Consider the following 57,671-nt stretch of genomic DNA (forward strand, 5'->3'; position numbering starts at 1 on the left):
TAATACTCTCTCTCTTTTTATTTTTTTGTTTTTTGTTCTATGAGGAGTGATATCTTTTTTTTACCCCTTTTGTCAAGTACCTCATCAACCATTTTTATTATACAGCCTAAAAACTAAATTTTATAAACCATGAAAAATTTTTCATATTTTAATTATTCTGGTAATATTTGCTTTTAATTGGTCTTAATCGTTTATAATTCCTTCAGATAAGCTGTAATCGAACTTGATAAAAATCAGATTTTGTGGAATACTATTAATGCGATGATTTGCTTCAAACTTGCAAACAAGAGGCTTTTATTTTCAAATTAAAATTTATTACTTGTGTATTAAGATGAAATGTGATAAAATATAAAAGGAAATTGTTTGGGAAAGTATTGTTAGTGTGTACAAATTCTAATAAATTTGCAAAGGAGGTAGAGGTATGAAAAAAGTTTTTATTGTTCTTATGGTTACTTTGATGGGTGTTTTTGCTTTTTCACAGGTTAAAAACCCTGATATGATCTTCGATGCAACACTAAGTGAGCCAGATACTTTAGACCCTCACCATGCTTATGACACTTCTAGTGGTGAAGTTATTTTCAACGTATATGACAACTTGGTAGCATACGATGGTGAAAGTTTGTCCAAGTTTGTTCCTATGCTTTCAACCGTTGTCCCTACAGTTGAAAATGGTTATTTGAGAGATGGTGGAACAACATATGTCTTCCCAATAAGAGAAGGTGTTAAATTTCAAAACGGTAACGATTTAACCCCTGAAGATGTCGAATACACCTTGGAAAGAGCGCTGTTATACAACCCTGCTGGAGGACCAGTATGGATGTACTTAGACCCTATGTTTGGTGTATTCAGCATTAGAACACTAGTAGAAGACTATGTAGGTGCTTCATGGGATACCATATTTGATGATGATATGAATCCAACAACTCCAGAATACGAAGAAGCTTTAGTTAATTTCTATTATGATGTAATCGATCCTTCAGTAGAAGTTCAAGGTAACGAAGTTCATGTTCATTTGGCAAGACCTTTTGCCCCATTTTTGAATGTACTCGCTTCAGGAAGTGGTTGGGGTGCGATATTAGACAAAGAGTACTCTATAGAAATAGGTGCATGGGATGGAAATGCAGAAGGTTGGTGGAAGTATCACGGATGGACGAAAGAACAGTCTCCTTATTTTGATCATGCTATGGGAACTGGTCCGTATAAATTAGTAGAATGGGATCACGCTCAACAAAGGATAACGCTCGAAAGATTCGACGATTACTGGAGAGGTCCCGCACCAATAAGAAGAGTAATTATTCAAGGTATAGATGAATGGTCAACAAGAAGAGCTATGCTTGAAACAGGCGATGCAGACATAGCCTATGTTCCTGCTCAGTATTTAGATGTGGTTCTTTCTATGGATGGTCTGACCGTTATTCCTGGCACACCTGAAGTTTCAATTACTTCTTTAGGATTCAATTGGCAAGTTGATCCTGAGTCCCCATACATTGGCTCTGGTCAATTGGATGGAAACGGTATTCCACCAGATTTCTTTGAAGATCATAATGTTAGATTAGGTTTCGCGTATGCCTTTGATTATGATGGTATGATAAATGAAGTCTTGAACGGTTTAGGCGAAAAAGTTCCTACCGCTTTGCCAACTGGATTCTTAGGGTATAGTGAAGATCTCCCGACATACGAATTGGATCTGCAAAAGGCTGAAAATTACTTTAAACGTGCTTACAAAGGTAGATTATGGCAAACAGGTTTCAAAATGACTATTCTTTACAATACAGGGAACGATTCAAGGAGAGTATCTGCTGAAATATTGAGAGATAATTTAGCACAAATAAATCCTAGATTCCAAGTTGAAGTTAGAGGAGTTCAATGGCCAACTTACTTAGATGAAAGAGAAAACATGATGCTTCCTGTTTACATCATTGGTTGGGTTGCTGATTTTCCTGATCCACATAACTTTATTTTCACTTATTACCACAGTGAAGGTGATTACGGAGGGTACTACGGCGATAACTTTGCGGAATTTGCAAGCTTGCCAAGACCAGAATTTGGTGGAAAATCATTGAACAAAATGATAGAAGACGCAGCCCTTGAATCTGATCCTGCTGTAAGAGAGCAAATGTATATAGATATTCAAGAATTTGTCTTTGATTATGCTCTTGTTTTGCCTCTTTATCAGCCACAAGGGTTGAGAGTCCATCGTTCTTGGCTAAAAGGATGGATAGATAATCCAATTTGGCCTGGTGATTATTACTATAACTACACTAAAGTAGAGTAATAATTCTGCTAAGATAATGTAAAAAGAAGTTTTTTTGTAGTAAAATTTGAAGAGAGGGGTTTTCCCCTCTCTTTTTAAGTGATTACTTATTAAGTATAATTCACAGAGCGGAGGTGTTTACTTTTGACAACATACATCATCAGAAGGTTGTTATTACTACCTTTGATTATGTTAGGTGTTACTTTGATAGTTTTTTCTATGCAACAATTACTAGGACCTTTGAAACTTTTATCTACCTATGTTGATCCAAATACTTATGCAAAATTATCCGATCAGGATAAAATCGTTTTAATGGAGCAGTACGGTTTAACAGATCCTTGGCCAGTTAGATATGGAAAATGGATTGGGAATTTGTTCAAAGGTGATCTTGGATGGTCTGTAGTGGGCAAAGAACCTGTTTTAGATGCTTTATTACACAGGTTCCCCTATACGGTAGAATTAGCACTATATGCTATTTTTCCTATAATAGGGATTGGTATATGGTTGGGGGTTACCGCTGCAGTTCATCATAACTCATTTATAGATCAGGCTATTAGAATTTTCGCTTTAATAGGTTGGTCTTTGCCAGATTTTGTTTGGGCAATATTGGTTTTATTGATATTTTATATTGGTTTAGGTTGGTTTCCGCCAGGTAATCTAAGCTTATGGGCAGACGAAGTTGTAAAAAGTGCCTCCTTTAATAATTATACTAATCTTTTGACTATAGATGCATTACTCAACGGAAGAATTGATATATTTTGGGATGCTTTAAGGCATATTTTAGGACCCATAATTGCCATTTCTTGGTTATGGTGGGCTAATCTATTGAGAATTACCCGATCTTCAATGTTGGAAGTTCTTAGAAGAGATTATATAAGAACTGCAAGATCAAAAGGTTTACCAGAAAGAGTAGTCATAAACAAACATGCCCGAAGAAATGCTCTAATTCCAGTTGTAACAACCGCAGGTCAAATGGTTATTGGTTTATTGGCAGGCGTTGTTATAGTAGAGATGGTTTTTGTTAGAACAGGTTTGGGATCATTTGCGGCAACAGCGGCTCAGACTCTAGATTATGCTTCTATAATGGGTGTTTTATTATTTACTTCTTTCATACTTATTGTTGGAAATCTTATAATCGATATATCGTATGCATTTATTGATCCAAGAATCAGGTTAGGGTGAGGTGAAAATTGTGAATGAAGAAACAAAAAGGGCTTTAAAGCGTTTTTTTACTAATCCTTCCGCCATTATTGGCTTTTCTATATTAGTTTTTTTCATAATTGTAGCAATATTTGCACCAGTGATTGCACCTCCTCAATTACCAAATGAAAGAAACTTGGAAAGGGCCCTTGAATTAGTAAATGAAGATCCAACAGGGAATAAAGATTCTATTATTCAAGAGTTTCAAAACTATTGGGAAGATACATATTTTTTCGCTGAAATGGATTATCAAGATATATCAAGATTGATGGAAAGTGTTGAAAAGTTTGAAGATGGAGAGATTGAAAAAGAAATATTAAAATCTCAAATTGAAGAATTAGTTGATATGTACGTTCTAAATAGGTCCTACTATGAAGATTTTGATGAAGATACCAATGGAGTAATTAGAAGGTTGAGAAATGAATATGAAAGTGTTGTAGAAAGATATGAAAGGTCTTTACAACTTTCTGAAATGATCAGTGATCTCCAGTCACTCGAAGGGCAAGATTTCAAAAATGAAGCTTTAAACGTTTATGAAACCTTAAACAAAGATTTTTTGAACTCAATTGATTTTGATCCCTACATGATCCCCAATGCAGTTTCAACATTAGAACCTATACCACCATCTCCTGAACATCCCTTTGGGATAGTAAATCAAAAGGATATTTTTTATGGTGTTGTATGGGGAAGTAGAACCGCTTTTCAGATAGGGCTGGTAGTAGTTTTAATTTCAACCGCTGTTGGGCTTTTTATAGGTTCAGTAGCTGCCTATTTTGGTGGTTGGCTTGAAGAAGTTTTGATGAGAATTACAGATATTTTTATGTCCATACCTTTTATGCTTGCAGCTATGGTTTTAACAACTATTTTAGGTCTTGGAGTTAGAAATATGATGATTGCTTTGATAATTTTTGGGTGGATGGTTACGGCAAGATTGATCAGAGGGAACATACTTCAAGCCAAAAACGAGCAATACGTAATGGCTGCAAAAGCTCTTGGGGTAAGAGACGCGGCAATTATAGTTAAACATATCTTACCTAATACGATATTTCCAGTTTTGATAAACGCTACCATGAGGATTGGATCGATGGTTATCACTGCCGCAGCTTTGAGTTTCTTGGGTTTAGGTGCTCCACAAGGATACGCGGATTGGGGATCTATATTATCGTATTCAAGAGACTGGATCATTGGAGGTACAAGTCCGGGTCAATACTGGTTCACGATCTTGTATCCTGGTGTAGCTATGATTCTTTTTGTCATGGGTTGGAATTTACTGGGAGATGCCCTAAGAGATGTCTTTGATCCAAGAATGAGACGATAAAGTGAGAGGAGGAAGTTTTTTGAAAGATAATAATAGCGAACCTATACTTCGTGTTAATAATTTGCATGTTCATTTTAAGACAGAGGACGGTATAATAAAGGCCGTCAATGGTGCAAGTTTTGAGCTTTATCCAGGTGAGACTTTGGCAATAGTGGGAGAGTCTGGTTCAGGCAAAACAGTTACTGCGTTAAGCACTATAAGGCTACTAGACGAAAACGGATGGATCGCTGAAGGAGAAATAAAGTACAAAGATACTGATGTTTTGTCTTTATCGGACAACCATATCAGAAGGATACGCGGTAAAGAGATTTCCATGATCTTCCAAGAACCTATGACTGCACTTAACCCAGTTTACACTGTTGGGGAGCAGATCATGGAATCTCTTGAACTACATCTTAATATGAACGAAAAAGAAGGTAAAAAAAGAGCGATTGATTTATTAAGAAAGGTCGGCATTCCCGAACCAGAAAGGCGAATAGATCAATATCCTCACGAATTGTCTGGTGGAATGAGACAGAGAGCTATGATCGCTATGGCGTTAGCTTGCAACCCATCCATTCTTATAGCAGATGAACCAACTACCGCATTGGATGTTACCATTCAGGCACAGATACTGGAACTTATGAAGGATTTACAAAATGAATTTAAAATGTCCATAATTTTTATCACACATGATCTGGGAGTAATTGCTGAAATGGCTGACAGGGCATTAGTTATGTATGGTGGTGAAGTGGTTGAAAGTGGTGAAATCAAAACTATTTTTAAAAGGCCACGTCATCCCTATACATGGGGCTTGATGAATTCAATTCCCAGAATAGACAAGGAAGAGGAGAGGTTGCTTTCTATTCCTGGAGTAGTCCCAAACCCCCTGAACTTTCCAAAGGGTTGCAAATTTTCAAATAGGTGTTTTTTTGCTGATCAAAAATGTGTAGATGAAGATCCTAACTTGGAAGAAGTAGAACCTCGCCATTTTTCCCGTTGTTGGCACATAGACAAATTATTGGACGAAATGAACAAAGTCAAAGAAGGTGAAGTATAGTGCCAAATAGTGACAAAGTGATCTTAAAAGTTGAAAATTTGAAAAAATATTTTCCTGTTAGAGCCGGGGTCTTCAAAAGAACAGTCGCCCAAGTGCTAGCTGTAGACGATATTAGTTTTGAAATAAAAGAAGGCGAAACTCTGGGGCTTGTTGGTGAGTCTGGTTGTGGTAAAAGTACAACAGGCATGACAATCCTGAGATTATACGAACCAACAGATGGACGAATTATAATGGAGGAACAAGACACTACACCATGGTTCATGAAAGGTACCACCGTTAATAAGTATGTTAAGAAGATTTATGCAGACAGATTTGAAAAAATGAAAAAAGAATTAGGTTCAGAAGAAGAAGTAATTAAGAAATTAGATAATCAAATAGACAAAAAATACGCACAGTTATATTTTCAAAACGGAGTAAGTGAAATAAGAAAAGATTTGTTGAATAATTTGGCTGAAAAAAGACGATCCTTTAGAAAAAATGCCCAAGTCATCTTTCAAGACCCTTATTCTTCCTTAAATCCAAGAATGAGAGTTCTGGATATCATAGGAGAAGGTATGAAAGTTAATAAAATGGGTACAGCTTCTGAAATAAGAGATAGAGTAGCTAACTTAATGGAAACAGTAGGATTATCAAAAGATTATGTTTATAGGTATCCCCACCAATTTTCTGGTGGACAAAGACAAAGAGTAGGGATAGCGCGTGCTTTGGCATTGGACCCAAAATTAATCATTTCTGATGAAGCAGTTTCCGCTTTAGATGTTTCCATTCAATCTCAGATAATAAATTTAATGGTTGACTTGAAAAATGATTACGGTTTAACCTATGTTTTTATAGCTCATGATTTGGCCGTTGTGAAACACATAAGCGACAGAATAGCGGTTATGTATCTAGGAAAGATAGCTGAATTAACAACGAAAAAAGAGCTCTTTGATGAGCCATTACACCCTTATACGGTTTCTTTGATGTCGGCAATTCCTATACCAGATCCGGAAGTGAAAAAGAAAAGAGTGGTTTTACAAGGTGATGTACCAAGCCCTCTAAATCCACCCTCGGGTTGTAGATTTCATCCTCGTTGTCCAATTGCTAAAGATATTTGTAGCAAAGAAGAACCACCACTTAAAGAAGTTAAGCCAGGACATTTTGTATCATGTCATTTTCCTGGTGAGTTTAAAATTTAAAAGCTTGGGTTTTACCCAAGCTTTTTAAAACCTTAAATTTCCTCTTTGTTGTTCAATTGTAGATCTAATTTTTGTTCCAACTGTTGTAATATGACGGGGAGATATCTGTCTTTTAATTTTATTCTGTCATACTGATGAATTAAAAAATAAGTAATTCCTAATCCTAAAATGCCAGCCAAGAAAGAGAAGATATCTGAAAAGCCCAAAGTATAGAGAATGGAAACTATAGACAAGAAAACTATTAAAGGAATCCCATAAGCTAAAAAAGAAAGTTTCACTACTGGAACTTCAGGTAATTCTACAACTACTTTATCTCCCTTTTTCACATCGACTTTTTCGGTGTTTTTAGCTTTTAAATTTAGTTCGTTTGCCCCACCTAATAGGGTACAGCCACCTTTCATTGCACAGCTCTCACATTCTTGCGTTCGTGTGGTTCTCAAATACACGTAACTTTCGTCTTTATCGATAACATCCATTACTTCCCTCATCGTTTATTACCTCCAATCCATTATGACATACGTCCAAAACCGTTACTTTATAACCTTGATCAAAGTGAGAAAGAAAACTAACCATCTCATCTTCTATATTTTTATAATCTCCATCTAAAATTCCCATGATTGTTGGCCCAGAACCACTCAAAAAATACCCCTTTGTACCTATTTTCATCAATTTAGATGTTATTTCTTCCCAGTAGGGGATAAAATCTTTACGATATGGCTGATGGATTTTATCTTTCGTGGCTTCTGACAAATTTTCAAAATGGGAGGTTACAAGAGATGCAACAAGGAGGCCAACTCTGCTTATATTAAACACCGCATCTTCAATGGGCACATTTTTTGGTAAAAGTGAACGAGCTTTTTTGGTAGAAAAATGAAAATCGGGGATAATTGCCAATAATTTTAACTGAGTTGGTAAATCCATTTTTACATACTTAACTTCTTTTTCCAACAAACTTCCTACTGTCAATCCTCCAACCAATGCAGGTAGAATATTATCCGTATGTCCATCCATTGTAGCTGCTAAATATATTATCTCTTCTTTCTTCAAAGGATTATTAAGTAGTTCATTGGCAACTACTAAGCCTCCGACTATACAAGCTGCGCTACTTCCCAAACCTCTTGCTATGGGTATATTATTTATAAGATTTATACGAAGACCTTGGGGGTGAATATTTACTGCGTCAAACAATCGTTTCATAGCCTGATAAACTAAATTATGCTCATTAGTTTCTATATATGCTTGATCTTCAACCGGAATATTAATTTCTAGGCCAAAGTTTATTTCTTCCACTTCTATGATATTGTACAATTGTAAGGCTATCCCTAAACTATCAAATCCTGGTCCTATGTTGGCAGTTGTGGCTGGAACTTTGACTCTGATCATTTCTTCAGCCCTTTCATAAGGATTTATTCTAGTTTTAGTTTATTTTTAACATTGTTGATAACAGAGTTTTCGCAGGAAAAATATGTTTTTATAATGCCCCTATATATATCGATCATTTTCTTGCAATTTTCGTTCAACTCATCTTCCTTGATTTTTCCCTCAAAAAATTCATCGAACAATTCTTCTTCTTTTTCGTTCATACGAAGTTAGCCTCCTCTATCAATTGTCTCAATTTTTCCCTCGCGTAGTGCAACCTACTTTTCACCGTCCCAAGAGGGATTTCCATTATCTCAGCAATTTCATTGTAACTCAGCCCATCGATATCTCTTAACTTAATCAGTAGTCTTTCTTCCTCGTCTAATTTTTCCATTATATTTAAAATCAATTGGTAATCGAGTTCTTCTAATACTTCATTTTTAACATTGGTATTGGAAATTGCTTGGATATTATGATTTTGATCCGTTTCATCTTCAAAATCCACAGAAGTTTCTTTGCTTCTTTGATATTTGCGTGAATAATTTTTACCAACGTTGACAGCGATTCTATAAATCCAAGTAGATAACTTGGAAAGGCCTTTAAATCCATTTATCCCTTTGATAATTCTTATAAACACTTCTTGAAGGGCATCTTCTATTTCATCGTGGTTAACGTAATTTCTTAAAACCCCATAAATTTTTGGCGCATACTCTTCATATAATCTTTTAAAAGCATCAGGATCATTTTTTTTAAGATCTTCAATGAATTTTTCCTCTGTCAATTTGACTCTCTCCCATAATAAATTGTTCATTTTATTATATCATAAATTGTTGAAGAGATTCTATGAAAAAATTTTCTTTGAAATTTTTTTCATAGTTGACAAAAACCTTGATATTCGGGCATAAATTACTATAATTGCTTCTAATCGCCTAAGAATAGATTTCTTTGGATTTGAAACTTTGAGAAAAAAGGGATAAAATATTTATGTACAATAATAATGAAGTTCTATAGTAGTTTATAGAAAGAGAGAAACAATTAGAAAAAGGAGGATTCTAAAGATGGAAGAAACAAAGAAAGTAAGCTTATTTGATAACGCAGTTAAGCAATTCGACAGAGCCGCTAGAATCATGGAATTAGATAGAAATTTAAGAGAAGTATTAATCAAACCTAAGAGAGAACTTACCGTTAATTTTCCAGTGCGTATGGATGATGGATCAATCAAAGTTTTTACAGGTTACAGAGTACAACACAATGTTTCTAGAGGTCCAGCAAAAGGTGGAATTAGATACCATCCAGATGTCACATTAGACGAAGTTAAAGCTTTGGCTTTTTGGATGACTTGGAAGTCTGCTGTAGTGGACATCCCCTATGGTGGAGCTAAAGGCGGCGTTACAGTGGATCCCTTTAAACTTTCGGATTCTGAATTGGAAAGATTGTCGCGAAGGTTCTTCTCTGAAATTCAAATCATAATAGGTGAAGAAAAAGATATCCCCGCCCCAGATGTAAACACTAATGGTCAAATAATGTCTTGGTTTATGGATACATATTCTATGAATATAGGACATACAACTTTAGGCATAGTTACAGGGAAGCCTTTAGAGATTGGAGGTTCTGAAGGAAGAACAGAAGCTACTGGAAGAGGAGTAAATATATGTATCGAGGAAGCTGTAAAATATTTGAGAGACAGGGGAAGACTAAATAAAAAAGATGAAGCGATAACCGTCGCCATTCAAGGTTTTGGTAATGTCGGTTCTTACTTAGCTTTGACTCTAACAGAAGAAAGTAGATATAGGTTGGTTGCAATATCTGATTATAGTGGTGGTTTTTATAAAGAATCCGGTTTCACCGCAGAAGAGATTCGTTATCTGATGGATAAAACTAGAGATAGAAAAGCCTTGTTATTGGATGTTAACGAAGAAGGTTATAAAGAGATAACCAACGAAGAGTTATTGAAGTTAGATGTAGATGTTTTTGCACCTTGCGCAATGGAAAATGCAATTAACGAAGATAATGCGGATGATATAAGGGCAAAACTCATCGTTGAAGGAGCTAACGGTCCACTAACTCCAGAAGCTGACGATATCTTGTTGTCCAAAAATGTCTTCATAGTACCAGATTTCTTGGCAAATGCTGGTGGCGTGACGGTTTCGTACTTCGAGTGGGTACAAGGACTTCAATGGAATTTTTGGGAACTTGAGGACATTAGAAAAGCTCTACAAAAAAAGATGAAGAACGCATTTTGTGACGTTGCTCAAACAATGGATAAGTATGAGGTCGACATGAGAACAGCTGCATATGTGAGAGCCATAGAACGTGTGGCAAACGCTACAAAGTTAAGAGGCATTTATCCGTGATGATAAAATAACAAAAATTACCCCTTTCTTAACTATTTAGAAAGGGGTAATTTTTTGGTTACTTAGGTTAAGTAAAATAGAATAGGTTTATTAAATAAAGGGGTGGAAAAATGGCTTTTACTTTAATTTCAACATTCATAAACGCCACAATTGGGTTTTTTCTAGTTGATATGCTGTTTTGGATTTTGTCACTAGTAATCTTAGGTATTGTACTGTACATTTCCTGGAAAAAAAGTATATACAGCAAATTGGGTAACTTTATTTTGATAGTAGGTATTTTATTTTCTTTTTTTGGGTATTTAAATAATTTTAATCCGTCTTATTTTTATTTGTTGATTAACCTGTCTGCCTTTTTCGCTGTTCTTTATACAGCGTTTAACAAAAAATTGTTAATTATTCTATCTTGGATGTTAAATGGTTTTTCCCTGGGGTACATTATAGCATCATTGAGGGACTTAAATTTAGGCATCGTGTTTGGGATAATTATTTTCCTTATAGGATTAAGAGATGCATTTTTGCCTAAAAAGTTTGACGAACATTTAAACGACTAATTCTTGTATTGTAGAAGCTAACCTTTTTATCCCCTCTTCAATACTTTCTTCATTTGAACAGGAATAATTTAATCTCAAGGTATTTACATTTTTCTTGTCAATGTAAAAAGGGTCTCCGGGGACGAAGGCAACCTTTTTTTCTATAGCTTTGTCAAACAACTCAAGAGCAGAAATATTGTTAGGCAAAGTTACCCAAAGAAACATTCCTCCCTGTGGATTCGTATATTCTACATCTTTGGGGAAATATTTTTTAATACTTTCTATCATCGCATTTTTTTGAGCACCATATCTCATTTTTATGTTCATTATATGTTTGTCTAGGTCGTTCTCTTTCAAGAACTGGTATAGTATTCTTTGCCCTACATAATTAGAATGTAGATCAGCCCCTTGCTTAGCAGTCACAAGATTTTCCAGTACATCTTTGGGAGCAACTACCCAACCCAGCCTAAATCCTGGGGCAACAATTTTTGAGAAAGATCCTAAAAGTATCGTTTGTTCAGGAATCAATTTTTTGAATGAAACACTATCTTCCCCTTCAAATCTTAACTCTCCATATGGGTCATCCTCTATTAGGTAAATATTGTGCTTTTTCAACAAGTCAGCTATCTTTTCTCTGTTTTTATTTGTATATGTAATTCCCGAAGGATTTTGAAAATTTGGGACGGTGTAAAGTAATTTTGGTGAAAATTCTTCTAAAACATCTTCTAATTCTTCTAAATCAAGACCCTCTTGGGATAGTTTTACGGTTTTAAAGTTTTTTGTGTATACTGCTAATGCTTGTATGGCTCCCAAGTATCCAGGTTCTTCAATTGCAATGAAATCATCTTCATTTAAAAAAAGTTTTCCGAGTAAGTCGAGGGCTTGTTGAGAACCATGAGTTATTAAAACATCATCTTTTGTTATGTTTAAACCTTTTTTTTCGTTGTACCTATTGGCGATGAATTCTCTTAAAGGTGGATATCCTTCTGTGGAACTGTATTGAAGTATCTCTTTACCGTGATTATCAAACTGAGAAACAGCGGCATTTTTTATCTCGTTTACTGGAAACAAATCAGGATTTGGTAAACCGCCTGCAAATGAAATTATTTCGGGGTCATCAACTACTTTAAGTATCTCTCTTATAAAAGAACGTGGAACGTTTTTCATACGATTAGCGTAAATATTTTCCATTTTTTTCTCTCCTCTGAGTAGTTTTTGTAGTCTAAAAGTTTTGTTAGTTTTCTTTTACGGGGAACAGATTATCCACAAACAATCCGTATTCCACGCTGTCTAACAATGCTTTCCAGCTGGCTTGAATTATGTTAGTTGAAACACCCACAGTAGTCCAAGTTTTATCTGTGTCTGAAGTTTCTATTAAGACTCGTACCTTAGCAGCGGTTCCAGAAGCACTGTCAAGCACCCTTACTTTGTAGTCTATCAATTTCATGCTTTTCAGGGATGGGAAAAAGTCTTCTAGAGCCTTTCGCAACGCCATATCTAAAGCATTCACAGGGCCATCACCTTCAGCAACGGCATGGACGGTTTCATCGTTTATTTTTAATTTGACAATAGCTTCGGTTCCCGTACCTTCGCCAAAATTGTAATGAAGAATGTTGAAATTTTCCACTTGAAAATTCGGTGTGTAATCAAAAAATTCTCTTAATACTAGGAGTTTCAAAGAAGCATCTGCACCTTCAAATTGATATCCATCATGCTCATATTCCTTGATCTTCAATGTTAACTTTTTGAACTGTTCTTCAGAAAATTGTGTAATATCAAAGCCCAATTCTTCCAACTTTGATTTCAAATTGCTTTTTCCTGATAACTCAGAAACTAATATTCTTCTAGTGTTCCCAACCCATTCCGGAGATATGTGTTCATAAGTGAGTGGATTTTTAAGAATGGCGCTAACATGGACACCACCTTTATGTGTGAAGGCACTTCTTCCCACGTAAGGGATCCTGTTGTCAGGAGTTAAGTTAGCAACTTCAAATACGTAATTATAAAGTGAAGTCGTTTTTTCTACATTTATTTTCGGTAATCTAAATCCGTATTTAAACTTCAAGTTAGGTATTATAATACAGAGGTCTGCATTACCACATCTTTCCCCTAAGCCTCCAACCGTTCCTTGTATTTGTTCAACTCCTTCTTGTAAGGCTGTAAGAGAATTCGCCACAGCTAGGCCAGAATCGTTGTGAGCATGAATGCCCAAAGGTATTTTTATTCTCGCTTTTACCTCTTCTATTGCCTCTTTGATCTTTGAAGGGGTTTGTCCTCCGTTTGTGTCACATAAAACAGCGATCGAAGCGCCAGAGTTTTGTGCAACTTCTAATGTTTTAATGGCATATTGTTGATTATGGTAAAAACCATCAAAAAAGTGTTCGGCATCAAAAAATACTTCTATACCTTTTCTTTTTAAGAAGGTTATCGTATCTTCTATAAGTTTCAGGTTGTCATCAAGAGAAATGCCCAAGGCTTGAGATACATGGAAGTCCCAACTTTTTGCAAATATAGTAACGATTTTTGCCCCAGAAGAAACCAATTTTAAAATATTCGGATCATCTTCTGCCTTTATTCCGTATCTTTTTGTAGAGCTAAATGCAACTATCTCACTGTTTTTGAATGACATACTTTGAACCTTTTTAAAAAACTCTTCATCTTTAGGATTGGATCCTGGCCAACCACCTTCGATGTAGTCTATTCCGTACTCATCCAATTTTTTTGCTATCTTTAATTTATCTTCTACAGTTAGAGAAACATTCTCTCCTTGGGTTCCATCTCTTAAAGTGGTATCAAACAATTTAGGTTCTTTCAATTTGGTTCACCCTCTTTTTAAAATTTTGACAATTTCGTCTCCTACTTCACTGGTGCTTAAATTTCCCCCCATGTCTTGAGAAAGTAAGTTTTCATCGATCGATGTTTTAATCGCACCTTCAACTTTTTCAGCTAAATCTTTTCTTCCAAAATATTCTAACATCATTGCTGCAGCTAAAATAGCAGCTATAGGATTGGCAATACCTTTACCAGCAATATCGGGAGCTGAACCATGAACGGGTTCAAACATGGAAACACTGTTGGGATTAATATTTCCTGAGGCAGCCAACCCCATCCCCCCCTGAAGTTCTGCACCCAAATCTGTGATGATGTCCCCAAACATGTTACAGGTTACTATCACATCAAATATTTCGGGATTTCGTACCATTTTCATCGTTATAGCATCTACGTAGTAATGATCAGTCTGAACGTCTGGGTATTCCTTCTTTAACTCTTCAAATACCCTCAACCATAAGCCGTGAGAATAAGTTAGTACGTTACTTTTATCACAGAGTGTTAGTTTCCCATTGAGATTTTTTGCATACTCAAAAGCGTACCGGATGATACGCTCTACACCTTTTCTAGTTGAAATCATCTCTTGTATTGCTACTTCGTCTTGAGTATCTTTTTTTAAAATTCCACCAACACCTGCATAGAGTCCTTCAGTATTTTCTCTTATTACTGTAAAATTGATCTCATTAACGCCTTTCTTTTTCAAAGGCGAAAACCTGTCGTTTAGTAGTTTTATTGGTCTTAAATTGACGTATTGATCAAAATGAAATCGTAATTTTAATAGTATCCCATGCTCTAAGACACCTGCTGGTACTCTTGGATCCCCTACTGCACCCAAATATATGGCATCGAAGGTTTCTAATCGTTTCAATAGAGAGTCTGGGATTAATTCTCCAGATTTTAGATACCGTTCGGCTCCAACCTCGAACTCTTCAAATTTGAGATTCAAATTATACTTTTCTCCCATAAAATTTAATATTTTAAGACCTTCGTTGATTACTTCCTTCCCAATTCCATCCCCTGGTAGAACAGCTATCGACGGCATCTATTGAGCGACCTCCTTTTTGATCTTCTCTATCAATCCCCCGGAAGATATTATTTCTTGAAGAAATTTAGGATATTTCTCTGAATAGTATTCTTTCTTGTTTTTTAGATCTTTGATGATTCCATTGTCTAAGTCTACCTCTATTTCCGAACCATCTTGGATATTATGAGAAGCCTCTTTAGAAATAAGTATAGGTAATCCAATATTGATGGCGTTTCGATAAAAAATCCTTGCAAAACTTTCTGCTATGACACAAGAAACGCCTGCCGCCTTAATCGATAATGGAGCATGTTCACGAGAACTTCCAGAACCGAAATTCCTTCCGGCTACTATAATGTCTCCTTTTTGAACTTTTTTTACGAAATCTTTATCTATATCTTCCATACAATGTTGTGCCAATATCTCTGGTTCAGGGTTGTTTAGATATCTAGCTGGTATAATAACATCGGTATCAACGTTGTCACCGTATTTGAAAACTCTCCCTCTGAATTTCACCTTATAACCTCCTCAGGATGAGTGATGTATCCAGTAATAGCAGAAGCTGCCGCCACCGCAGGATTGGATAAATAAACTTCACTTTCTGGATGACCCATCCTTCCAACAAAATTCCTGTTAGTTGTAGATATCGCCTTCTCACCTTTTGCCAATACTCCCATGTGTCCACCTAGGCAAGGTCCACACGTTGGTGTACTCACAGCGGCTCCCGCTTCGATGAATATTTCAATTAAACCTTCTTTTAGTGCCTGCATGTATATATCTTGGGTGCCAGGAAAAATAATGCATCTTACATCAGAGTTAACTTTGTGTCCCTTAAGTACGTGAGCAGCGATTCTTAAGTCTTCTATTCTTCCATTGGTGCAAGAACCAATTACAGATTGATCAATTTTTATCCCCTTTGCTTCATTAACAGGTTTCGTGTTTTCTGGCAAATGTGGGAAAGCCACCTGTGGTTCAATATTTGAAACATCATATTCGATAACTTCTTCATAAGTGGCATCGGGATCGCTACTTACCGGTGCATAATCTCTTACCGCCCTTTCTTTTAAGTACTCTTTGGTTTTTTCATCGTATTCAAATAATCCACATTTCGCTCCTGCTTCTATCGCCATGTTTGCCATAGTCATTCTCGAATCCATAGAAAGATCTTCGATCGTTTCTCCAGTAAACTCAATAGATTTATATAAAGCTCCATCCACTCCTATATCTCCTATCGTGTAAAGTATCAAATCCTTTCCACTGACCCATGGGTTTAACTTTCCTTTGTATACGATTTTTATACTTTCTGGGACTCGGAACCATAAGTAACCGGTAGCCATCGCGGCAGCCATATCGGTGCTTCCAACACCTGTACCTAAACAGTTAAGAGCACCATAGGTACACGTATGGGAATCTGCTCCTACAACGATTTCACCTGGTAAGGCTAGTCCTTTTTCAGGTATTAGACAGTGTTCTATTCCCATTTTACCTATCTCAAAATAATTAAGAATATTCATCTCTTTTGCAAAATTTCTTATAAGTAGAGCATTTTGCGCGGATTTTATATCTTTGTTTGGGGTAAAGTGGTCTGGAACTATTGCAATTCTTTCATTATCAAATACTTTGGATAATCCTATTTTTCTAAATTCTTTGATGGCAACAGGAGTTGTTACATCGTTCCCAAGTACAAGATCCACTCTCGCATTAACAATCTCTCCGGGTTTAACTTCACTTTTATTTGAATGAGACGCAAGAATCTTCTCTACAATTGTCATTTCTTTATTTCCTCACTTTATCATTTTATTTTTTTGTAGTTTGGAGTTTCTTAGTCATATATTTATTCAAGGCATTTAGATAAGCCAAAGTACTCGCTTGGGTAATATCTGTTTCAACAGAATGCCCAACGTACACATCTTCTCCAATTTTGAGTTTAACGGTTGTTTCTCCTAAGGCATCGGTCCCCTCTGTAACCCCTTCAATCTTATACGAAATCAAAGTGATATTTTCTTCTTCAGCGATTTCGTTTATGGCTTTAAATATTGCATCTATTGGCCCGTCTCCACTGCAAGCTGCTTTTTCTATCAAATCTTCTCCTCTTGCTATCTTTATAGTCGCTGTCGGTAGTGTAGTGTTTCCAGTAGTAACGGATAAATATTTGAGTTTGAAATAATCCTCCGTTTTATATAGTTCGTCGTTTATCAATGCTTCAACATCAAGCGGATTTAAATTCTTTTTTTTACTGGCTAGATCTTTGAATTTTATGAATAACTTTTCAAAGGTTTCTTCATCCACAGTGTAACCAGATGATGTTAAGAACTCCTTTAAAGCATGTCTTCCCGAGTGTTTTCCTAAAATTAGTTTATTTGAATTTAATCCTATACTTTCAGCTTTCATTATTTCGTAAGTAGTTCTCTCTTTGATAACACCATCTTGATGAATACCAGATTCATGTGCAAAGGCATTTTTACCTACTATTGCTTTATTAGGTTGAACAACCATTCCAGTAAATTGTGAAACCATGTTGCTTAATTTTAAAATCTTAGTTGTATCCTGCGTTACGACTAAATCTTCAAAATAATCTTTTCTGGTAACTAACGCCATTAAAACTTCTTCTAAGGCAGCGTTGCCTGCCCTTTCTCCTATTCCATTGACTGCAACCTCTGCCTGATCGGCACCCTCTTTCAGAGCAACGAGTGTGTTAGCAGTTGCCATCCCTAAATCGTTATGGCAATGTACACTTAATTCAATCTTGTCTATGTTCCTTGTGTTTTCTTTTATCTTTTTAATAAATTCACCAAATTCTTGAGGAATTGCATATCCCACCGTATCAGGCACGTTAATTACCCATGCACCAGCTTCGATGACTTTTTCAAAGAGTTTGTACAAAAACTCTAACTCGCTTCTTGAAGCATCTTCTGCTGAAAATTCAACGTTATTAGTATACTTTGCTGCATACTTCACGGCCTCAACTGCTCTTTCCAAAACTTGATCTTCATTCATTTGCAGCTTATATTTCATGTGAATAGGAGAAGTGGCAATGAACACATGAATTCTTGGTTGTTCTGCTTCCTGAAGTGCTTCCCAAGCACAATCGATATCTTTGTAATTCGCCCTTGCTAAAGCGGCAATCTCAACATCTCTGATTTTTTGGGCGATGTTTTTCACACTTTCAAAATCACTACTTGAAGAAATAGGAAAACCAGCCTCTATTACATCAACTTTTAACAAGGAAAGCTGTTCGGCTATTGCCAACTTCTCCTCCATTGTCAAACTTACTCCTGGAGATTGTTCACCATCTCTCAACGTAGTATCAAAAATTTTTATTTTTCTCAAATTTGATCACACTCCTACTTCAGTAGATTTAGCTTTCTATCCAAGGCATCATCGCTCTCAACTTCTCTCCCACTTGTTCTAATAAAGAATTATTATCTTTTTCAGTTAATGCGTTGAATACAGGCCTGTTGGCTTTGTTTTCTAATATCCAGTCCTTTGCGAAATTCCCATTCTGTATGTTTGCAAGTACATCTTTCATGGTTTCTTTAACCCTATCATCGATAATTTTGGGACCGATGGTAATATCTCCGTATTGTGCAGTGTCACTTATGGAGTATCTCATCTTTTTTAATCCGCCTTCATACAAGAGATCTACGATTAATTTTAGTTCGTTCAAACATTCAAAATAGGCTATTTCTGGTTGATACCCCGCTTCAACGAGTGTTTCAAAACCTGCCTTGATAAGTGATGTAGTTCCACCACATAAGACCGCTTGTTCTCCAAATAGATCCGTTTCTGTTTCCTCTTTAAAAGTTGTTTTGATAACACCTGCTCGTGTACACCCTATTCCTTTGGCGTAAGATAAACCCAACTCTTTTGCTTTTTCGGAAAAATCTTGGTGAACAGCTAATAATCCTGGAACCCCTTTGCCTTCTAAATACATTCTTCTGACTAAATGACCAGGACTTTTAGGAGCAACCATGAATACATCTACGTTTTTTGGAGGCACAATTTGTCCAAAATGGATATTAAAACCATGAGAAAACCCAAGTGCATTACCCTCGTCTAAGTTGGGTTCTATGTCTTTTTTGTACACCTCACTTTGAACTTCATCAGGGATCAATACTTGAATAATATTTCCTTTTTTAACCGCTTCAGATGTTTCATAGACTTCAAAACCATCTCTTTGAGCAGTTTCTTTGCTTTTACTATCTTTCTTCAGACCTATAATTACTTTTAATCCGCTATCTTTAAGATTTTGTGCCTGAGCGTGACCTTGACTTCCGTAACCTAAAACCGCAATAGTTTTTTCCTTCAATAAACCTAAGTCGGCATCTTTTTCATAAAATGTTTCCACCATGAACTATCACTCCTTTATTTTTTGATTTTTATGAATTTGTCAAAGCGTTGTTGTTCATTTCTCTATCTATAGCTACGATCCCTGTTCTCACGACTTCTTTAATGCCAAAATCCTTCATTATTTCGATAAAGGCATTTATTTTATTTTCATCCCCCGTAATTTCAACTGTTATTGTGTCAAGGGAAAAATCGACAACCTTACCCCTAAAAACGTCGACCACCTGAATAACTTGGCTTCTTTGATTTTTTCCACAATTTACCTTAATTATCGCCATATCCCTCTCTATCATATTGCTTTGATTCAATTCAGTGATCTTTATAACATCTATAAGTTTGTAAAGCTGTTTTTTCACTTGTTCGAGTGTGTCTGTGTTTCCTTCGACAACTATGGTCATTCTTGAATACTCAGGTAATTCTGTTTCCCCTACATTTAAACTCAGTATGTTAAAATTTCTCCTACTGAATAGACCAGATATTCTTGCCAAAACTGAGGGTTGATTATTCACCGTTACTGATAAGATGTGTCTCATGCAACCTCCCCCTGTTTTTCCTTTTCTCTCTTTTTCTTTTTTAGTTCCAACATCTCATTGATCGATGCCCCTTCTGGAACCATTGGAAATACGTTCTCATCTTGAGGAATAATGACGTCAAGTAAAACTGGGCCATCGTAATTAAGAGCCTCTTTCAAAGCCATCTCTACATCGTTTGTTTGATCAATTCTTAACGATTTTATTCCATAAGCCTGAGCCAATTTAACAAAATCAGGATTTTCAAGTATAGTGGCAGAATATCTTTCATCAAAAAATAACTCTTGCCACTGTCTTACCATCCCTAACGTTCCATTGTTTAAAATAATTATTTTCACGGGGAGCCTGTTAGAACTTATTGTAGCCAACTCCTGGAGATTCATTTGAAAACTTCCGTCACCAGATATGTTGATAACCGTTTTATTGGGATTTCCTACCTGAACACCTACACTGGCGGGTAAACCGTATCCCATAGTTCCAAGACCTCCAGAGGTTATAAATGACCTAGGTTTCGAAAAACGAAAGTATTGGGCTGCCCACATTTGATTTTGGCCAACTTCTGTCACTATTACCGTATTTTCATCAGTTAACTCATCCAATTTTTCAATCAAGTATTGTGGTTTAATACTGTTACCATCGTATTCGTAGTTAAGTGGAAATCGTCTTTTCCATTCTTTTATTTGTTCAAGCCATTCTTTTCTTTCGATCGTCTTTATTAGTGGAATTAATTTATCTAAAACGTTTTTCGCATTACCAACAATCGGAATATCAACTTTGACATTTTTATTTATTTCTGCTGGATCGATATCTATATGGATGATCTTTGCATGTGGAGCAAATGTCTCTAACTTCCCCGTTACCCTGTCATCAAAACGTACTCCAACTCCTATTATCAAATCCGCTTCAGAAATAGCGTAGTTGGCATACATTGTACCGTGCATACCTAACATCTTTAAAGAAAGCTCATGATCTTCTGGAAAAACACCAAGCCCCATGAGAGACGTAACTACTGGTATTCTTCCCTTTATTGCCATATTTGTTAGTTCTTCTGAGGCATTAGAATTTATAACGCCTCCACCGGCAAAGATGACAGGCCTTTGCGAAGTGTTAATTGCCTCGGCTGCCAATTTTATTTGCATATAGTTTCCTTCGTATGTTGGTTGATATCCTGGGAGATGAACACTTTCAGGATACATGAAATCAGCATGAGATTTAAGAACATCCACCGGTAAATCAATTAAAACGGGACCTGGCCTGCCGGTTCTTGCTACGTAAAAAGCTTCTTTTATTGTCTTGGCTAAATCCTTCACATTTGTTACCATGTAATTGTGCTTAGTTACAGGCAAGGTTATTCCTCTTATATCTATTTCTTGGAATGAATCCGTACCTATGAGACTCGTCGGAGCTTGACCTGTAAAAGCAACAACTGGAACGGAATCCATGTATGCTGTTGCTAACCCTGTAACTAGGTTCGTAGCTCCAGGCCCAGAGGTAGCTATACATACCCCAACCTTTCCTGTACTCCTTGCATAACCGTCTGCAGCATGTGCTGCCCCTTGTTCATGACGAACTAATATATGTTTTATAGGTGCGTCGTACAGTTCATCATAAAGGGGAATAACCTTCCCTCCTGGATATCCAAATACAACTTCAACCTTTTCCCTCAAAAGTGATTCAACGAATATTCTTGCCCCGGAAAGAATCGGCATAAAATCACCTCTCTAATTTTTTTATTCTAAAAACGCCCCTTTATCCGCTGATTGTACAAACCTACTGTACCTGTCTAAATACCCACTAGTTTTTGGAAGTATCGGTTTAAAAGTATTTAATCTTGCTTGTAATTCTTCTTCTGATATTTTTAAATTTAGAGTCTTTTGTGGTATGTTTATCGATACTATATCCCCATCCCTTACAACCCCTATTGGACCTCCTGCCGCAGCTTCGGGAGACACATGCCCTATGGCAGAGCCGCGTGTTGCTCCTGAGAATCTACCATCGGTGATCAGCGCAACCTTCTTATCCAATCCCATACCAGCTAATGCAGAAGTAGGTGCTAACATCTCTCTCATACCTGGTCCTCCCTTTGGCCCTTCGTACAGGATAACTACTACATCTCCTTCTTTAATTTTTCCCCCATAAATAGCTTTGATGGCTTCTTCTTCCTTGTTGAAGACCTTTGCAGGTCCTTCATGTACCAACATCTCATCCGATACAGCTATCTGTTTAACGATTGCCCCGTTAGGAGCTATATTACCTTTTAACACCGCTAGTCCTCCATCTTTATGGTACGGATTATCTATAGGCCTTATCACTTCCTGGTTGACATAACCAACGGTTTTGAGATTCTCACCTAATGTTTCCCCAGTTACGGTCAAACAGTCTAGATGGAGCAAATTCTTCTTGGACAATTCTTTTAGTACAGCAGGAATACCACCGGCATAATGTAAATCTTCAATGTGATGAATCCCTGCAGGGGATAAACTACATAGGTGTGGGGTTTTTGAGCTAATTTTATTTATAATATCTATGTCAAAATCGATTCCAGCTTCGTGAACAATTGCCGGCAAATGTAAAGCCGTGTTGGTAGAACAACCTAAAGCCATATCTAAAGTAAAGGCATTTTCTACTGTTTTTTCGGTGAATATATCCAACGGTTTAATATCTTTAGCTACTAACTCCATTATCTTTTCTCCACTTTTTGTTGCCAAAGCCCTCCTACTAGAAAAAACTGCCGGAATCGTCCCATTTCCCGGCAGCGCAAGTCCTAAAACCTCTGTTAGGCAGTTCATTGAATTGGCAGTAAACATCCCAGCACAAGATCCATACCCAGGACAGGCGTTCATTTCCATTTCATTTAACTCTTCATCAGAAATCTTATTGGCAACTCTCGCACCAACCGCTTCAAACATATCGTGCAAATCAATTTTTCTCCCTTTGTAATTCCCTGCAAGCATTGGGCCTCCACTTACTACAATGGCAGGAATATTTAACCTCAAAGCAGCCATTAACATCCCTGGAACGATCTTATCGCAGTTGGGAATAAGAACCAATCCATCGAATTTGTAGGCTCTAGCTACAGCTTCAATAGAATCGGCAATTAATTCTCTACTCGGTAATGAATAGTTCATACCGCTGTGTCCCATAGTGATACCATCACAGATTCCTATCGTTGAAAAGGCTAAAGGTAAACCTCCAGCTGCATATACGCCATTTTTTACACTTTCACATATTTCATTCAAATGTTTATGTCCGGGTATTATATCGTTCGCAGAATTAGCTATCCCAATTATAGGTTTATCGATCTCTTCTTTTGTCAACCCTAAGGCATAAAGTAAAGAACGATGTGGAGCTTTTGATACTCCTTTTTTAATTTCGTCACTTCTTAGTTTATTATCTTCCATATAATCCTTCCTTTCCATAATGTTTAAAAATGTTGATAATATCCCCGGTAGAATTCATTCCCGTTCCTCCCATTTTGGATAACTTCCAAGAATTTTAAAGAAAGAACTCATTTTTTCTAATTTAACTAATGCTGTTTTTACATCTTTATCTTCTGTATAACCTTCAAAATCTATATAAAAAGAGTATTCACCTAATTGCTTTTTGGTTGGACGCGACTCTATCCTTGTTAGATTAATGTCCTTTTCTTTGAAAGCTTTTAACATGTTGTATAGAACACCAGGTTCATTGTGCATTGGAGAACATATTATCGAGGTTTTGGAATTTTTTGCTGTACCTTCAAACTTTGTAAACCTTTTGGAATTTGCAATTATGAAAAAACGAGTTGAGTTACTTTTTGAGTCTTGAATATCTCTAGCTAAAACCTTTAAATTATAGATATTGATAATATTTTCCGAACCTATAGCTGCACTCCCTGGTACATCTTTAATCATTTCGCAAGCATTTGCTGTACTCGCGGTGAATATAATATCTGGATTATTCAATCTATTTTTTATAAACTTACTGCATTGTCCAATAGCTTGTTGATGAGAGAAGAGCTTTTTAATTTCTGCCAGGTCTAAACTTTCGTAAGATACAAGAAAATGTTTAATTGGAACAACACACTCACCCATTACGTGAATATCAGATTTCTCGAATAAAAGATCCATCGTAATATTTACTGAACCTTCCACGGAATTTTCAATAGGAACAACTCCAAAATCTACTTCTTTACTTTGAACCATTTCAAAAACATCTGAAATAGATTGTAATGGCATCAAAAAAACATTTTCACCAAAATATTTCATAGCAGCGATTTCACTAAAAGTACCTTTTGGCCCTAAATAACCACATTTGAGAGTCTGATTTTTTTTCAAGACATCTAACTCCTTGAACTCAAAAATATTACGAAAATATTTTCAGTTTTGTCAACAAATGAAAAAAATTTCATTTTTCCTAATTATTGGTAACTATTTAAGATTAGAGTAAATTATTAGCGATTATACACTAAAATCTCCGTTTTTGCAAGATTTGAAAAAAATTTCATTAAAAGCCTTTCTAATTCCTTCTTTTATGGATTTTGAAAAATAAGATTAAAACTGTCGTGTTTAATTTTAATCTAAAATTTACCCAAGACAAATAAAAAATTTACTTTTTGTTTTCTAAAAAAATTGTACAATGTAATAAGGAGGGATATTATGGCTTTATTAGAAGTAAACTTTATGTCAAAATCTTTAATGAGAAAAGTGCCAATTATGGTCGTTTTACCGGTTGATAAATTAAATTTTTCAATTACCTCTGAAATCGTAGACAATGGCAATAATCCTTTCAAAACATTATATCTTCTTCATGGGGGGTTTGGTAATTATACTAGCTGGGTATCAGAAACAAGAATTCAAAGATTGGCTGAAGGAAAGAACCTTGCAGTTGTGATGCCTTCTGGTGATAATTCCTTTTATTTAGATCAACCGGAAACTGGTAATTTTTATGGAGAATTTATAGGAAAAGAACTTGTTGATATCACCAGAAAAATGTTTCCTTTGTCTAAGAGAAGAGAGGATACCTTCATTGCTGGACTTTCTATGGGAGGCTATGGTGCCATTAGAAATGGTCTAAAATACCATGAAACCTTTGGCTATGTTGCTGGACTTTCCAGTGCCTTGGATCTTGAACAATTGCAAACGCTTGGTGAATCTTATCCAGAAATTGCTTTTGTGAAGAACTGGTTCGGAGATTCTAAGGAGGCTCTTTTGTCAGATAAGAATCCAAAAGTACTTGTGAAGGATATCAAAGAACAGATGAAAAAAGATCCGTCAATACATTTTCCTAAAATGTATATGGCTTGTGGCACCGAAGATGATTTATTAAGGACTAACCGTGAATTCAAAGATTTTCTTGTGGAAAATAACGTTGATTTAACTTATGAAGAAGGGCCAGGGGCACATACTTGGAAATTTTGGGATACTTACATTGAAAAAGTGCTTAACTGGCTTCCAATGAAAAATTGATAATCATAAATAGAGTATTAGATCAAGTACCGAATGCGTTTTGTACGCTTCTGATGAAAAAAACTCATTTAAAACTTTGATTAAATTATAAAGAAGGTGCGCTTATGGAAGCTATTTACATCGAAAAACCTCATCAAATTGAAGTAATTAATAAAGAAGAACCGTCTGCAAAAGAAAATGAATCATTGATAAGGGTATTAGGTTGTGGTGTTTGTGGAACTGATTTAAAAATCTTTAAAGGAGAAACTTTGGCTACTTATCCTCTTATACCAGGGCATGAAATCGTTGGAGAAATAGTAAAATCTAAGACATTTGAGAAAGGAACCAAAGTAACCATTGATCCAAATAGACCTTGTGGTGTTTGCCAGTATTGTAGGGAAGGCAAAATTCATCTGTGTGAAAATCTTAGCGCAGTTGGTGTAAATAGAGATGGCGGTTTTGCCGAACTTGTTTCTGTCCCAAATGAACAGATCTTCGCATTATACGACAATATCCAAGTAAAAGATGCAATATTTGCAGAGCCTCTTTCTTGTATAATCCATGGAATAGATCTTTCTAATTTCTCTTACACTGATGATATAGCAATAATAGGTGGAGGAGCAATAGGTCTGATCTTCGCCATGCTATTAAACAGATTCTCAGTAGGGAAAACCGTTATATTTGAAGTTTCTCAAGAAAAAATGGAATTTATAAAAAACGAGTTTCGGTTGGAAATCGATCATCCTGACAATAATCCCAAATCCCGCAAATTTGATACAGTATTTGAATGTTCTGGAACTATTTCGGGATTTGAAACCGCTTATACCCTAGTAAAAAAAGGCGGAAAAATAATAGATTTCGGAGTCACTCCAAAGGGATCGAAATCAAAGGAAGTAGAGCCTTTTAAAATATACAGTGAGGAAATTTCAATCACCGGTTCTTATGTAAATCCATTCACCATGCAAAGGGCTGTGAAAATTCTTAATAGTAATGAATTCTTTTTTCAAAAATTATTAACCGATGTTGGTGATCTTTCAGAGATAACGAAGTATATATCTTCAGACAAAAAGCCTTTCTTAAAAGCATCATATATAAATCAATAGAATCAAAAAATCATAAACGATCCCATCTAAATTTTAGATGGGATTTTTATTTACATAAAATTTACAATAGATATTTCTTGTTTCTCTTCCAAAAAGTGTGTGTAGAAAAAATGAAATATGAATAAATGATTAAATAATCTGGTATCATTTATCAAAAGTAAAAGAACACAAAATGTATAAAAAGTGATACCGAATGAGAAAAGAGCTACCAAAATTCTTTGAATAGATACTGAATATAACAGAGCCATTGTACATAGAAAAGATAGAACAACAAGGAAATACAATCAACATATATATCTGGATTTCAAAAAAGGTGCAAAGTTCGAATACAACGGTAAATATTACAGTGCAGCGATACAGTTCAAAGAAGCCAGCAACATTTAAACCTATTCCAATATGAAACATACATAAATGCAAGGGTAGCTAGGATAAAAACAGATGATGGGACAAAGTATCCAGTTCCTAAAGTTTTGTCTAAATACGAAAAGAAACTAAAACATGCATATAAAAAGTTCTCAAGCAAAGAAAAAGGTTCTAAGAATTGGGGCAAAGCAAAATTAGAAGTTGCTAGAATACATGAGAAAATTAAGAATACACGAGAGGATTTTCTGCATAAACTAACGAAGTCTATCAGTATACATTGGGGGTAATCTCTAAGCCCTCAAAACCTTTTAAATATAAGAAAATAATTAAAAAAACACTTTTTGGGGATCGCCTAAAGGATGGTACAAATTCAAGACGGTCCTAATATACAAAGCAGAGAGGTTAAGTAAGAAAGTAATTGAGATAGGAATGTTCGAACCTTAGTCTAAAACTTGTAATATATGTGGGTATAAGAACGAAGCAAGATGTTGAAGCCCCTTAATGGGGCTTAATTTTTTTTGTTTGTTATAAAATCTTAAGAACCTTGATAATTATTGTAAAAAGGTATATCATAATAGTAAGAGAGAAATGATGTGACTGATTGTAGGGTAATGAGGCACTAAAGTAGGTTTTAGGGCTTCAAAAAAAGAAAAATTTTGGGCTTTAAGGGGAGAAAAGGTATGTATTACGTTGGGTTTGATATTGGTTCATCAAGCATTCATGTAGCGGTCATTGACGAAGAAGGAAAACTAAAATACGTTAAAGAAAGTATTCCACATTTTGGTGTGCCTTTAAAAAGGCTACCGGAGATTTGGGAATCGATAAAACCTGAACTGGATGGGGAAGTACTTTCTACGTCTTTCACGGGAATAGGTGCACAACTTTTCAACAAAGTTTTTTCGGAACTCTTGTTTGATTATGAAAGTGTTACCATACCCAAAGGTGCTTCTTTTCTCGAACCAAATGTTTCCTATGTATTCCACATTGGAGCAAAGGACTCATATTTTTTAAGACTTGGACATCTTAAAGAAAAGGTGAATCTTTTAGAGTTGTCAGCTAATAGCAAATGTGGCGGGGGTTCAGGAATCTTAGTTGAAAAACAGTTGAAAAGATTATACTTAAAAAACGATTCAGAGTTTTTTCAGATAGATGATTACTCACAAAAAATTGAACTAATGAGAAAATTGTATGCCCAAGCAGAAAACGAGGTGAAAGATTACAGCGATATTCAGGGCTTCAATGCTAGATGTGGTGTTGTAATTCAATCAGATTTGATACACGAACAAAATGAAGGTGCTCAAAGGCCCTTTTTAGTTGCAAAATTGTACTCTACAGTAGCTAGGAATTTTAAAAATGACGTGATTGGAGCGAGGGAACTTGATCCATCTCTCTCAGCCATAGCTACAGGAGGAGTCTTTTCAAGTGATTATATCCTCAAAAGTTTCAATATGTTAACTAATTTAAATGTAAAAAGGCCTAAGTACCATACCGCTGTTGCAGCTATTGGGATAGCTCTGGAAGCGTTAGAAAAGAAAAACAAATTTGTGATAGATTTTAACCGACTTTCTGAGATCTCTAATTTTACGAAGAGTAAACGTCCCTATGCTAAGCCTCTTTATGCCTTTCTTGATAAAGTCCACAGCTACGAAGGAAAAATTGAGAAAGTGCAACCTGATGTGGTTAGAGATGTAACCATAGGAGTAGATGGAGGCTCAACCACCACAAAAGCTGCGATTGTGGACGTTGAAACGGGTGCCCTTTTAGACAAAATTTACATCAGCACCCATGGTGATCCAGAAAGAGCTCTTAAAGAAGTGTTTAGACACTTAGCCAAAAAATCCAATAATTATAATGTTCTTGGTGTATGTACCACAGGATCAGCCAGAAAATTGTACGAGAGAATTTTAGTAAGTCAAAAGAAAAAAGAAACTTTAGAAGAAGAAGGATACGCAGTTTTAGATGGAGCCGTTGATGAAGTCACATGTCACGCTAAAGGAATTAAATTCCACGATGAAAAAATAGATACCATATTTGAAATCGGTGGACAAGATATGAAGTTCACTTCTTTCAAACTTAATGGAGAAGAAGCTACAGATCAGATAAAAGAGGCTAGGATGAATTACTCATGTCAAGCCGGAGCTGGTCAAACATTGGAGAACATGGCTCAACTGTTAGGCTTGGATGTCAAATCGACACTTCAAGAAGCAGCGTTGAAAGCAGAAAAAGTACCCATTATAGATTCTACCTGTGGCGTTTTCATGGAAATGGAAGAAAACCGTTTAATTTCCGAGGGTTTTTCACAAGAAGAGATAGCTGCAGCGATAGTCAGATCCACCGCAGCTAGCTATTTTAATAAATTTGTTGGAGGTCCACAACATATTCAAAACAAATGCTCTTGTCAAGGGGGACCAGCCTTGGGGAAAGCATTTTTGGCTGCAATGGCACAAGTTACAAACAAAGATATCTACGCTTATCCCCACAGAGAATTGTTTGGAGCATGGGGAGCGGGTCTTTTTCTAAGAGAAGAGATATTGAAGGTGAAAAAAGAAGGAAAAGAAGTGCGCTCAGCTTTCAGAGGCTTTGAAGTAGTAGATATGAAATTTGAAAAAGAAGAGGTAATGTGTTCAGATTACTTCGGCAAATTGTCCTGTAAGGTAAGAAATTGCAGATTAAAAATCTTTAGTATAGCAGGCGAAAAAGTTATAACAGGTGGTTTTTGTCCAAGAGGGAACAGTGAAGGGGCAGAGAAGGTAAAAGTAGATTATGTTGAAATTTTCCATAGATTGTTTGAAAAACATTTTGAAGGCATAAAATACGAAAAGTTGGACGAAATAAATGTCGATAATGAAAAAACGGTAGGTATTCACAGAGCAGGAGTAACTTTAGGAGAAATAGGGGTTTGGTCTGCGGCATTGTTGAATAAAGTTGGATTTTTACCAGTATTATCCCCAGTTTCAGATGAAGGAATCGCACAAAGAGGTATAAATATTGCTCCTACGGAATTTTGCATAGCGATGAAACTCGTCGTAGGCCATGGGGATCTGCTGGCAAAAGATAAAAGGATAAAACATCTGTTTAACCCCTCGGTTATTGAAGAAGTAAGAGATAAAAAACCTATGAGAAAATTTTGCATATATACTGAGGCTGAAGGTTACTTGTTGCAAGACATATTGGGATTAGACGAGGATAGAGAGATTCTGCCTGTTCTTTACTGGAAAGATAAAGAAAGGTCAGCTCAAGCGATATACGATGAATTAAAAAGAATTGGTTACAATATTTCCAAAGAAAAGATATTGGAAGCCATAGAATATGCAGATCAAAAATTAAAAGCATTCAAAAGCGATTTACACAAACAAGGGGAAAGATTCTTAAACAAATTAGAAAAAAGTGAAGAGATAGGGTATGTAGGATTGGGGAGAGATTATGTTGTACTAGACCCTCAAGCTTCCTCACAATCAGGTTCTATGTTCACCAAACAAAGAGGTATGAATTATATCCCTCAAACTTTCTTGGAAGAGTATTATATAGATATTCCTATAGATGACCTTTCTTTCAACGAATACTGGTATCAAAATTCTCATATCCTTCAAGCATCTATATTCGTGGCAAAACATCCTAAACTATTTCCAATAAGACAGATGAATTTCGCTTGTGGACCAGACTCGGTGAAGTTTTATCATGAAGATGAGATATTCAAAAGAGCAGACAAACCGTTTTTGCATTTAGTAACAGATGCACAAACCAACAACGCCCCCTTTGTTACAAGGGCTGAGGCCCACGATCGGGTTGTAAAAAAAAGCAAACCAAAAACAGACTTGGAATTCAAAGATTTTGTCTTATTCCCAGATGGTCATAAGGACAAATTAAAATTGGGGCAAAGACAGTGGCTCATTCCTTACATGGGTGAAGCAAGTAACCTGGGAAAAGCTGTGTTAAAACATTATGGAATAGAAGCCAAAGTTTTACCAACGGCTACAGTTCAAGCTAAAGAAGCGGCGGATAGGTTCATCACCACGGAAGTTTGTTTCCCGTTAAGAGGTGTCGTTGGTGATGCAATGGCAACCTTGGAAGAAATAGCCAAAGATAAAGGAAAGGATTGGATAAATAATAATATTGTTATTTTTTTACCAACCACTTCTGGCCCATGTCGTTTTGGTAAGTATGGAGAAGTTCTTAAGATTTTTTTGCACAAAGAAGGACTTGATAACATTCCTATAATCAGTCCTTCTGTTGATACTGGTTACTTACAGATAGAAGCACCAGAACAGTTTAAAACCATTTACCAAAAAGCTGATGCATTAATAAACGTATTTAGGGCAATAAAAATGGCGGATATGACAGACGATTTAATCAGAAGATTTAGGCCGTACGCGGATGATTTTACTGATTTCGATGAAACCACCCAAAAACTATGGAAAAATTTACAACAATTACTGATAGAAAAAGGCGGATCTATAAAATATCTAAAAAGATGGGTGAAAGAGGCTATAGATACTTTTACAAGATTATCCCCAAGTGCAAAAGAGCATTCACTGCCTTTAGTGTTATATATAGGAGAAATATATTCAAGGCAACATGATCCATACACAGATTATGTAATGCAAAGAATAGAAGAAGAAAGGTTAGAAATAATAAGAGGAACAATAGCTGAATGGTTAGAATATGTAATTTACATTAATGAAAGAAGAAATTCCAACTTGCTTTTCCGATTTGTGGATAATTATATGGGTTTCACCGATTGGCGTTTCAAGAAAATTTTCGGGAATTATTCTAAAGACCATGCCATTTTACCTAAACCTCAAAAAATCATCGATGACATGCAAAATAGTAGAAAGTATCACGGAGATATCGTTGGAGAATCACCTTTGGTAATTGGGATATTTCTAAAATTCTTGAATGGTGAATTAACAAACGGTAGACAAAAAGTTTCTGGGATATTCCATGTAGGACCTTTCACTTGTATGCAAGAAGGAGTGGCGATGGCAAAAATGGATGCCATCGCCAAAGAAGCATCAAAAAGAGATCCTTCGTTAGTTGTCCCGATGATTCATGCATTTTTCGGTGATTCTGCAAATACTAATCTAGAAGCTGAAATTGCAGCCTTTAGAGAACAATGCTATCTAAAGCAAAAATTAACAAAATAGAAAATCATTCTACTCTAGAAACATCTAAAGTTACTTCTTTTATACCGTTTGTGGTGTTTGTTTGAAATAATTCATTCAAGGCTGAAAGCAATTTGTTCTCAATTTCGGCAATTTTCTCATTATTTCTAAAATCTTCAGGTTTATAAGTTGAGAATATGAGTCTAAGTGTGTCGAACACCTGCGAAAAGGAATTTTCCACAGTTTCTTTCATTTCCGCGTTGGCAACTAAAAGGGAATATTCTGTAACAAAAACACGGTTGTTAAGGTTAATTCTAACTGGGTACTCGCCTTTTATAATTTCAACTTTCAAGTCTTGCTGACTTTGAATATATCTTATTTCAGGTTCTAGGGCACCATAGAATTTGATGTCTGTGTATCCGAGAAATTCAGGATTACGTGGATTATCTTTAATAGAGTATACACTAACTTGTCCATTTTCAAATCTAGCGTATAAATAGCCATTGGCGATTTTAATACCGTTAATACCTTCTAAATTCAAGTTTTCTAACAGTGTTGGAGAATTAGGATCGCTTATTTCTGCGATGCTTAATCCTTCAATATTTCTCAATATATAAAGATAATTATCGTGATTAATTACATCTGTAACGTTTCCAGGCGCGTCTATTGTAGCGATTTCTTGAGGATTACTTGGATCTGTAACTTCATATATCGTTACTCCCATTTCACCACTTGGAGAGTAAAGGTAGACTTTTTCCTCAGGTACTACTTCAGTAGAAAACCTTATTTGAGAAGTAGATTCTCCGCCTTTTTGATCCTTTGCAACAATTCTTAAGGTGTAATTTTTTCCCATTTCCAAGGAATTAAATTGATAAAAATATGTATCGATATTTTCTGCTATGAGTCGCTCCTGTTCAGAGTCAGCGGTTAAATATAAGTCAAAGACCAAAGAATCTCCTTCAGGGTCTTCCGCTTGCCATACGAAGTATACATATGGTTCGGTTAATAGTTGATTTGCAGATGGAGATAAGATTATAGGGCTAGTAGGAGGATTATTTCTTTGAAAAGTATAATTTTCAGAGAAATCATAAACCATGTTATTTTTAACAACAGCAAATTTTAGATCCAGTCCTTCAGAAGGCACTGAACTTAAAATAATAGTATTTTGGTTGGATGTCCTAAAAGGTTCATAAATTCCAGAACTATTTCTTCTATAAACTAAATATTGGTCATAGTCTTGTGGAAGGGTTATGTACAAATCGTTATTAACCCACCTATAATCTATTTGATATTTCAAAGATGATTTTTTTAGTTTTATTTCGTTTAGTGTTTTATCTTCATTCACAAATAATTCTGGGTTGTTATAATAGTAATATGCGACACCTGAATCATCGATTGCCATAATATTTAGTTGATAGGTTCCTTCTTCTATGGACGTTAATTCTATACTTTCTCCAACAGGAAAAGATGCTTCGTAAGTATTGGCTCCAATCAATTCAACTTTTATTTCGTTGTAAGGTTCTTGTAGACCTTCTGACGCAACTATTTCGTAGTTGATCGTTACATTATACTTTCCACCAAAAAACAACAGAGAAAATATAATCACAATACCCAAGACAACTATTGCAATAATAGTTGTAATAATAATTAATCTCTCTCTGTTTTGTGGTGGTTTCTTTTCTTCTTGGTTGATTAAACTTTCGTATTCTAATTTATTTTCATTCTTATTTTCTGAATTGTTCTCTTCAGCCATTTCTATCCCTCCAAAGATAAATTTACTATTGCCTTTAGAAACCTTTGTTAGCCCCCCTTCGCCCCAACAATTTTTTGTATAGTTGTATGTATGTTTCTATGGGAATATCTTCTGGTCGAGATGAGGGGTCAATTTGTACCTCAGTTAAATATTTTTCTGTATCAGGTATAATCTCTTTAAGATTATTTTTTATTGTTTTTCTTCTTTTAGAAAAACATATGTGAACAAATTTCATGAAATCTTTTGGATCTATTTCTTCTACATACTTGTACACAGGGTTGAATTTCAATATTACTGAATCTACTTTTGGAATTGGTATGAAATTGTTTTTAGATACATCCATGATTCTTTCAACAGTACAATAAGTCTGAACGAATATACTTAAAGGGCTGTAACTTTTTTTTGATTTTGCCATCAACCGTTGTCCAAACTCTTTTTGAAACATAAAAATTGCGTATTCAAATTTTGGTGATTCTTCAAATATCTTTTCTAATATTTTTGAAGAGATATAATATGGGATGTTTGCTATATATTTCAGTTTTGGAATATCTTTGAATTTAGAAAGGTCTGTGTTTAAGAAATCTTCAAAATGTATTTCTACATTTTTTGAACCTTCAAACCTTTCTTCTAATAGTGGTTTGAGCCTCTCATCAATTTCAAACGTTATTACTTTTTTTGCTTTCTTTGCTATCTCTTCTGTGAGAATTCCATTGCCGGTTCCAATTTCTATTATTACGTCATTTTCATCGATTTCACTTTTTTTTACTATTTCATGAGACACAGTCGAGTTAGACAAAAAATTTTGACCCAACCCTTTTTTTAATCTTATATCGTACTTCTTAAGCCATTCAGAGGTTTTCAAACAAATTTCACCTTTCTTATTTTATCAAAACAGACCAGATACATTAGCGTATGTGTCAAAGCCGGCGTTAATAAAACTCATGAATGTTTGTACCGTACTCATAACTTCTACGATGTTGGTGAGTGTGTTTTTTGGAATATAGATAATATCTTTTGGTTTTACTTCTGGGTTCATCCCGGTTTTTACAGGGGCTGCGTTTATTATTCCAGATAAGTCCAAAGTTACAGGTGGATTTTCCGGACCATCTTTGAATAAGTATACCGTTGTTAATTGAGCTGATTGAGAAGCGTTTCCTGCTTTGAGTATTGCGTCTAGCACTGTCATGCCTGCATTGTATGGGATAATACCGGGTTTTGTTACTTCTCCAAAGACGTAAACAACTTGCTCTTCTGCCGGTGGTACGTAGACTATGGATCCAGGGTTAACAAGTACATTTCTTAGTGATTCAACGTCTTTTATATCCACTTTTATTTCCTCGTTGTTTTTTGTATAGATGAAGATGCTCTCTTGGTTTTTCCAATCGATAGCGGAGTTAGAAAGTATCTCAACCAAGCTCATTGGAACATCTGTTCTTAGACTTTTTGGAGAGATATTTCCCAAAACAGCTATGTATGAACCACTCACTTCTGGTTGAACAACGACGTATGAACCTTTTGGAACTTCCATCATTAAATTGTTCAATAATTCTTCAGAATTTATTGTTTTTATCTTTTCATTGTTTTGGTAAATTGCTATTGTTCCAGTATCTACTGGGGAGAACCCATTTACAGACGAGAAGACATCTATTAACCTCACATTTTTTTGCTGAATAACTTGTGTTTCTCCTGCCTTGTAGACGATAATTTGGTCTGGAGCAATTCTTGAAATCTCTACAAAGGCCTTGCCTTCGAGTGGAATATTTTTTAAACTGTCAAATTCATTCGCTATTGAAGTTCCGGTTTTTTCACCGATTTGATATCTAACTTGGTAGGATTCATCTAAGTTTAATGGGAGCAGTAGTTCATACAAACTTTCTCCTTGATTGTAGGCCATAACATTAGAGAATTCTCCGAATATATAAGCCATTCTTAATTCTGTGTCGGCTATTATCGTTGAGCCAGAACTTACTAAGACATCTTTCAACATAGTTAAGTTATTCGGATCAACGGTTAAACTTTTTGTACTTCCAGAATTGTCCACGATAACCAAGTTTCCTGAAAAATTATTACTGAAACCACCTGCTAATCCAACTATCTTATCCATACTTATTTTTTCGTTTGGCAAAAATTCAACCTTTCCAGTTCTGTTGAATGCTCCACTTAGATAAACATAGTTTCTCTTAAGTGTAATTTGAACAAAATCACCTTTTTTTAGCTCAGTATTCGAATTTACGGGTTGGTTGTTTACTCGAACTTCTTCCACATTTTCTTCACTTATACCAACTTTAGTTAAGAGTGTTCTGATGTTCATTCTTTCTTGTTTTTCAAAGTCAACTCTTTGTGAATTTTCTTGTGAACTTAAGTATACATAATTTTCAAATCTGTTTATTATTACTGTATCGCCTGGTTGAAGCAAAAAATCTTCATTGTTGGTTGTTTTCTGTAAAGATAAAGTAGTAGTTTCTCCTTCTCTAACAACTGTTACAGAGTCTTCTACTTCGCTTAGACTAACGTTAAGTAACGTTATTACAGATTTTATTCCCATGCCTTCAAAATAATCTAAAGAAGCTGATCCAAAATCAGAAAAGACGAGAACATTATTCGTGTAGTTGTAAGGAATTATTACTGTGTCGCCTGGTTGTAAGGAATAATCTTCTTTTTTTACTATTTCATCAAATGGGACTTCTTGAATTTTTCCCTCTCGAACAATCATAAGTTCAGTAGGCATCTTGTTAGTAGGTATATTCATGGAAGAGATGACGGTTTTCAACGTCAAACCTTCATAGTAATCTAAAGATGACGTGCCGAAGTCTGAAAAAACAGTGACCTTATTGGTATAGTCGTATGGGAAGAGAACAAAGTAATTTTCATATATATAAGGATCTTCACCAGGTTCTCCACTTTTGATCCATTCGATATTAACTTTTTGTTCCTTTCCATCGGGAGATTTGATCAACGCATAAGAGGAGTTAGTGATATCTTTTATCCCACCAGCTAATCCAATTAGATCTGAAAGTTTAATCTTTTCGTTTTTTATGTTAATGACCCCGTTTATGTTGGTGTTTCCTAAAACCGTTACCGAAAAAGGGGCATACTGGGTGATTCCTACTGTAACTTTATTAGTTTTTATGTAACTTTCCATTTTAGTGGATATCTCGTTTTCAATTTCTTCTAAAGTTCTACCTTCTGCTTTTATTCTGCCAATAGGAGGTACCGTGACGTCTCCTTCTGGCCCCACAATTGCATCGGTTATTGAATATTCAGGATATCCTAAGACCCAAATTCCTAAGATGTCACCCATCCTTACGTTATATGAGAATGTAATAATTGGTAAAGCCAAAAGAATTAAAAGAATGATAATAAAGCTACCTTTTTTCATTTTTTATCCTCCCCACTAAAATTTTTTGTTATATCATTTTTTCTATTAGTTCCAATTCTTGAGAATTGTAACCCGAGATTTTTAAATGACTTACTATTTTTTTTGCAACTTCGTTGTTTCCACTTTTCAACGCGGCTTTTGATTTTATGATCAAAAAATTTATTTTGTTTTGGCCATCCTGAGGTTCTTTTAAATGTAATATGTCTTCATACTTTTCTATTTCGTATAATGAATGGGCAAGGTAAAGGTTTGTCTCGTCTAAGTCTATGCCTTTTTCTAAAGCAATCTCTAAAAATTTACTAGCTTTTTCGTAATCTTCACTTAGCATATAACAGACCCCAATGTTATGATAGAACATAGGATCTTCAGGAAGTAAAGATATCGCTTTTTTATAATATGAAGCAGCATTTAGATAATTCCCTTTTTCTAACATGGTGTTTGCTTTTTGGTTGTAATAATAAGCCATTTCTTTACTCATTTATATCCCCTTCAGTATAGTAAAAAAGAGTATCAACTAAAGTTTTATCTTCTAATAACAGAGAAACACTGGCTGGATTTATCCCACTGATTATTGGAGGAAATAAGTTGTATTCTATGTAATCAATAGGTTTGTATGAAACTTTCAAATAACTTTTCAGATATTCTTCTTGGCTTTGATCTATAATACCTCCTCCGCTCATGAAGGCAAGGTTTTCTAAGTTTGTGTTTACTTCTTTTCCATTAGTCAGGTGGAATAAAGAACTACTTGAAAGGATAAAAGGTATCGTCTTTTCAGGGGTTAGTTCTGTGTCGATCTCACCATGTGTTAATATCTTCGAATCGGTGTTAATTTGGGGTACATGAACTTGGAAGAGATCGTTAATTTCATATTCATAAGTATCTGATATTGAATAAGTACGATGGTAATTAAAAGGCACTCTACCTCCTGAATCCATTACGTATATATTTTTGGTCAAAAAATCCATTTTTTCGCCTGAGATATCGTTGACATTAATTTTTAGGGTCACTGTTCGATCGTTTTTACTATACTTCAACCCGTACAAATTCAAAATATACAGGTTACTTTCAGTATTTGAATCTATTCTTTCCAAGTAAACTTTGTTATCTTCTAAATCCGAAAGGATAAGCACACCATTTTCAATTTTGACTTTTCCCCTGAATTGACTAGTATTTTTACCGTTAAAACTATCATCGATTGGGTTGAGTTCTCCATCTTCTTCTAAAATTTCTATGCCATCTTCAACTGATGAAACTAAGATTTTATTCCAGGGAAGAACATCAAGAGAAATATAAGTTTTATTTGGTAGTTTTGTTGTGTTCACCACTTCATTTTTTAATATATCGAAATTAAAAACTGATGAACTTGCATAATCAATTAAGTATAAATTGTTGTGCCATAAGGCTCCATCGAGAAACGTTGTTGAATGGTCAAATTTCTTTTGTTGAAGTATCTCACCGTTGTAACCTATGATTTTTATTTCATTGTTGTATGGATCGTATCCGACTAATCTTCCAGCGTTATCGATGTCGTAAATCACAAATGGAAAACCTTCTGTCAAAACTTCTATTTGGTTTTCTATTTCGTTTGTTAATACCGTACTTTCCACCGTTGAATTGGTTTTAATTTCCTTTCTAATGATTGGAGAATAACTTTCAAAGTAATAAATCCCTTTATCCGAGCCTAGGTAAACTCTATTTAGATTTTCGTCAGCGTTTATAGAATAATAATTTTTGCCTTTGTCCAATCTTATCCAAGTTTCTTCGTAGTTATTTGTTTTAAATATCAAGTGATTTTGAGAATCTAAAACGTACAAATTTGAATTGATGATTTCGCAATCTACTGGATTATAAAATCTTTCAAAAGAATCTTTAACGCCTGCTGTTTGGCTAATTTCAAGAAATACAGGTGTGGCATAGTTGGAAAGTGAAAAATTTTTGATACTGTTTATAAAGTTCAACAATGTATTAGCTTCTTCATTTACTGTTGAGAATAACAAAGAATTTTCCAAGTCCTGAATGGCTTTGTCTATCATTCCTAACTGTAAATCCAATTTTGCTGCATAGTACCAAAGTTTGGGTATATCTGTTATATATATTTCTCCACTCATTGCTTGATTTAATTGAACACGTGCCTCGTATTTTTCCCCTTCAAATAACAACTGGAGACTATCTGAAAATAGTTCTCTAGAGTTTAATTCACTTTCTGATAATTCTTGAGAGAATATCCAAACGTTAGTCAGCAAAAGATAAATAAAAAGGGTGATAAGTGCTTTTTTCATTGAATCTTTTCTTCCTTTTTTAGGATTTTTATAATGTCTGCTTTATTTTCAGAATTCGATAGTAACCTTTTGATATTCGATCTATGTCTATACAAGCTCAGAAAAAATAAAAGTGTGTAGGTAATACCCAATTTTAAATTCCAAAAATAACTTAAAATAGCGGTTACAAGCAAACCTAAAAGGGACGATACAGAAACATATTTGGTCAATAATACGACAGATATCCAAACTAACAGAAATATTACACCTAACATCGGGCTCAAAGCAAAGTAACCACCTAATGTAGAAGCCACTCCTTTTCCACCTTCGAATTTTAAAAAAATTGGATAGTCGTGACCTAAGACAAGTACAATTAAAGATAAATAAGGAACCCACGAATCAACACCAAAAATAAGTCTTATTATTAAAATGGGAATGAATGCTTTCAAAAAATCAAGTGTTATTGAAAGGAGTCCCCATTTTGGCCCCAAAGCCCTTAAAACATTGGTTCCTCCAACGTTTCCGCTTCCAGTTTTTCTTATGTCTATCCCCTTACTCCATGGAATCAAGAAGCTGAAAGGAATAGATCCACATAGATAACTGATGATCAAAGCAGCAATGGACATATGTTTTCCTCCCTGAAATAGGATTTATAATTTAGTCAAAGTTTAACAACAAATTTTATAGTGTTTTTTGCTTGGTTTTTGAAGTTTCTTCATTTTTTCTTGCTTCGAATTTTAGAAATATAGGCGAACCAATGAAAGGATCAATGTAATTTCTTATCATGTTTCTCAAACCTTGTTGATAGTATTTTGGTATGTCGTATGGTAAATTTGAATAGAATACGAAAACAGGTGGTTTGGTCCCAACTTGTGTAGCATAGTAAAATTTGATTCTTTTTCCTTTTTTAATTGGTGGTGGAGTAACCAATGTGTATTTTTCTAAAGCTGCATTCAACGCACTTGTTGGGATTTTTTTGTTTCTTGATTTTTCGACTTCTTTTATAGCGGTTATTAATTCTTGAATCCCCCATCTTTTAGGTGCCGATGTGAAAACTAATGGACTATAATTTACAAAGTAGAGTTCTTTTTCAAAATAGTTAAAAAACTCTTCCTTTCTTTGATGGTTGTTACTAACTAAATCCCACTTGTTAAATGCTATAATCGTTCCCTTTCCTCTTTTTTCTGCAATACCTATGATGCTTTTGTCTTGGTGGGTTATTCCTTCTGTTGAATCAACTACTAAAATTACTACATCTGACTTTTCAATTGCGTTGATTGTTCTTGATATTGAAAACATTTCAATACTTGCATAATGAATGGTACTTTTTTTTCTCATTCCAGCAGTATCTATAAATCTGAAGGTGTTATCGCCCATTGTAACTAGATGATCAATGGCGTCTCGGGTTGTTCCAGGTATTTCTGAAACGATAGCCCTTTCTGAACCAATTATGCTATTAAAAAGAGAAGATTTCCCAACGTTAGGACGCCCGACGATAGATACTTTTATTTCTTCGCTATCCTTCTCGCTATCAACAGATTCCTCCGAATTTAAGCCAGAAGTTTTTAAAGTATTTGCGATAGTATCCATTAAAGTAAAAATATTTTTGTTATGCTCTGCAGAAACAGGGATTCCTTCACCAAAGCCAAGAGAGTAGATCTCTGGTTTCATCTCAAGCTCGTATTTTTCAAAATTCTCTGCCTTATTAATAACTAAGATAACTTTCGAATTGGTCTTTCTTAAGTAGTCAGCAATGTGATAGTCTTCTGAGGTAAGTCCAATCTTTCCATCGATTACAAATATTACCAAAGATACGTCTTTTAAACTTTCAAAAATTATTTTTTTCTGCCTTTCTTCTATGTTGTCTTCCGGTTGTTCGAATATTCCACAAGTATCTACCAATGTAAAAGATATATCGTCCCATTGGATTGTGGAGGAAACGTTATCCCGCGTTACACCAGGCATATCGTGAACTATTGATTTTCTTTCACCAATCATTCTGTTAAATAATGTTGATTTTCCCACATTGGGTTTTCCAATTATGAGAACCGTCGGTTTTTCCAAGTTATTCCACCTCTTGTTTTTTACTGAAGCATTTTACTCTTCATTCATTTCATTAATTACTTGTAGCGCCTCTTCTTTTTCTCTTTCTTCTTCTAGATGTGTTACACTTATAATCATGTTCCCCCTTTTAAATTCATTTTCAAGTCCAATCTCTAAAACTTTTGCTTCTATTTGATCACCGATACTATATGTTTCCTCGAGACTTTTTGAATTTGTGGAAGCCTTGCTTGCGGGTAGATAAGCCTCTACTTCGTAACCATCAATGAGGACTATTGCTCCTTTATCTAAAAAACGAATTATTTTTCCTTTAACAGTATCACCTGGTTTTATCTCTTTTGAAGCCTTTTTCCAAGGATTTTCTTTTGTTTCTCTAACTGATAGTCTCATCCTTTTGTTATCCTTGTCTATTTTTATTATTTTTACTTTAATCTTTTGTTTTTCATTAAGCACTGTTGAAATATCGTCGACAAAATCCCATGAAAGTTCTGAAACATGTAAAAATCCAGTGATTCCTTCATCTATTTTTATAATCGCCCCATTATCGAGAACCTTTTCGACGGTTCCTGTAACAATGTTTCCTTCATAGTATTTTTCTTCTATGTTTTCCCATGGATCTCCTGAAACTTGTTTGTAGCTTAGATTAATCTTTTTATTCTCTTTGTCTATATTCAATATTTTGACTTGAACATCGTCCCCAACATTTACTAAGTCACTTATCCTACCTTTCCTGCCCCAGAATATTTCTGTTTCATGGACCAAACCTTCTAAACCTTCGTCTATCTTGACAGTAAAACCAAAAGGTAATATCTTAGTTACAGTACCTTGAACAATACTTCCTATAGGATATTTTTCATCCACTGTTTTCCAGGGATTTTCTTTCAAGCGTTTAAGAGATAGTGAAATTCTTTTTTTCTCTCTGTCCAATTTTATTATCAGCGCTTTAACTTTTTGACCCACCTTTAGATAATCTTTTATAGAGATCTTTTCGTCCCAGCTAACCTCACTTGCTGGTATGAGACCATTCAAATGATCATTCAATCTTACAAAGGCACCAAAGTTTTTTATATCCTCTACCACACCGTCAATTACCATTCCTTCCTCGTATTCATTGAAAGTTTGACTAATTTTTTCTTCTGCGTAATCTTTTATCGATACGACTATGTTTTTTCCATTTTTAGAAATCACTTTAGCCATTTTTTCTCCTTGAGGTAAATCATCTTTAGGGCTTAATAAAGATAACGAACCAGGAAGAAAAGCACCGATAAGTCCTTCAATCAATACGCTGTAGCCTTTCTTGAGCCTGTTTTTAAAAATAATAGGATAATTTTCTCCTTCGTTTATTTTATTCATAGTTTCATTCCAAACGGCCCTTTTTTCGGAGGCAAAGTTTAAACCTTCTGCATCATTTGTTTTTGTTATTTCTACTAGTATCTTTTGATCTACTTGATATTCTTGGAGAGGTTTTATGAGTTCTACTTGACTTACAAACACATCTCCTGTGGCACCTTCTAAAGCAACCCATATACCATCGCTATTTATTTCAAATACCTTTCCTTCTATTATTTTTCCTTTTTTTACCTCGTTTATCTCTTGTTCGTTCAAAAGTTTTTCAAATGTTTTTTCCTCCATCATGAAAAATCCTCCTTCTCTTGGCTTAGATACTCCAACACTTTATTTAATTCTGATGTTGGTGTGGATGAACCAGTAACTATTCCTATTTTGTCTTGTGGAGAGATAGTTATTTCTTTAAGTTCTTCACCAGATTCAATATGGTATGTCCTTTTACAATATTTTTTTGAAATACGGTATAGTTTTTGAGTATTTGAACTGTTTTTTCCGCCTAGAACTAGCATCAATGTGCTTTTTTGAGAAAGTTCTAGTGTCTCTTTTTCCCTTAGGATAGTTTCAGAACATATAGTATCTCTTATCAACACCTCCGTAAAAGAATTAATAGTTAAAATACTGGTTATAAAATTTTTGTACTCTTCTTCGCCCATGGTTGTTTGAGATACTATCAATACTTTTTTTTGAGGTATTGTCACTGGAGAAAGTGTTATTAGCAATTTACTCTCATCTACATTCCCTTTTAGCCCAAGTATCTCAGGATGGTCAGGTTTTCCATACACGACTACAAAAAATCCTTCTTTTTGCTTGTTACCTACGTATTTTACTAAATTTGTAACTATTGGGCAAGTCATGTCTATAACTTTAGAGAATCGTTCTTCTAAAAGATCTTTCTCAGCCTTTGAAATACCATGGGCTCTGATGATTACCGTTTCGTTTATGGAATCCTCGGGTATCTCATCCAATCCTTTTATAGTTATTGCACCTGATTTGTTTAACTCTTCTATTACCTTTTTATTGTGTACTAACTCACCATAAATATAAATCTTATTTTTGTTAACTAAGGAATTTTTAACTTCATTGTACGCTTTTTGAACGCCTGAGCAAAAACCAGTTCTTTTTGCTACATTAATTTCCATAAATACCTCTCTCTTCGATAATTTTTAATATTTTTTGAAGGACTTCTTCTATGGACAGATTAGTAGTATCTATAATTATTGCATCTTGAGCTGGTTTTAATGGAGCTATAGAACGATTTGAATCGTTGTAATCCCTATTTTTTATTTCTTCCAATATTTCAGTAAAAGAAATATTGGGTTTTTTCCCCTTTTCTTCACTCCATCTTCTTTTAGCTCTTTCTTCTATAGAGGCGGTTAGATATATTTTAATATCACTATCGGGCAGAACTACGGTTCCTATATCTCTTCCATCAACCACTATACTGTCTTTTTCGGCAATCTTTTTAATTATCTCATTAACTTTTTCTCTAATAATATTATTACGAGAGTATAGAGAAGCTAAATCACCGATTTTTGAGTCTTTAATGGAGATAGTAACATCTTTTTCGTCTAAAAAATAACGGTTGTTTTTTATTTTAATGTTAAGTTTTTCTAAAATATTTTCTATATTTTTTGAATCTTGTGGGTCCACTTTTTGTTCGTTTAGGTAATAACCAATGATTCTGTACAAAGCCCCACTATTTAGATAATTTATTTTTAGTATTTCTGCTAGTTTTTGTGCAATTGTAGATTTGCCTGATCCTGCCGGCCCATCTATTGCAATCTTTATTTTTTTAGCTTTTTGAGTCATTTTTCATCTCACTCTCGTTTGATTTTTTCAAAGCGAGATGTAATTCTTCCAATTGTTTCTCACTAACTTCTGATGGAGCATTGGTCATAGGATCTGTTCCAGAAGCTGTTTTTGGGAATGCAATGACCTCTTTTATTGAATCTTCTCCTACCAGTATGCTTACCAATCTATCCATTCCGATTGCTATGCCTCCGTGAGGTGGAGCACCATATTTGAAAGCCTCTAATAAGAATCCAAATTTCTCTTGTGCCTCTTCTTTGCTCAAACCTAAAATATCGAATACCTTTTGTTGTATATCTTGTTTGTGTATCCTTATGCTGCCGCTTGCAATCTCATAACCGTTTATTACAAGATCGTAAGATTGAGATTTGATTTTTAAAGGGTCTCTATTATCATATTTAGCTAAATCATCTAAGTTGGGCATAGTAAAGGGGTGATGTTCGGCTACTATTCTCTGTTCTTCTTCATTCCAAGAAAACATTGGAAAATCAGTGACCCAAATTATGCTGAACCCGGATTCTTTTTCAAACTCTTCTTTGATCATTTTTATTCTCAATTGTCCTAAAATCTTATCTATTTTGTCTGCTTCTTCCAAAATAGCTAATAAAACGTCATCTTCTTTCATTATACCACGTTCTACTAAGATATTAATCTCTTTGGCTGCGGCTTTTTTTATATTTGATCTTATTTCTTTGTCATTAGCTATCCAAATTAAACCGGTACTGCCTTGTTCTTTAGCAAACTCTGTAAGATCATCGAATTTTTTTCTTGAAAAATTGTTAGACCTTTCAGGGACAATAAATCCTTTTAATATTAGGCCTTTATCTATCCCGTTTTTTATGAAGTTAGCCTCTGTATTTTGAAAATATGATGTTAGGTCTATAAATTCCATACCATACCGTAAATCAGGTTTGTCTGAACCGTATTTTTTTATTACTTCATCATAGGTATATTTTTGAAATGGGATCTCTAATCCATTGTAATTTAGAGACTTTTCGAATATTTCTTTGATTAATTTTTCTGTTAATGCAAATATATCTTCTTTTTCAACAAAGGACTGTTCTATGTCAATTTGTGTGAATTCGGGTTGCCTATCAGCCCTAAAATCCTCATCTCTGAAACAACGAGCTATTTGAAAATATTTATCAAAACCTGATACCATCAGCAGCTGTTTGAAAAGTTGAGGAGATTGAGGTAAGGCGTAAAAATTGCCAGGTTTTAATCTCGAAGGAACCAGAAAATCGCGTGCCCCTTCTGGTGTTGATTTTGTTAAGTAAGGGGTCTCAATTTCCAGGAAGCCTTCAGCGCTTAGGGTATCTCTAGTGATTTTCATAACCTTGTGTCTCAGGATTAGATTCCGTTGCATCCGTTCTTTTCTGAGGTCTAAGTATCTGTATTTTAACCTCAAATTTTCAGAAATATCCTCTTCTATGTTTACGTATATTGGTGGTGTGTCAGATTCAGAAAGAATTTCTAAATTTGTTGCAAGTACTTCAACGCTCCCGGTTAACATATTTGGATTTTTATCTTTTTCAGGACGTACTCTAACTTTTCCTTGGATAGAAACAACGTATTCATTTTTTAATTTCAAGGCTTTTTGATAAAGCGTATTGTTATCGCTTGAATCAAAAACCGCTTGAGTTTTACCGTATCTATCTCTTATCAAAACAAAGATAATTCCTCCTAAATCACGAATCCTATCTATCCAGCCATTTAAAATAACGATCTTATCTATATCGTTTTCGTTTAATTCTCCACAAGTGTGAGTTCTTTTTTGAAACAAAAATAACACCTCCAATGTTTTTTCATCTTATTTTACCATAAAAATTTTAAAAAGACTCGTGTTTTCAAACACGAGATTAATAAAGATATGATATCATTTGTTTGCAGTATTGTGCAAGCGAAGATCTTTTATAAGAAGAGATTTTTGTTTTCAGGGAGTTTGAGGGGGGTTACCCCCAATCACAGAATTGTGTGATTCAGAATTTTAAGATTTAGAGAAGTTTCTTGTTTGTTGGGGAGTTTGAGGGGGGTTACCCCCAATCACAGAATTGTGTGATTCAGAATTTTAAGATTTAGAGAAGTTTCTTGTTTGTTGGGGAGTTTGAGGGGGGTCACCCCCTCAAAGATTCGAATTATGATCTAACCAATCTTTTTCAAGGACATCTAATATAATCAAATGAGGAAATTAGATTAATTCGTTGTGTATGGTATAATTATATCATACACATTATACCCACTTCAGAAGTAGATAAAAGCGATGATTAATGAAAGGGGACACCCCGAAACGGGTTCAAGGAAAACAAGGCAAGAAGAAAAAGAAATAAAATATTAGATAATTATCCAAAATGCTCTTTGAAAATCGAGATAATTCTTAAAAAAATTGAAAAGTAATTATAATCGAGGCATTTTTTGGGAAAAATAGAGATGAAAGAAGTACAGTTAATGAATAACCGTTCATTTGGGAAGTATTGAAAAAGATTTAAACCTTCTTAAAGAAACAAGCTAAGAAGTTAAATCCACTAAGATCCAAATACTTAACAACCTTTTCCATAAGGACGAAAGAATAATTCTTGTTATTGACAGAAGCAGGTGAAACCATCGGTGTTTCGCAACGGTCGTTGAATTAGGAAGCTCTCCTCATTAGAGTTGAGTAGTTCACCATCTTTTGTGGTAAAATAAAATCGATATCAGCAAAAATACTTAAAATTCTTGTTTTCCACTTTAAAAATAAGTTTTTGATTTTACAAGGTTTACTTGGACACGGCTATCCTTCATCATAGATAGCTGCCGGAAGGACAAAGGCACTGTTGTAAAATAGAGCGATGTTTTTGTATTAACTGAAATTACCAAAATCAATTCTATGATGTAAATTAGATTGTATTAGAAATCAAGAAACAAAGGAGATGATAGAACATGAAAATGTTTACCATTGATAAAAATGGAAACTTAATTCTATATAAAGAACAACTTTACAAAGATTCCAATTTAGAAAAAGATTTAGAAGTTTTGCTTGAAAATAGTCCTGAATACTTTTTTGAAGAAAGCAATGTTCTTATAATTGGTCGTCAGGTTATTACCAATTTAAATAGTATTATAGATTTGTTAGGTATTGATAAAAATGGGAATACCGTGGTGATTGAGTTAAAAAGGGACAAAACACCGCGGGAGACAATTGCTCAGCTATTAGAATACGCTTCCTTTATTGAGAACTTAGATTATTCACAGTTAAATGAAATTTATCGAGACTATTCTGGTGAAGAAATTAGTTTAGAAGATTATCACCGAGCGTATTTCCAAAACGAAACAGATGAAAAAGTTTCATTTAATAAATCAACAAAATTAGTAATAGTTGCTCAGGAAATTTCAAAAGAAATTCGGCAAACCGCCTTATTTTTAAGAAAAAAAGGTATTGATATTTATTGTATGGAGTTTAAGTATTTCGAGACCGAGTTTGGAGAAAGGATAATCTCAAGCGATATTGTTGTTGGTCAAGAAGAATTTATACGTCAAAAAATTTATTCCTCCTCACTTCCAAAGGTTAATAAGCAAAAATTCTTAAATTTATTGGATAATAACGGAACGGAAGTCTTTCAGAAGATATTTGAATTCGCAGAACAAAAAGGCTTAATGATCAGATGGGGGTCCAAGGGTTTTTCTTTAAATGTTGAATTGACGAGTGGTTCTGTTGGTCTATTTTACGGGTTCCCCCCCAGTTCTGCATTCAATCAGAGTATTTATACGGTATTTGGAGATATTACAAAAAAGGTTAACCATCCGGAAAATATTATTACATCTTACAAAAAAAGTCTTGAAAACCTCGGTTACTTTCAAGATGCAAAATCAAATCTAAAATGGGTGATCGATAAGGCCTATTCAGTAGACGAAGTCAATCAGTTTCTTGACATTATAGAGCAGGTAATTTCAGAGATAAAGAAAGAAGGTTTGAAATAAAAGGGTACTGATCAAATAACATAATATATACTTTTATACTTTGCCCCGCAATAGGTATATGCCCCATGGACATTTTCTTTGATAAGATCGTATATGGTGAAAAAGTTATACGCATTCGGACTTTGGCGAATAAAAGATCTTTACTTCAAAAAATAGGTAAAAACTGTAACAAGGGTTACTCTTGAGGTAAATGTATAATATTTAAGGTATTAAAAGTTAGTTACAATGCGTGTTTTAAAGTTTCTAAAAGGACTAAATACACATTATATCAGGAGAATTAAAATGCTAATAACATACAGGTTTAGGTTGTACCCAACTAACGAACAAATACATAAACTTAACGAACACTTTGGACATGCTAGGTTTGTATACAACCTTTTCTTAGAATTTGCTAACAATGCATATAAGAATACTAAAACGTTAACTAATTACTATATGTGGTGTAAAGTATTAGCAACTCTTAAAAAAACCGAGAAATATCAATGGCTAAACGATGCCAATTCTCAATCTTTACAACAGTCCATAAAAGATTTAGAGACTGGGTATAAACGTTTCTTCAAGAAACAAGCTAAGCACCCTAAATTTAAAAAGAAATCAAGTAGGCAATCGTTTAGAGTTCCTCAACATATACAACTATATGAAAATGAGGGTAATGATAAATACGGTATTCTTTTCGTACCAAAGTTTAAAGAAGGTATTAAAGTAAGAGTCCATAGAAAAATAGATCCAAATGCAAAGATAAAAAATTGTACTTTCATTAAAACTTCAACAGGTAAGTACTTTGTGTCTATAACCTTTGAAGTCGAAGGTTCTTACCCAGAAAGAGATATAGATTACGAAAACTCAATCGGTATGGATATGGGATTGAAAGATTTTGTTGTATTATCCGATGGAACGAAGTATCCAGCTCTTAAAGTTTTGTCTAAGTACGAAAGGAGACTAAAACATGCATATAAAATTTTTTCAAGCAAAGAACAAGGCTCACAGAATTGGGACAAAGCAAAATTAGAAGTTGCTAGAATACATGAGAAAATAAAAAATACACGAGAGGATTTTCTGCATAAACTAACAAAAGAAATCAGTGAGAACCAAGCTGATCTCTTTGTTGTAGAAACTCTCAATATAAGAGGCATGTTAAAGAATTACCACTTAGCTAAAAGTATCTCAGATTCAGGATGGTATCAATTCAAAACGTTCCTAAAATACAAAGCAGAGAGATTAGGTAAAAAGGTAATCGAAATAGGAATGTTTGAACCTTCGTCTAAGACTTGTAGTGTATGTGGGTATAAGAATGAAGGTTTAAAACTTTCTGATAGAGAATGGGTATGTCCTGAATGTGGAACTAAACATGATAGAGATATAAATGCTGCTGTTAACATTAGGCAGTTTGGGTTAAAACAGGCATTCGTTATATAGCCCTACGGCAGATAAGGAAACAGCTAGTCGCTGTATAAACTGACTCTACCCCAGGAACTGGGGGATGTTAAGCCTTTGGAGACTGTGTAAGTCGAGCACCCTTAGATTCATTCTAGGATGTTTCGCAACGGTCGATGAATTAGGAAGCTCTCCTCAAGAGGTAGAAGCCTTTCTCCTCGTTAGAGTTGAGTAGTTCACCACTTTTTGTGATAAAATAAAATCGATAGCAGTAAAAAAACTTAAAATACTAAAATTCAGGAGGTGTGTGTAGTGAAAAAGGCAGGTATTTTGTTTTTATTTTTGTTTTTGGCTTTAGGAGTATTTTCACAGTCTTTTAAGGATGTTCCCATCAATCATTGGGCATATGATGCAGTTGAAAGGCTTTCTGGTATTGGCATTATTGAAGGATACCCCGATGGTACTTTTAAAGGATTAGAAAACATGAACAGGTATCAACTGACTGTTGCTTTGTCCAGAACGATTGATTACGTAGAACAAAGTATGATTGAGCCTTTAGCCCAAAATTTGGCGAATTTGGAAAGGACTGTAAGTAGTTTATCTGTTCCGCAAGGAGTTTCTTCAGCGGAATTACAGCAACTTCAAACAAAATTAAACTCTCTTACAAGTGATCTTTCTACTCTTCAGGGTTCCGTTTCGAGGTTGGATAGTTCTGTCAAGGAACTTCAGAATTCTTATGAGTTGCTTGGTTATGCCACCACGAAGATAGACGAATTAGAGAGAAAGGTCAACGCCATATCAGTGCCCGCGGTAAGCGAAACTGACATCAGAAACTTAAATACCAGAGTTACCAATCTGGAAAACACCGTTGGAAGTCTGAATAGTAATTATCAGAATCTTTCTCAAACAGTATCTAATTCCAATCAAGAAATACAGTCGTTAAAAAATTCAGTAGCTAGTATTCAAAACTCTTTTTCTAGTGTAAACCAAGATTTGGACAGATTGAATGCTTTAACGGCTAACTTGAATTCGAAGATAGATTCTAAAGTTGATAAAACTGAGTTTACTTCGTTAAAAAACACTACTGACGAATTAAGTGTTCAATTAAGTAATAATACCCAATCTGTTTCTGAATTGTCCCAAAACTTACAAGCCGTTCAAAGTAGTGTTGATCAGCTCTCTCAAGAGGTCACTGATGTAAAACAAATAGCTGAAGGTGCCGGTGGAGGAGTAAACTTCTTAGATATCATTATCTCAGTGGTAATTTCTGCAGGTTTATCCTTTGCTATAATGAACTTGCTATAAAAAAATATCGCTGGTTTTTTCGACCAGCGATATTTTTATTTAATGTTCCTTTTTAAGACTATAATTTCTAATTTATCAGAAGCATCTTCGGCCCTGTCTGCTATATCTCCTATCTGTAGAAAAAGATCTTTCAACTGCAATTTTTCCGATAATTCAAGGCTATCTATTTCAAACAATCTTCGTATTAAATCCTTCTCTAAGATATCTTCTTCATGTTCCTGTAATTCAACTTTTTGAATATACTCACTACTTTTTTCTATATTTTCGAATACGTTTTCTATAGACTTTTTCAAGGATTTATAAGTTTTCTTTACCAATCGACTTTGTTCTAAAAAATCTGGTTTAAAATTCTCGGGTATTTTTGGTTTTTGAAAAATTAAGATTTCTGAAACCGTTTGTGTTTTATTCATAACCTTATCAACCGCTTCTATTAATTCTAAAAGTTCTCCTCTAAAATTTGGCAAAAAAGCTCCTTGATACATTTCGCTTTCCGTTTTTCTTCTTAAAGAATCAGCTTCGCTTTCTATATTAGATATTTGTTTTGATAAATCAACAGATTTTTCCATATCGTTTGTTACATACAATTCTACTAATTCTGTGAGTAAGTTTACCCCTTCTTCTACTTTTTCTAAATGTTTAGAAAAAAGTTTTATTACTTTCTCTTCCTTTTTTCCAAAAAAAAGCTTCATTATGTACCCCCTCACATACCTTTAGAATTAATAAAACTGTTTTTTGTGTTCTTTTGCTATACAGCCCATCCTAGAGTTTACGCATTTATTTCCTCTTTTAATACTCTTGCACATCTTGGACAAACGCCCGGAAAGTCAGGGTCATTGTCCGTATTAGGATCTACTTTCCAACATCTTTCGCATTTTTCCCCTTCTGCTTTGGTAACTTTAATTGTTGCGTATCGACCTTCAAATCCTTCATCTACATTACCAAATTCAAATTGAGATACTATAAATAGATCAGCAATCCAGTTGTTATCGTATTGAGATAGAATTTGCTTTAATGTATCATCTTTTAGGTTGAGGATAATTTTAGCATCCAGAGAGTTTCCTAAAAATTTTTCTTTTCTTTTCTCTTCAAGGGCTTTTAAAACATCCTCTCTCAAAGCAAAAATTTTATTCCACTTTTCTTCTAATTCTTCGCTAAGGTAATTCTCTTTATATTCAGGCCATAGTTCAGCGAATATGGTTTCATATTTGTTTGAGTAATTGAGATGCTCGTAAACTTCTTCCGCAGTAAAAGGCAATATGGGTGAAATCATCTTATTTAAAGCTATAGCGGTTTCATATAAAACTGTTTGAGCGGATCTCCTGAGTTTAGATTTTTTTCCTTCTACGTATATTCTATCTTTTATTATATCCAAGTAAGTAGAACTCATATCTATTGTACAAAAATTGTTTATAAGATAGTGTACTTTGTAAAATTCGTAGTTGTCATAAGCTTTGGTGACATTTTTTATCAAATTATGTAACTTCATCAATGCCCATTGGTCTATTTCTAACATTTCTTCATAAGCCACAGAATCTTCATCAGGGTCAAAATCATTTATATTGCCCAGCAAAAATCTTATAGTATTTCTAAGTTTGCGGTAGGTTTCAACCTGTTGTTCCAAAATATTGTAAGATATTTTAATATCCATTCTGTAATCTGCTGATGCAACCCATAACCTTAATATGTCTGCTCCATATTTGTTGATAATGTCTTTTGGGTTGACTACATTTCCCAAGGATTTAGACATCTTCTTTCCTTCTTCGTCTTTTATAAAACCATGAGTCAAAACGGATTCATAAGGGGCAATTCCGTGTTTTGCAACAGATAAGAATATAGAACTTTGGAACCACCCTCGATGTTGATCGCTTCCTTCAAGATATAAATCTACAGGGAATTTTTTTAATTCTTCACGTGAATTTGCAACTGCTTCGAAAGATGATCCAGAATCGATCCAAACGTCTAAAATATCTTCTTCCTTTTTGAACTCTGAACCACCACATTTAGGGCACCTGTAATCATTTGGTAGAAGTTCTTTCGCTTCTTTTTCAAACCACGCATTACTCCCTTCTTTTTCTATAATTTCTATAACGTGGTCTATAATTTTGGTGTCCAAAATTGTTTCGCCACAATTATCACATTTAATAGCTGGTATTGGGATTCCCCAGGCACGCTGTCTTGAAATTACCCAGTCAGGTCTCTCTCTCACCATAGAGGATATTCTATTTTCTCCCCACTTGGGTATCCAATTTACTTTTTTTATTTCTTCCAACACCTTTTCACGGTAGTTGTTTTTTTCAAGATCTATAAACCATTGAGGAGTGGCTCTAAAGATAACAGGATTTTTACAACGCCAACAATGTGGATAGGAATGAGTTATCTTTCCTGATTGAACGAGAAAACCGTTTTCTTTTAGATCTTTGATAATTTCTTTGTTCGCTTCCCAAATTTTCATCTCTTTATACTTTCCAGCTTCGTCGGTGAAATATCCTTTACTATCTACAGGAGATATTACCTGAAGGTTGTACTTTGTACCTGTTATATAATCTTCCATACCGTGTCCTGGAGCAGTGTGAACACATCCGGTACCTTCTTCCAAAGTTACATAATCTGCAAGTACTAAAAGGCTTTCTCTGTCAACAAAAGGATGTCTAGCTTTTTTCCCTTCTAATGTAGATCCTTTAAAGGTATCGATTATTTTGTAATTATCTATTCCTGATTCTTTCATAGTTTTATCAACTAATTCCTTAGCCATTATCCAATATTCGTTTCCAACTTGAACTTTTGCGTAATCAAAATTAGGGTGAACAGCAATAGCTACGTTCGCTGGTAAAGTCCACGGTGTTGTCGTCCAAATGATCACGTATGCATTGTTTTCTCCAACTAGAGGGAACTTTACATAAATTGAATCTGATGTATGATCATGGTATTCAACTTCAGCTTCTGCTAAAGCTGTTTGACATTCTGTACACCAATATATAGGTTTTGTTCCTCGATAAATATTGCCAGCTTCAACTATAGAACGAAGAATTTCTAGAACTTTGGCTTCATATTCGGGATTCAAAGTTAAATATGGTTTATCCCAAAAACCTATTACCCCCAACCTTTTAAAGCTTTCTCGTTGAATGTCTACGTATTTCATAGCGTAATCTTCACAAAGTTTTCTTATTTCTAACTTACTCAAGGTGTGTGCCTTTTCTCCAAGCTTGGTAGTAACATTATGTTCAATTGGAAGACCGTGCGTATCCCAGCCAGGGACATAAGGAGCATCAAAACCTCTCAATGTTTTGTATTTTAAAACTATGTCTTTTAAAACCTTATTAAGGGCAGTCCCCATATGAATGTCTCCATTCGCATACGGTGGACCATCATGTAAAACAAACTTTTTTTCCCCGATTCTTTTGTTTCTGAGATAGTAAGAAATATTTAAATCATCCCATTTTTGAAGAATTTGAGGCTCCTTTTCTTTTAGATTTGCCTTCATCTTGAATGATGTCTTTGGAAGATTGATTGTGTCTTTGTAATCCAAAACCCGCACCTCCGATAAAATATTATTGAATTTTTAAAAGAGTTTCGATTGTATCTTTTATTTCTGTTAAATCCATTGATTTTACAACATAAGCATCTGCAGCCCAGGATGCCATCTCGCTTTTATAATGTGAGTAGGCTGTGAGAAATATTATTTTTTTGTTTGGATACCTTTTTCTGATTTCACTTGCGAGTTCTAAGCCATTTACATCAGGCATTTCGATATCAGTGCATATGATATCTATATCTTGATCATTTTCTAAGGTTTCCAGTGCATCTTTTGCATTACTTGCTGTAGTAACCTCGTAACCAGCTTCTTCCAGTTCTTCTTTTATTAAAGTTCTTATGTTCTCTTCATCATCTACTATTAGTACTTTCGACAACTTAACCCCTCCTAAAAAGTATTATTTCTCACCTGTTGGAATTTCAAATCTGAAAGAGGTTCCATTATTGTCAGATTTTACCAAATAAATTTTACCTTTGTGTTCTTCTTCTATTATTTTTTTACAAATAGCTAAACCCAATCCTGTCCCATTGCTTTTTGTAGTAAGAAAAGGTGTGAATAATTTTTCTTTAATTTCCTGGGGAATAGAGGGTCCATCGTTGGTTATTTCAAAAAAAACTTTATTTTCATCGGTAAATCCAACTTTTATTTCAATTTTCCCATTGTTGTATACATTTTCTAAGGCGTTTTTTATTAAATTCATCAATACCTGTTTTATTTTATCTTTGTCTGCTTTTATTACGATCTCTTCTTTTAACCAATCAGTATTCACCATAACGTGTTTTTGTTGTATAAAATCTTCGTACATCAATATTATTCCACGTATGATTTCTATCAAATCGACTTCTTCAATCTGGTTAATTTTACCTCCTCTAGAATATTCTAAGATCTCATTTACTATATGTTCGAGCCTTGAAAGTTCTTCTTTAATAATTTGGGTATATTTTTGAATATCATCCATTTCGTTCATTTTAGCTATCCTGTTTAAAAAGCCACCGATAATAGTAATAGGATTTCTCACTTCATGAGCTATTCTAGCAGTCATTTCTCCCATGGCAGCAAGTCTTTCTCGCTTTTCCATTTCTTTTTGAAGGTTGTACAGCTCGGTTACATCATCAAAAACAATTATAACGCCTTCTATCACTCCTAATTCTTCGTTTCTCAAAGGAGATAGCTGAATATCAAAAATTTTCTTGGTATCGGAAAGTTTTACTTCATAATTCTTTAATTTGATATTATTTCTGGTTTCATAAATGTCTTTAATTTTTTCGATTATTTCTTCCCCGATTAGTTCTGTTATATCTTGGATAGCAGTTCCTATCATGGTCTCTCTTGGTCTGGAGAAAAAATTTTCTGCCATTCTGTTCCATTCGTTTATTTTTCCATTTCTATCAACCACAACTACGGCAACAGCCAGGTTTTGTAATATATTATCTTTGAATCTTCTGTAGTAATCCATCAAATCTTTTTGTTCTTCTAATCTTAATGTTTTTTCCTTTAATTCTTGATAATTTTCTATCATTTCCAAAGCTAATCCCATATTATCTTTAAATAATTTTACAATTTCAGTTTCAATGTTGGTGATGGGTTTTTTGTTTATTTTGTTATCAACTATTACTACTCCTTTAGTTTCTGTCATTCCAGTAACTGGGAAAATAAGAAACTCATTAATTTTAACTATATCGTATATATCCTCTAAATCTTCCCATTTAATTTCCAACATTTGAGGAACGATATGTAAAACCTGTTTTTTTTCAACGACTCGTTCTAAAATAGGATGCCCTTTATATGCTAAAACTTTATTTTGTAAACTGAGGATTAGTTTATTATTGGTGGGTATTTTTATGGCCTCCTCTTTTAGGTACTGAACGACGTTTCCGTATTTTAAAGCCCTAATGTTTGCGTCTTTCCAGATTTCGGTAGCGTCTTCTTCTGTATCAGGACCAACCCATATTTTTGGAACAAGGAATCCCCGAACCTTGTCCTTTTCTAAATAAAGAGCTCTGTTGAACTTGAGACCTCTCCCAGAAGTTAAGCCTAAAAGCATTATTTTTATTGCCAAATTTTTATCGTAAACAGATCTCACAGCTTGGGATATCTTATCCAATGCATTTAGCATATCTAAGTGTTCTTTTTGTTTTTCAATAAGCTGTTCATAATTCATTTTCAATTCAGTCAATTTACTGACTTCATTTTGAAGTTTGTTGTATAAATTTATTCTATGAATAGAAAAAGCTAATCTTTTGGCGGTGTCCGAAAAAACGTGGAAATCTGCATCATCAAAATTTTTGTAAGTTCTAAATGAGTATTCTGCTTCTCTGTTATAAACACTTAAAACGCCATAAACTTCATCATTTTGTTCTATAACAGAATAAATAGAAGATTTGAGATCTATATTAAAAGGAATAAAATAATTTTGAAAGTTTTCTCGTCCCACTAGCATATAACTCGATCTTTCTTTTATTGCTTTACCTTCGAGGGTATTTTCTATAGGGATAGTTCTAGTTATGATTGTGCTTTCATCTATTCCTAAAAAGTATTTGATTTCGAGAGTATCACCTTGAAGTTTCCAGAATGCTATGCTTTCTGCATGTAGAGAATCTTTTAGGAGTTTTAATACATTATTGACTATTATATCTTTTTCGGTAATTTCTTCTATAATGTCGGTGAGCTTTTCCATTAAAATTACCTTGTCTTGCAAATCCCTAATTCTCAATTTTTCTATAATCAAATTAATCAATACGGAATAATAAAAAAAATGTTGGTCGAAAGTATTTTTATCAATTTGATTGTCAAATAATCCGACGGCGCCAATTAAGCCTTCTTCGGAAAATATCGGATACAAAAATAACTCTCTTATATCGTTTGCAGTAGAACTTACTTGTGAAATATCATCTTTTAGATTCACAGGTACGATCTCATTTGAAAAAATTTTGTTTTTTAGATCTT

General features: G+C 34.6%; 43 protein-coding genes and 2 pseudogenes (1 of these 45 running past the window's edge). 15 read left to right on the plus strand and 30 right to left on the minus strand.

Annotation, left to right across the window (positions count from 1 at the left end; translation table 11 throughout):
• Nucleotides 1-421 precede the first annotated feature (421 nt).
• From X926_RS01175 to X926_RS01195, 6 genes and pseudogenes are all read left to right on the plus strand, one after another.
• Nucleotides 422-2,275 carry an ABC transporter substrate-binding protein gene (locus tag X926_RS01175; RefSeq protein WP_103064672.1) on the plus strand — a complete coding sequence of 618 codons (1,854 nt, stop codon included), beginning with the start codon at nucleotides 422-424 and terminating at the stop codon, nucleotides 2,273-2,275.
• Between the two features lie 123 nt (nucleotides 2,276-2,398).
• Complete coding sequence (locus X926_RS01180) at nucleotides 2,399-3,436, plus strand: ABC transporter permease (protein ID WP_103064673.1); 1,038 nt, start codon at nucleotides 2,399-2,401, stop codon at nucleotides 3,434-3,436.
• A gap of 10 nt (nucleotides 3,437-3,446) precedes the next feature.
• Nucleotides 3,447-3,521: pseudogene (locus tag X926_RS10390) on the plus strand (hypothetical protein); the annotation flags it as partial.
• 507 nt (nucleotides 3,522-4,028) lie between these two features.
• A pseudogene (locus tag X926_RS10395) lies at nucleotides 4,029-4,772 on the plus strand (ABC transporter permease); the annotation flags it as partial.
• A gap of 19 nt (nucleotides 4,773-4,791) precedes the next feature.
• Complete coding sequence (locus X926_RS01190) at nucleotides 4,792-5,811, plus strand: ABC transporter ATP-binding protein (RefSeq protein ID WP_103064675.1); 1,020 nt, start codon at nucleotides 4,792-4,794, stop codon at nucleotides 5,809-5,811.
• On the plus strand, nucleotides 5,811-6,989 hold the full coding sequence (locus tag X926_RS01195) for an ABC transporter ATP-binding protein (protein ID WP_103064676.1): 1,179 nt from the start codon (nucleotides 5,811-5,813) through the stop codon (nucleotides 6,987-6,989). The genes X926_RS01190 and X926_RS01195 overlap by 1 nt, the downstream gene beginning before the upstream one ends.
• Before the next feature lie 32 nt (nucleotides 6,990-7,021).
• On the opposite strand, the gene X926_RS01200 is transcribed toward X926_RS01195, so the two are convergent.
• From X926_RS01200 to X926_RS01210, 4 genes are read right to left on the minus strand one after another with little or no spacing between them, the layout of a single operon-like run.
• Nucleotides 7,022-7,477, minus strand: a complete 456-nt coding sequence (locus X926_RS01200; RefSeq protein ID WP_103064677.1) for a SoxR reducing system RseC family protein — start codon at nucleotides 7,475-7,477, stop codon at nucleotides 7,022-7,024.
• Complete coding sequence (thrB, locus tag X926_RS01205; protein ID WP_103064678.1) at nucleotides 7,449-8,372, minus strand: homoserine kinase; 924 nt, start codon at nucleotides 8,370-8,372, stop codon at nucleotides 7,449-7,451. Before thrB ends, X926_RS01200 begins: the two co-directional genes overlap by 29 nt.
• Before the next feature lie 23 nt (nucleotides 8,373-8,395).
• A complete protein-coding gene (locus X926_RS10120) occupies nucleotides 8,396-8,572 on the minus strand; it encodes a hypothetical protein (protein WP_158245167.1) in 177 nt (58 codons plus the stop codon).
• Complete coding sequence (locus X926_RS01210) at nucleotides 8,569-9,129, minus strand: RNA polymerase sigma factor (protein WP_103064679.1); 561 nt, start codon at nucleotides 9,127-9,129, stop codon at nucleotides 8,569-8,571. Before X926_RS01210 ends, X926_RS10120 begins: the two co-directional genes overlap by 4 nt.
• Before the next feature lie 277 nt (nucleotides 9,130-9,406).
• Here X926_RS01210 and X926_RS01215 point away from each other — a divergent pair, with 277 nt between their 5' ends.
• Together X926_RS01215 and X926_RS01220 are read left to right on the plus strand one after the other, a co-directional pair.
• The gene (locus tag X926_RS01215; RefSeq protein ID WP_103064680.1) at nucleotides 9,407-10,702 is read left to right on the plus strand and encodes a Glu/Leu/Phe/Val dehydrogenase; all 1,296 of its coding nucleotides are present in this window, start codon (nucleotides 9,407-9,409) and stop codon (nucleotides 10,700-10,702) included.
• Nucleotides 10,703-10,812: 110 nt separating this feature from the next.
• Nucleotides 10,813-11,253, plus strand: a complete 441-nt coding sequence (locus X926_RS01220; protein ID WP_103064681.1) for a hypothetical protein — start codon at nucleotides 10,813-10,815, stop codon at nucleotides 11,251-11,253.
• Here X926_RS01220 and X926_RS01225 read toward each other — a convergent pair.
• The 11 genes from X926_RS01225 to pheA are packed head-to-tail and all read right to left on the minus strand — an operon-like array spanning nucleotide 11,242 to nucleotide 24,275.
• A complete protein-coding gene (locus X926_RS01225; RefSeq protein ID WP_103064682.1) occupies nucleotides 11,242-12,423 on the minus strand; it encodes a PLP-dependent aminotransferase family protein in 1,182 nt (393 codons plus the stop codon). The genes X926_RS01220 and X926_RS01225 overlap by 12 nt on opposite strands.
• Before the next feature lie 43 nt (nucleotides 12,424-12,466).
• Complete coding sequence (gene cimA / locus X926_RS01230) at nucleotides 12,467-14,047, minus strand: citramalate synthase (RefSeq protein ID WP_103064683.1); 1,581 nt, start codon at nucleotides 14,045-14,047, stop codon at nucleotides 12,467-12,469.
• 6 nt (nucleotides 14,048-14,053) lie between these two features.
• The gene (locus tag X926_RS01235; RefSeq protein ID WP_103064684.1) at nucleotides 14,054-15,103 is read right to left on the minus strand and encodes a 3-isopropylmalate dehydrogenase; all 1,050 of its coding nucleotides are present in this window, start codon (nucleotides 15,101-15,103) and stop codon (nucleotides 14,054-14,056) included.
• Entirely contained in the window at nucleotides 15,104-15,598 is a 495-nt protein-coding gene (leuD, locus tag X926_RS01240; protein ID WP_012209380.1) for a 3-isopropylmalate dehydratase small subunit, read from the minus strand.
• Entirely contained in the window at nucleotides 15,595-16,854 is a 1,260-nt protein-coding gene (leuC, locus tag X926_RS01245; RefSeq protein ID WP_103064685.1) for a 3-isopropylmalate dehydratase large subunit, read from the minus strand. The genes leuD and leuC overlap by 4 nt, the downstream gene beginning before the upstream one ends.
• A 25-nt stretch (nucleotides 16,855-16,879) precedes the next feature.
• The gene (locus X926_RS01250; RefSeq protein WP_103064686.1) at nucleotides 16,880-18,412 is read right to left on the minus strand and encodes a 2-isopropylmalate synthase; all 1,533 of its coding nucleotides are present in this window, start codon (nucleotides 18,410-18,412) and stop codon (nucleotides 16,880-16,882) included.
• Between the two features lie 28 nt (nucleotides 18,413-18,440).
• Nucleotides 18,441-19,433, minus strand: coding sequence for a ketol-acid reductoisomerase (ilvC, locus tag X926_RS01255; RefSeq protein ID WP_103064687.1), 993 nt, complete (start codon nucleotides 19,431-19,433; stop codon nucleotides 18,441-18,443).
• Nucleotides 19,434-19,461: 28 nt separating this feature from the next.
• Entirely contained in the window at nucleotides 19,462-19,962 is a 501-nt protein-coding gene (gene ilvN / locus X926_RS01260) for an acetolactate synthase small subunit (protein ID WP_012209384.1), read from the minus strand.
• On the minus strand, nucleotides 19,959-21,668 hold the full coding sequence (ilvB, locus tag X926_RS01265) for a biosynthetic-type acetolactate synthase large subunit (protein ID WP_103064688.1): 1,710 nt from the start codon (nucleotides 21,666-21,668) through the stop codon (nucleotides 19,959-19,961). The genes ilvN and ilvB overlap by 4 nt, the downstream gene beginning before the upstream one ends.
• A gap of 21 nt (nucleotides 21,669-21,689) precedes the next feature.
• Complete coding sequence (gene ilvD / locus X926_RS01270) at nucleotides 21,690-23,360, minus strand: dihydroxy-acid dehydratase (protein ID WP_103064689.1); 1,671 nt, start codon at nucleotides 23,358-23,360, stop codon at nucleotides 21,690-21,692.
• A 54-nt stretch (nucleotides 23,361-23,414) separates the two neighbouring features.
• On the minus strand, nucleotides 23,415-24,275 hold the full coding sequence (pheA, locus tag X926_RS01275) for a prephenate dehydratase (protein WP_158245168.1): 861 nt from the start codon (nucleotides 24,273-24,275) through the stop codon (nucleotides 23,415-23,417).
• A 321-nt stretch (nucleotides 24,276-24,596) separates the two neighbouring features.
• On the opposite strand from pheA, the gene X926_RS01280 reads away from it, so the two are divergent.
• The 4 genes from X926_RS01280 (at nucleotide 24,597) to X926_RS01295 (ending at nucleotide 31,995) form a co-directional block, all read left to right on the plus strand.
• On the plus strand, nucleotides 24,597-25,406 hold the full coding sequence (locus X926_RS01280; protein WP_103064691.1) for an alpha/beta hydrolase family protein: 810 nt from the start codon (nucleotides 24,597-24,599) through the stop codon (nucleotides 25,404-25,406).
• A 104-nt stretch (nucleotides 25,407-25,510) separates the two neighbouring features.
• Nucleotides 25,511-26,488: an alcohol dehydrogenase catalytic domain-containing protein gene (locus tag X926_RS01285; RefSeq protein ID WP_103064692.1), complete on the plus strand. Its 978-nt coding sequence runs from the start codon at nucleotides 25,511-25,513 to the stop codon at nucleotides 26,486-26,488.
• Between the two features lie 470 nt (nucleotides 26,489-26,958).
• Nucleotides 26,959-27,138 (plus strand): transposase, encoded by a 180-nt coding sequence (locus tag X926_RS10275; RefSeq protein WP_233186651.1) that lies wholly within the window; start codon nucleotides 26,959-26,961, stop codon nucleotides 27,136-27,138.
• Nucleotides 27,139-27,531: 393 nt separating this feature from the next.
• Nucleotides 27,532-31,995: a BadF/BadG/BcrA/BcrD ATPase family protein gene (locus tag X926_RS01295; RefSeq protein ID WP_103064693.1), complete on the plus strand. Its 4,464-nt coding sequence runs from the start codon at nucleotides 27,532-27,534 to the stop codon at nucleotides 31,993-31,995.
• A gap of 4 nt (nucleotides 31,996-31,999) precedes the next feature.
• Here X926_RS01295 and X926_RS01300 read toward each other — a convergent pair whose 3' ends face one another.
• Genes X926_RS01300 through aspS form a run of 11 tightly spaced genes read right to left on the minus strand, consistent with a single transcriptional unit; the run spans nucleotide 32,000 to nucleotide 46,343 of the window.
• Nucleotides 32,000-33,706 (minus strand): flagellar basal body-associated FliL family protein, encoded by a 1,707-nt coding sequence (locus X926_RS01300; protein ID WP_103064694.1) that lies wholly within the window; start codon nucleotides 33,704-33,706, stop codon nucleotides 32,000-32,002.
• 34 nt (nucleotides 33,707-33,740) lie between these two features.
• Nucleotides 33,741-34,568: a 16S rRNA (adenine(1518)-N(6)/adenine(1519)-N(6))-dimethyltransferase RsmA gene (rsmA, locus tag X926_RS01305; RefSeq protein ID WP_103064695.1), complete on the minus strand. Its 828-nt coding sequence runs from the start codon at nucleotides 34,566-34,568 to the stop codon at nucleotides 33,741-33,743.
• Nucleotides 34,569-34,592: 24 nt separating this feature from the next.
• On the minus strand, nucleotides 34,593-37,085 hold the full coding sequence (locus X926_RS01310; RefSeq protein WP_103064696.1) for a polysaccharide biosynthesis/export family protein: 2,493 nt from the start codon (nucleotides 37,083-37,085) through the stop codon (nucleotides 34,593-34,595).
• A gap of 28 nt (nucleotides 37,086-37,113) precedes the next feature.
• Entirely contained in the window at nucleotides 37,114-37,563 is a 450-nt protein-coding gene (locus X926_RS01315; RefSeq protein WP_103064697.1) for a M48 family metallopeptidase, read from the minus strand.
• A complete protein-coding gene (locus tag X926_RS01320) occupies nucleotides 37,556-39,364 on the minus strand; it encodes a hypothetical protein (RefSeq protein WP_103064698.1) in 1,809 nt (602 codons plus the stop codon). The genes X926_RS01315 and X926_RS01320 overlap by 8 nt, the downstream gene beginning before the upstream one ends.
• Nucleotides 39,361-39,969 carry a glycerol-3-phosphate 1-O-acyltransferase PlsY gene (plsY, locus tag X926_RS01325; protein ID WP_012209407.1) on the minus strand — a complete coding sequence of 203 codons (609 nt, stop codon included), beginning with the start codon at nucleotides 39,967-39,969 and terminating at the stop codon, nucleotides 39,361-39,363. Before plsY ends, X926_RS01320 begins: the two co-directional genes overlap by 4 nt.
• Before the next feature lie 55 nt (nucleotides 39,970-40,024).
• On the minus strand, nucleotides 40,025-41,407 hold the full coding sequence (gene der / locus X926_RS01330) for a ribosome biogenesis GTPase Der (protein WP_012209408.1): 1,383 nt from the start codon (nucleotides 41,405-41,407) through the stop codon (nucleotides 40,025-40,027).
• 33 nt (nucleotides 41,408-41,440) lie between these two features.
• Entirely contained in the window at nucleotides 41,441-43,039 is a 1,599-nt protein-coding gene (locus tag X926_RS01335; RefSeq protein WP_012209409.1) for a S1 RNA-binding domain-containing protein, read from the minus strand.
• Nucleotides 43,036-43,890, minus strand: a complete 855-nt coding sequence (ispH, locus tag X926_RS01340) for a 4-hydroxy-3-methylbut-2-enyl diphosphate reductase (RefSeq protein WP_103064699.1) — start codon at nucleotides 43,888-43,890, stop codon at nucleotides 43,036-43,038. The genes X926_RS01335 and ispH overlap by 4 nt, the downstream gene beginning before the upstream one ends.
• Nucleotides 43,880-44,560, minus strand: coding sequence for a (d)CMP kinase (cmk, locus tag X926_RS01345; RefSeq protein ID WP_103064700.1), 681 nt, complete (start codon nucleotides 44,558-44,560; stop codon nucleotides 43,880-43,882). Before cmk ends, ispH begins: the two co-directional genes overlap by 11 nt.
• Nucleotides 44,544-46,343 (minus strand): aspartate--tRNA ligase, encoded by a 1,800-nt coding sequence (aspS, locus tag X926_RS01350; protein WP_103064701.1) that lies wholly within the window; start codon nucleotides 46,341-46,343, stop codon nucleotides 44,544-44,546. Before aspS ends, cmk begins: the two co-directional genes overlap by 17 nt.
• 1,133 nt (nucleotides 46,344-47,476) lie before the next feature.
• On the opposite strand from aspS, the gene X926_RS01355 reads away from it, so the two are divergent.
• From X926_RS01355 to X926_RS01365, 3 genes are all read left to right on the plus strand, one after another.
• The gene (locus X926_RS01355) at nucleotides 47,477-48,514 is read left to right on the plus strand and encodes an endonuclease NucS domain-containing protein (RefSeq protein WP_012209413.1); all 1,038 of its coding nucleotides are present in this window, start codon (nucleotides 47,477-47,479) and stop codon (nucleotides 48,512-48,514) included.
• A gap of 282 nt (nucleotides 48,515-48,796) precedes the next feature.
• On the plus strand, nucleotides 48,797-49,930 hold the full coding sequence (locus X926_RS01360) for an RNA-guided endonuclease TnpB family protein (protein ID WP_103064702.1): 1,134 nt from the start codon (nucleotides 48,797-48,799) through the stop codon (nucleotides 49,928-49,930).
• Between the two features lie 270 nt (nucleotides 49,931-50,200).
• Entirely contained in the window at nucleotides 50,201-51,193 is a 993-nt protein-coding gene (locus tag X926_RS01365; RefSeq protein WP_012209415.1) for an S-layer homology domain-containing protein, read from the plus strand.
• A 35-nt stretch (nucleotides 51,194-51,228) separates the two neighbouring features.
• Here the strand turns inward: X926_RS01365 and X926_RS01370 are convergent, their stop codons facing one another.
• The 4 genes from X926_RS01370 to X926_RS01385 form a co-directional block, all read right to left on the minus strand.
• Nucleotides 51,229-51,882 (minus strand): TIGR00153 family protein, encoded by a 654-nt coding sequence (locus tag X926_RS01370; protein ID WP_012209416.1) that lies wholly within the window; start codon nucleotides 51,880-51,882, stop codon nucleotides 51,229-51,231.
• Between the two features lie 77 nt (nucleotides 51,883-51,959).
• Complete coding sequence (ileS, locus tag X926_RS01375; RefSeq protein ID WP_103064703.1) at nucleotides 51,960-54,719, minus strand: isoleucine--tRNA ligase; 2,760 nt, start codon at nucleotides 54,717-54,719, stop codon at nucleotides 51,960-51,962.
• 22 nt (nucleotides 54,720-54,741) lie between these two features.
• On the minus strand, nucleotides 54,742-55,101 hold the full coding sequence (locus X926_RS01380; protein WP_103064704.1) for a response regulator: 360 nt from the start codon (nucleotides 55,099-55,101) through the stop codon (nucleotides 54,742-54,744).
• A 21-nt stretch (nucleotides 55,102-55,122) separates the two neighbouring features.
• A protein-coding gene (locus X926_RS01385; protein ID WP_158245169.1) for an ATP-binding protein crosses the window boundary here: on the minus strand, nucleotides 55,123-57,671 show its 3' portion. It continues 208 nt past the right edge of the window; 2,549 of the gene's 2,757 nt are visible here — the last part of the coding sequence; its start codon lies off the right edge, out of view — the gene reads right to left on this strand; the stop codon is at nucleotides 55,123-55,125.

Origin of the sequence: Petrotoga sp. HWHPT.55.6.3 (assembly GCF_002895495.1) — a bacterium.
Taxonomy (GTDB): Bacteria; Thermotogota; Thermotogae; order Petrotogales; family Petrotogaceae; genus Petrotoga; species Petrotoga mobilis.

Coding starts and splice junctions, on each gene's coding strand:
- ilvC (WP_103064687.1), bottom strand. CDS start 19,433: ATGGTGGAAACATTTTATGAAAAAGATGCCGACTTAGGTTTATTGAAG.
- X926_RS01285 (WP_103064692.1), top strand. CDS start 25,511: ATGGAAGCTATTTACATCGAAAAACCTCATCAAATTGAAGTAATTAAT.
- cmk (WP_103064700.1), bottom strand. CDS start 44,560: ATGACTCAAAAAGCTAAAAAAATAAAGATTGCAATAGATGGGCCGGCA.
- X926_RS01295 (WP_103064693.1), top strand. CDS start 27,532: ATGTATTACGTTGGGTTTGATATTGGTTCATCAAGCATTCATGTAGCG.
- X926_RS01335 (WP_012209409.1), bottom strand. CDS start 43,039: ATGATGGAGGAAAAAACATTTGAAAAACTTTTGAACGAACAAGAGATA.
- X926_RS01360 (WP_103064702.1), top strand. CDS start 48,797: ATGCTAATAACATACAGGTTTAGGTTGTACCCAACTAACGAACAAATA.
- thrB (WP_103064678.1), bottom strand. CDS start 8,372: ATGATCAGAGTCAAAGTTCCAGCCACAACTGCCAACATAGGACCAGGA.
- ilvN (WP_012209384.1), bottom strand. CDS start 19,962: ATGAGACACATCTTATCAGTAACGGTGAATAATCAACCCTCAGTTTTG.
- leuC (WP_103064685.1), bottom strand. CDS start 16,854: ATGACAATTGTAGAGAAGATTCTTGCGTCTCATTCAAATAAAAGTGAA.
- X926_RS01300 (WP_103064694.1), bottom strand. CDS start 33,706: ATGGCTGAAGAGAACAATTCAGAAAATAAGAATGAAAATAAATTAGAA.
- X926_RS01370 (WP_012209416.1), bottom strand. CDS start 51,882: ATGAAGCTTTTTTTTGGAAAAAAGGAAGAGAAAGTAATAAAACTTTTT.
- X926_RS01280 (WP_103064691.1), top strand. CDS start 24,597: ATGGCTTTATTAGAAGTAAACTTTATGTCAAAATCTTTAATGAGAAAA.
- ilvB (WP_103064688.1), bottom strand. CDS start 21,668: ATGCCGATTCTTTCCGGGGCAAGAATATTCGTTGAATCACTTTTGAGG.
- ilvD (WP_103064689.1), bottom strand. CDS start 23,360: ATGGAAGATAATAAACTAAGAAGTGACGAAATTAAAAAAGGAGTATCA.
- X926_RS01220 (WP_103064681.1), top strand. CDS start 10,813: ATGGCTTTTACTTTAATTTCAACATTCATAAACGCCACAATTGGGTTT.
- X926_RS01355 (WP_012209413.1), top strand. CDS start 47,477: ATGAAAATGTTTACCATTGATAAAAATGGAAACTTAATTCTATATAAA.
- X926_RS01225 (WP_103064682.1), bottom strand. CDS start 12,423: ATGGAAAATATTTACGCTAATCGTATGAAAAACGTTCCACGTTCTTTT.
- X926_RS01320 (WP_103064698.1), bottom strand. CDS start 39,364: ATGAAAAAAGCACTTATCACCCTTTTTATTTATCTTTTGCTGACTAAC.
- X926_RS01310 (WP_103064696.1), bottom strand. CDS start 37,085: ATGAAAAAAGGTAGCTTTATTATCATTCTTTTAATTCTTTTGGCTTTA.
- X926_RS01315 (WP_103064697.1), bottom strand. CDS start 37,563: ATGAGTAAAGAAATGGCTTATTATTACAACCAAAAAGCAAACACCATG.
- X926_RS10120 (WP_158245167.1), bottom strand. CDS start 8,572: ATGAACGAAAAAGAAGAAGAATTGTTCGATGAATTTTTTGAGGGAAAA.
- X926_RS01215 (WP_103064680.1), top strand. CDS start 9,407: ATGGAAGAAACAAAGAAAGTAAGCTTATTTGATAACGCAGTTAAGCAA.
- X926_RS01200 (WP_103064677.1), bottom strand. CDS start 7,477: ATGAGGGAAGTAATGGATGTTATCGATAAAGACGAAAGTTACGTGTAT.
- ispH (WP_103064699.1), bottom strand. CDS start 43,890: ATGGAAATTAATGTAGCAAAAAGAACTGGTTTTTGCTCAGGCGTTCAA.
- X926_RS01175 (WP_103064672.1), top strand. CDS start 422: ATGAAAAAAGTTTTTATTGTTCTTATGGTTACTTTGATGGGTGTTTTT.
- X926_RS01235 (WP_103064684.1), bottom strand. CDS start 15,103: ATGCCGTCGATAGCTGTTCTACCAGGGGATGGAATTGGGAAGGAAGTA.
- plsY (WP_012209407.1), bottom strand. CDS start 39,969: ATGTCCATTGCTGCTTTGATCATCAGTTATCTATGTGGATCTATTCCT.